50 protein-coding genes and 1 tRNA gene are annotated in these 57,355 nt (G+C 57.0%); 23 read left to right on the top strand and 28 right to left on the bottom strand.

Annotated elements, in window-relative coordinates:
• Positions 1–211 precede the first annotated feature (211 nt).
• The 3 genes from odhB to EU556_RS02410 form a co-directional block, all read right to left on the bottom strand.
• Positions 212–1,882 (bottom strand): 2-oxoglutarate dehydrogenase complex dihydrolipoyllysine-residue succinyltransferase, encoded by a 1,671-nt coding sequence (odhB, locus tag EU556_RS02420; RefSeq protein WP_135430693.1) that lies wholly within the window; start codon positions 1,880–1,882, stop codon positions 212–214.
• Between the two features lie 127 nt (positions 1,883–2,009).
• On the bottom strand, positions 2,010–4,859 hold the full coding sequence (locus EU556_RS02415; RefSeq protein ID WP_135430691.1) for a 2-oxoglutarate dehydrogenase E1 component: 2,850 nt from the start codon (positions 4,857–4,859) through the stop codon (positions 2,010–2,012).
• A 210-nt stretch (positions 4,860–5,069) separates the two neighbouring features.
• Positions 5,070–6,263 (bottom strand): SMP-30/gluconolactonase/LRE family protein, encoded by a 1,194-nt coding sequence (locus EU556_RS02410; protein WP_135430688.1) that lies wholly within the window; start codon positions 6,261–6,263, stop codon positions 5,070–5,072.
• A gap of 464 nt (positions 6,264–6,727) precedes the next feature.
• Here EU556_RS02410 and EU556_RS02405 point away from each other — a divergent pair, with 464 nt between their 5' ends.
• Positions 6,728–7,255 (top strand): RlpA-like double-psi beta-barrel domain-containing protein, encoded by a 528-nt coding sequence (locus EU556_RS02405; RefSeq protein WP_135430685.1) that lies wholly within the window; start codon positions 6,728–6,730, stop codon positions 7,253–7,255.
• A gap of 29 nt (positions 7,256–7,284) precedes the next feature.
• On the opposite strand, the gene EU556_RS02400 is transcribed toward EU556_RS02405, so the two are convergent.
• Positions 7,285–8,298, bottom strand: a complete 1,014-nt coding sequence (locus tag EU556_RS02400) for a hypothetical protein (RefSeq protein WP_135430683.1) — start codon at positions 8,296–8,298, stop codon at positions 7,285–7,287.
• A gap of 170 nt (positions 8,299–8,468) precedes the next feature.
• Positions 8,469–8,870: a hypothetical protein gene (locus EU556_RS02395; RefSeq protein ID WP_135430680.1), complete on the bottom strand. Its 402-nt coding sequence runs from the start codon at positions 8,868–8,870 to the stop codon at positions 8,469–8,471.
• A gap of 140 nt (positions 8,871–9,010) precedes the next feature.
• On the opposite strand from EU556_RS02395, the gene EU556_RS02390 reads away from it, so the two are divergent.
• Positions 9,011–10,954, top strand: coding sequence for a WG repeat-containing protein (locus EU556_RS02390; protein WP_135430677.1), 1,944 nt, complete (start codon positions 9,011–9,013; stop codon positions 10,952–10,954).
• 26 nt (positions 10,955–10,980) lie between these two features.
• Here the strand turns inward: EU556_RS02390 and EU556_RS02385 are convergent, their stop codons facing one another.
• Positions 10,981–11,454, bottom strand: a complete 474-nt coding sequence (locus EU556_RS02385; RefSeq protein WP_135430675.1) for a DUF6799 domain-containing protein — start codon at positions 11,452–11,454, stop codon at positions 10,981–10,983.
• A 209-nt stretch (positions 11,455–11,663) separates the two neighbouring features.
• On the opposite strand from EU556_RS02385, the gene EU556_RS02380 reads away from it, so the two are divergent.
• Complete coding sequence (locus EU556_RS02380; RefSeq protein ID WP_135430672.1) at positions 11,664–12,026, top strand: hypothetical protein; 363 nt, start codon at positions 11,664–11,666, stop codon at positions 12,024–12,026.
• Positions 12,027–12,096: 70 nt separating this feature from the next.
• Here EU556_RS02380 and EU556_RS02375 read toward each other — a convergent pair whose 3' ends face one another.
• Positions 12,097–13,635 (bottom strand): hypothetical protein, encoded by a 1,539-nt coding sequence (locus tag EU556_RS02375; protein ID WP_135430669.1) that lies wholly within the window; start codon positions 13,633–13,635, stop codon positions 12,097–12,099.
• 659 nt (positions 13,636–14,294) lie between these two features.
• Between EU556_RS02375 and EU556_RS02370 the strand changes: the two genes are divergently transcribed.
• Positions 14,295–14,513 carry a CsbD family protein gene (locus EU556_RS02370; RefSeq protein WP_135430667.1) on the top strand — a complete coding sequence of 73 codons (219 nt, stop codon included), beginning with the start codon at positions 14,295–14,297 and terminating at the stop codon, positions 14,511–14,513.
• Between the two features lie 195 nt (positions 14,514–14,708).
• Positions 14,709–15,542 (top strand): DUF1206 domain-containing protein, encoded by an 834-nt coding sequence (locus EU556_RS02365; RefSeq protein ID WP_135430665.1) that lies wholly within the window; start codon positions 14,709–14,711, stop codon positions 15,540–15,542.
• Between the two features lie 115 nt (positions 15,543–15,657).
• Here the strand turns inward: EU556_RS02365 and EU556_RS02360 are convergent, their stop codons facing one another.
• A complete protein-coding gene (locus EU556_RS02360) occupies positions 15,658–16,875 on the bottom strand; it encodes an NAD(P)-dependent oxidoreductase (RefSeq protein WP_135430664.1) in 1,218 nt (405 codons plus the stop codon).
• 273 nt (positions 16,876–17,148) lie between these two features.
• Here EU556_RS02360 and gcvP point away from each other — a divergent pair, with 273 nt between their 5' ends.
• Positions 17,149–20,076, top strand: coding sequence for an aminomethyl-transferring glycine dehydrogenase (gene gcvP / locus EU556_RS02355; RefSeq protein WP_135430662.1), 2,928 nt, complete (start codon positions 17,149–17,151; stop codon positions 20,074–20,076).
• A gap of 126 nt (positions 20,077–20,202) precedes the next feature.
• Here gcvP and EU556_RS02350 read toward each other — a convergent pair whose 3' ends face one another.
• Positions 20,203–20,496: a hypothetical protein gene (locus EU556_RS02350; protein WP_135430659.1), complete on the bottom strand. Its 294-nt coding sequence runs from the start codon at positions 20,494–20,496 to the stop codon at positions 20,203–20,205.
• 233 nt (positions 20,497–20,729) lie between these two features.
• On the opposite strand from EU556_RS02350, the gene EU556_RS02345 reads away from it, so the two are divergent.
• Positions 20,730–21,335: a DUF4136 domain-containing protein gene (locus EU556_RS02345; protein WP_135430657.1), complete on the top strand. Its 606-nt coding sequence runs from the start codon at positions 20,730–20,732 to the stop codon at positions 21,333–21,335.
• A gap of 39 nt (positions 21,336–21,374) precedes the next feature.
• On the opposite strand, the gene EU556_RS02340 is transcribed toward EU556_RS02345, so the two are convergent.
• From EU556_RS02340 to EU556_RS02330, 3 genes are all read right to left on the bottom strand, one after another.
• On the bottom strand, positions 21,375–21,776 hold the full coding sequence (locus tag EU556_RS02340) for a DUF805 domain-containing protein (protein WP_135430654.1): 402 nt from the start codon (positions 21,774–21,776) through the stop codon (positions 21,375–21,377).
• Between the two features lie 153 nt (positions 21,777–21,929).
• Positions 21,930–22,832, bottom strand: a complete 903-nt coding sequence (gene lipA / locus EU556_RS02335) for a lipoyl synthase (RefSeq protein WP_210116232.1) — start codon at positions 22,830–22,832, stop codon at positions 21,930–21,932.
• Between the two features lie 194 nt (positions 22,833–23,026).
• Positions 23,027–23,827 carry a hypothetical protein gene (locus EU556_RS02330; RefSeq protein WP_135430651.1) on the bottom strand — a complete coding sequence of 267 codons (801 nt, stop codon included), beginning with the start codon at positions 23,825–23,827 and terminating at the stop codon, positions 23,027–23,029.
• A 114-nt stretch (positions 23,828–23,941) separates the two neighbouring features.
• On the opposite strand from EU556_RS02330, the gene EU556_RS02325 reads away from it, so the two are divergent.
• On the top strand, positions 23,942–24,349 hold the full coding sequence (locus EU556_RS02325; RefSeq protein ID WP_135430648.1) for an OsmC family protein: 408 nt from the start codon (positions 23,942–23,944) through the stop codon (positions 24,347–24,349).
• Between the two features lie 73 nt (positions 24,350–24,422).
• On the opposite strand, the gene ytxJ is transcribed toward EU556_RS02325, so the two are convergent.
• The 4 genes from ytxJ to EU556_RS02305 all read right to left on the bottom strand — a co-directional run bounded on the left by ytxJ (position 24,423) and on the right by EU556_RS02305 (position 27,679).
• Positions 24,423–24,764 (bottom strand): bacillithiol system redox-active protein YtxJ, encoded by a 342-nt coding sequence (gene ytxJ, locus EU556_RS02320; protein WP_135430645.1) that lies wholly within the window; start codon positions 24,762–24,764, stop codon positions 24,423–24,425.
• An 18-nt stretch (positions 24,765–24,782) separates the two neighbouring features.
• The gene (locus EU556_RS02315) at positions 24,783–25,115 is read right to left on the bottom strand and encodes a hypothetical protein (protein WP_135430643.1); all 333 of its coding nucleotides are present in this window, start codon (positions 25,113–25,115) and stop codon (positions 24,783–24,785) included.
• Between the two features lie 55 nt (positions 25,116–25,170).
• A complete protein-coding gene (locus tag EU556_RS02310) occupies positions 25,171–25,482 on the bottom strand; it encodes a hypothetical protein (RefSeq protein ID WP_135430640.1) in 312 nt (103 codons plus the stop codon).
• 208 nt (positions 25,483–25,690) lie between these two features.
• Positions 25,691–27,679: an alpha-ketoacid dehydrogenase subunit alpha/beta gene (locus tag EU556_RS02305; RefSeq protein WP_135430637.1), complete on the bottom strand. Its 1,989-nt coding sequence runs from the start codon at positions 27,677–27,679 to the stop codon at positions 25,691–25,693.
• Positions 27,680–27,814: 135 nt separating this feature from the next.
• Between EU556_RS02305 and EU556_RS02300 the strand changes: the two genes are divergently transcribed.
• On the top strand, positions 27,815–30,511 hold the full coding sequence (locus EU556_RS02300) for a SusC/RagA family TonB-linked outer membrane protein (protein ID WP_135430634.1): 2,697 nt from the start codon (positions 27,815–27,817) through the stop codon (positions 30,509–30,511).
• Positions 30,512–30,633: 122 nt separating this feature from the next.
• Complete coding sequence (locus EU556_RS02295) at positions 30,634–31,926, top strand: M16 family metallopeptidase (protein WP_135430631.1); 1,293 nt, start codon at positions 30,634–30,636, stop codon at positions 31,924–31,926.
• Positions 31,927–32,030: 104 nt separating this feature from the next.
• Here EU556_RS02295 and EU556_RS02290 read toward each other — a convergent pair whose 3' ends face one another.
• The 3 genes from EU556_RS02290 to EU556_RS02280 form a co-directional block, all read right to left on the bottom strand.
• A complete protein-coding gene (locus EU556_RS02290) occupies positions 32,031–32,678 on the bottom strand; it encodes a hypothetical protein (RefSeq protein WP_135430629.1) in 648 nt (215 codons plus the stop codon).
• 441 nt (positions 32,679–33,119) lie between these two features.
• Positions 33,120–33,452, bottom strand: coding sequence for a hypothetical protein (locus EU556_RS02285; protein WP_135430627.1), 333 nt, complete (start codon positions 33,450–33,452; stop codon positions 33,120–33,122).
• A gap of 123 nt (positions 33,453–33,575) precedes the next feature.
• Positions 33,576–34,100, bottom strand: coding sequence for a hypothetical protein (locus EU556_RS02280; RefSeq protein ID WP_135430626.1), 525 nt, complete (start codon positions 34,098–34,100; stop codon positions 33,576–33,578).
• Positions 34,101–34,306: 206 nt separating this feature from the next.
• On the opposite strand from EU556_RS02280, the gene pheS reads away from it, so the two are divergent.
• From pheS to EU556_RS25955, 7 genes are all read left to right on the top strand, one after another.
• Positions 34,307–35,344: a phenylalanine--tRNA ligase subunit alpha gene (pheS, locus tag EU556_RS02275; protein ID WP_135430624.1), complete on the top strand. Its 1,038-nt coding sequence runs from the start codon at positions 34,307–34,309 to the stop codon at positions 35,342–35,344.
• 209 nt (positions 35,345–35,553) lie between these two features.
• A complete protein-coding gene (locus EU556_RS02270; RefSeq protein WP_245327370.1) occupies positions 35,554–36,000 on the top strand; it encodes a Rieske (2Fe-2S) protein in 447 nt (148 codons plus the stop codon).
• Between the two features lie 95 nt (positions 36,001–36,095).
• Positions 36,096–36,169: transfer RNA gene (locus tag EU556_RS02265), tRNA-Asn, on the top strand.
• Between the two features lie 159 nt (positions 36,170–36,328).
• The gene (locus tag EU556_RS02260; protein WP_135430621.1) at positions 36,329–37,372 is read left to right on the top strand and encodes a DUF1259 domain-containing protein; all 1,044 of its coding nucleotides are present in this window, start codon (positions 36,329–36,331) and stop codon (positions 37,370–37,372) included.
• Between the two features lie 115 nt (positions 37,373–37,487).
• The gene (locus EU556_RS02255) at positions 37,488–39,023 is read left to right on the top strand and encodes a lipase maturation factor family protein (protein ID WP_135430618.1); all 1,536 of its coding nucleotides are present in this window, start codon (positions 37,488–37,490) and stop codon (positions 39,021–39,023) included.
• A 220-nt stretch (positions 39,024–39,243) separates the two neighbouring features.
• Positions 39,244–41,565 carry an amylo-alpha-1,6-glucosidase gene (locus EU556_RS02250; RefSeq protein WP_135430616.1) on the top strand — a complete coding sequence of 774 codons (2,322 nt, stop codon included), beginning with the start codon at positions 39,244–39,246 and terminating at the stop codon, positions 41,563–41,565.
• Between the two features lie 243 nt (positions 41,566–41,808).
• Positions 41,809–41,985 carry a hypothetical protein gene (locus tag EU556_RS25955; protein ID WP_210116203.1) on the top strand — a complete coding sequence of 59 codons (177 nt, stop codon included), beginning with the start codon at positions 41,809–41,811 and terminating at the stop codon, positions 41,983–41,985.
• 81 nt (positions 41,986–42,066) lie between these two features.
• Here EU556_RS25955 and EU556_RS02245 read toward each other — a convergent pair whose 3' ends face one another.
• The 5 genes from EU556_RS02245 to EU556_RS02225 form a co-directional block, all read right to left on the bottom strand.
• On the bottom strand, positions 42,067–42,741 hold the full coding sequence (locus EU556_RS02245; protein ID WP_135430614.1) for a sterol desaturase family protein: 675 nt from the start codon (positions 42,739–42,741) through the stop codon (positions 42,067–42,069).
• Positions 42,742–42,813: 72 nt separating this feature from the next.
• Positions 42,814–43,335, bottom strand: coding sequence for a shikimate kinase (locus EU556_RS02240; protein ID WP_135430611.1), 522 nt, complete (start codon positions 43,333–43,335; stop codon positions 42,814–42,816).
• A gap of 72 nt (positions 43,336–43,407) precedes the next feature.
• The gene (locus EU556_RS02235) at positions 43,408–44,472 is read right to left on the bottom strand and encodes an ABC transporter permease (protein WP_317128700.1); all 1,065 of its coding nucleotides are present in this window, start codon (positions 44,470–44,472) and stop codon (positions 43,408–43,410) included.
• Positions 44,469–45,575, bottom strand: coding sequence for a BT_3928 family protein (locus tag EU556_RS02230; RefSeq protein ID WP_135430609.1), 1,107 nt, complete (start codon positions 45,573–45,575; stop codon positions 44,469–44,471). The genes EU556_RS02235 and EU556_RS02230 overlap by 4 nt, the downstream gene beginning before the upstream one ends.
• Positions 45,576–45,752: 177 nt before the next feature.
• A complete protein-coding gene (locus tag EU556_RS02225) occupies positions 45,753–46,307 on the bottom strand; it encodes a DUF1599 domain-containing protein (RefSeq protein WP_135430607.1) in 555 nt (184 codons plus the stop codon).
• A 193-nt stretch (positions 46,308–46,500) separates the two neighbouring features.
• Between EU556_RS02225 and folP the strand changes: the two genes are divergently transcribed.
• Both folP and cdaA read left to right on the top strand, forming a co-directional pair.
• Entirely contained in the window at positions 46,501–47,382 is an 882-nt protein-coding gene (folP, locus tag EU556_RS02220; protein ID WP_135430604.1) for a dihydropteroate synthase, read from the top strand.
• Positions 47,379–48,218 (top strand): diadenylate cyclase CdaA, encoded by an 840-nt coding sequence (gene cdaA / locus EU556_RS02215; protein WP_135430601.1) that lies wholly within the window; start codon positions 47,379–47,381, stop codon positions 48,216–48,218. The genes folP and cdaA overlap by 4 nt, the downstream gene beginning before the upstream one ends.
• A gap of 480 nt (positions 48,219–48,698) precedes the next feature.
• Here cdaA and kbl read toward each other — a convergent pair whose 3' ends face one another.
• The 3 genes from kbl to EU556_RS02195 all read right to left on the bottom strand — a co-directional run bounded on the left by kbl (position 48,699) and on the right by EU556_RS02195 (position 52,417).
• Positions 48,699–49,946, bottom strand: coding sequence for a glycine C-acetyltransferase (kbl, locus tag EU556_RS02205; protein WP_135430596.1), 1,248 nt, complete (start codon positions 49,944–49,946; stop codon positions 48,699–48,701).
• Between the two features lie 161 nt (positions 49,947–50,107).
• Positions 50,108–51,259, bottom strand: a complete 1,152-nt coding sequence (locus tag EU556_RS02200; RefSeq protein WP_245327478.1) for an alpha/beta hydrolase family protein — start codon at positions 51,257–51,259, stop codon at positions 50,108–50,110.
• Positions 51,260–51,442: 183 nt separating this feature from the next.
• Positions 51,443–52,417 (bottom strand): fasciclin domain-containing protein, encoded by a 975-nt coding sequence (locus EU556_RS02195; RefSeq protein WP_135430590.1) that lies wholly within the window; start codon positions 52,415–52,417, stop codon positions 51,443–51,445.
• Positions 52,418–52,636: 219 nt separating this feature from the next.
• On the opposite strand from EU556_RS02195, the gene EU556_RS02190 reads away from it, so the two are divergent.
• Positions 52,637–53,527 carry a hypothetical protein gene (locus tag EU556_RS02190; RefSeq protein ID WP_135430587.1) on the top strand — a complete coding sequence of 297 codons (891 nt, stop codon included), beginning with the start codon at positions 52,637–52,639 and terminating at the stop codon, positions 53,525–53,527.
• Positions 53,528–53,557: 30 nt separating this feature from the next.
• Here EU556_RS02190 and EU556_RS02185 read toward each other — a convergent pair whose 3' ends face one another.
• Complete coding sequence (locus tag EU556_RS02185; RefSeq protein WP_167855416.1) at positions 53,558–54,637, bottom strand: patatin-like phospholipase family protein; 1,080 nt, start codon at positions 54,635–54,637, stop codon at positions 53,558–53,560.
• Positions 54,638–54,832: 195 nt separating this feature from the next.
• Between EU556_RS02185 and EU556_RS02180 the strand changes: the two genes are divergently transcribed.
• The 3 genes from EU556_RS02180 to EU556_RS02170 all read left to right on the top strand — a co-directional run bounded on the left by EU556_RS02180 (position 54,833) and on the right by EU556_RS02170 (position 57,186).
• Entirely contained in the window at positions 54,833–55,810 is a 978-nt protein-coding gene (locus EU556_RS02180; protein ID WP_135430581.1) for an NAD-dependent epimerase/dehydratase family protein, read from the top strand.
• Between the two features lie 217 nt (positions 55,811–56,027).
• Complete coding sequence (locus EU556_RS02175) at positions 56,028–56,324, top strand: hypothetical protein (RefSeq protein WP_135430578.1); 297 nt, start codon at positions 56,028–56,030, stop codon at positions 56,322–56,324.
• A gap of 133 nt (positions 56,325–56,457) precedes the next feature.
• Positions 56,458–57,186: a DUF3891 family protein gene (locus EU556_RS02170; RefSeq protein WP_135430576.1), complete on the top strand. Its 729-nt coding sequence runs from the start codon at positions 56,458–56,460 to the stop codon at positions 57,184–57,186.
• Positions 57,187–57,355: the final 169 nt, after the last annotated feature.

Here is a 57,355-nt window from a genome sequence, read left to right as displayed (position 1 = left end):
TCCCCGCCCTTCTCCTATCCACCCATCCCACCCGCAAAAAGCCCATCAGATATATTTCTGAAGGGCTTTTTTGTAGGTATACCTTTCCATTACTGGCCTAGCGGTGTCACTACAGTCTGCTGCTTAAAAACAAAGCCGCCTTCTTTTATCCACCCATTATGGAAGGGCAAAAGAAGGCGGCTTTATTTACGTGCTATGCTAAGCGCGATGCTTACACACCCAACAGCAAACGAGTTGGGTCTTCGAGCAGCTCTTTCACGCGCACTAGGAACGACACCGACTCGCGGCCGTCGATGATGCGGTGGTCGTAGCTCAGGGCCAGATACATCATTGGGCGAATCACTACTTGGCCGTTCTCGGCAATGGGGCGCTGCACAATGTTGTGCATCCCCAGGATTGCCGACTGCGGGGCGTTGATGATCGGGGTGCTCATCATCGAGCCAAACACACCGCCATTGGTGATGGTGAACGTACCGCCGGTCATCTGCTCAATGGTGAGCTTGTTGTCGCGGGCCAGCGTAGCCAGGCGTACAATTTCCTTCTCAATGCCATCGAATGACAACTCCTCGGCGTTGCGAATAACGGGCACTACCAAGCCTTTCGGGGCCGACACGGCAATGCTGATGTCGCAGAAGTCGTTGTACACGATGTCGGTGCCATCAATCTGGGCATTCACTGCCGGCCACTCTTTCAGGGCCACGCACACAGCCTTGGTGAAGAACGACATGAAGCCGAGGCCTACGCTGTGCTTCTCCTTGAACTTGTCTTTGAACTTGTTGCGCAGGTCCATGATAGGCTGCATGTTCACCTCGTTGAAGGTGGTGAGCATGGCCGTCTCGTTCTTCACCGACACCAGACGACGAGCTACCGTCTTGCGCAGGTTGCTCATCCGCTCGCGGCGCACGTTGCGGTTACCGCTGGCAGCCGGAGCCTCTTGCGCGGGAGCTGCTTTAGCAGGTGCCGAAGCCGGAGCAGCAGCGGGTGCCGGTGCAGCCGGACGAGCCTGCGCGTTTTGGGCGTCTTCCTTCGTAATGCGACCATCACGACCGGAGCCTTGCACATCGGCGGGGTTAATGCCCTTCTCACCGAGGATTTTACCAGCCGCCGGCGAAGGCGTGCCAGTAGCATAGCTAGTGGAGCTAGAAGCAGGTGCTGCGGCAGCGGCCGGAGCAGCCTGGCTGGCAGCGGGAGCTGCGGCCGGAGCGGCAGCCGGGGCCGAAGCACCGCTACCACCTTCAATGCGGGCAATAGTGGCGCCGATGCCAATGGTTTCGCCTTCCTTGGCTGCGTGACGCAGGGTGCCGCTACCTTCGGCGGGCAGCTCAAACGTAGCTTTGTCTGACTCCAGCTCGGCAATAATTTCGTCGCGCTGTACTTGGGCACCGTCCTCCTTCAGCCACTTAGACACGGTTACTTCCGTAATAGACTCGCCCACGGCCGGAATCTTCATTTCTACCGTAGCGCCACCGCCTGAAGCAGCCCCGCCCGTAGCCGGAGCCGTAGGCGTGTTTGCCGAACCAGCCTGCGACCCACCATAACCGCTCTGGTTGCTGGCCTGGGGGTTTTCTTCGCCTTTGCTGATGGGGTCAGCGGCCGGAGCCGAAGTGCTGGCTGCGGCCGGAGCAGCAGCCGGAGCGCTGGCCACACCGTTGCCACCAATTTCGGCGATGGTAGTACCAATACCGATGGTTTCACCCTCGGCTACGCGGATGCTTAGTACCCCATCTGTTTCTGCGGGCAGCTCAAACGTAGCCTTATCTGATTCTAGCTCGGCAATTACCTCGTCGCGCTTTACGGTTTCGCCGTCTTTCTTGAGCCATTTGGCAATGGTAACCTCAGTAATAGACTCGCCAACGGCGGGGATTTTAATTTCCAGACCCATAAGTGGGAGTTTTGAAGGGTTTTCGGGAGAATGTCGTTTGAGTTGCCATTCCAAGCAGAACGTAGGATCTGAGTACTGGCCTAGCGGCTAATCCAGATTCCTCGCTCTGCTCGGAATAAGAAACTACTTAGTCGGTTTTCTGTGCTTTCGCGGCGGTTTCCTTGATAATGGAGTCGGCCACTTCTTCGCGAGGCTTGTCGAAGGCGCGAGCTACCAGCTCTTTCTGCTCCTTCACGTGCACCTTGTTGTAGCCGGTAGCCGGCGACGCCGAAGGCTTGCGCGAAATCACATCCTCCAGTTCGCGGCGCATAAAGCGGAGCAGGTAGTTCCAGTAGCCCATGTTCTCGGGCTCTTCCTGAACCCAGTACACTTTGGCTTTTGGATACTTGGCCAGCTCGGCGTCCAGCTGCTTCTTGGGGAAGGGGTGCAGCTGCTCCAAGCGAACCAGCGCCACATCGGTGCGCTCCGACTTCTGCTGCTCTTCCAGCAGGTCGAAGTAAACTTTGCCCGAGCACAGCAGCACGCGCTTTACCTTCTTGGCATCGGCGTACACGTCGCCGAGCACCTCGCGGAAGCCGCCTGAGGTAAATTCCTCCACCGGCGATACGCACAGCGGGTGGCGCAGCATCGACTTCGGCGACATTACCACCAGCGGCTTGCGGAACTCCCAGGTCAGTTGACGGCGCAGGGCGTGGAAGAAGTTGGCCGGCGTGGTCATGTTGGCCACAATAATGTTGTTCTCAGCTGCTAGCTGCAGGAACCGCTCGGGGCGAGCATTAGAGTGCTCGGGGCCTTGACCTTCGTAGCCGTGGGGCAACTGCAGTACTACACCGTTCATGCGCTGCCACTTGCTTTCCGACGATACGATGAACTGGTCAATCATCGTCTGAGCACCGTTGGCGAAGTCGCCGAATTGCGCTTCCCAGATAACCAGCGCCGTGGGGTTAGCCATGGCGTAGCCGAACTCAAAGCCCAGCACCGCGTACTCACTCAGCAGCGAGTTATAGATGCTGAGTTTCTCCTGCCCTTCCTCCATGTAGTTCAGGGAGTTGTACGGGGCCGAAGTTTCAGCGTCGTGCAGGACGGCGTGACGGTGTGAGAACGTACCGCGCTGCACATCCTGACCGCTTACCCGCACAATATGCTTCTCGTGCAAGAGCGAGCCGTAGGCCAGTAGCTCACCAGCGGCCCAGTTAAGCACGCGGCTTTCAAAAAACATTTTCTTGCGCTCCTCCATCAGCTTCTCAATCTGCTTCAGGGGGCGGAAGCCTTCGGGCAGGGTGGTCAGCGCCTTGCCAACTTTCTGCACCACTTCTTCGCTAATGCCGGTCTGGGGCGACTGCTCGAAGTCCTCGGGCTTGCTGCGGCGTAGGCTGCGCCACTCATTTTCGAGCGACTGGTAGTTATAAGGCAGCGGCTTCTGCTTCACCATATCCAAGCGGGCCTGGAGCAGGTCGCGGAACTCGCGGTCCATCTGGTTGGCCAGCTCCGCATCCACGTCGCCGCGTTGCACCAGCATGGCGTTGTATACCTCGCGGGGGTTCTGGTGCTTCGAGATGAGGTTGTAGAGCGTAGGCTGCGTGAACTTCGGCTCATCTGACTCATTGTGGCCGTGGCGGCGGTAGCACACCATATCAATGAAGATATCGGCGTGGAACTGCTGACGGTATTCCGTAGCCAAGCGCACGGCAAATACTACCGCCTCAGGGTCGTCGCCGTTCACGTGTAGCACGGGCGCATCAATGATCTTGGCCAGATCAGTGCTGTAGATCGACGAGCGGGCATCCTCGAAGTCGGTGGTGAAACCAACTTGGTTGTTAATGACGAAGTGAATGGTACCGCCGGTCTTGTAGCCTTCCAGCTGCGACATCTGCGTTACCTCGTAGCCAATGCCCTGGCCCGCCAGCGCAGCATCACCGTGAATCAGGATGGGCAGAATCTGGTGGTAGTCGCCGCCGTACTGGTGCTCGATCTTAGCGCGCACAAAGCCTTCTACCACCGGGTTCACCGCCTCCAGGTGCGAGGGGTTAGGAGCCAGCTTCAGGTTTACCTTCCGGCCACCCTCCGTTTCTACCTCCGAGCTGTAGCCCATGTGGTACTTCACGTCGCCGTCGCCCATTGTCAGGTCCGGAACGGCAGTGCCCTCGAATTCCGAGAAGATCTGCTCATAAGTCTTGCCCATGATGTTGGCCAGCACGTTCAGGCGGCCGCGGTGGGCCATCCCAATCATCACTTCCTTCACGCCCAGCTCCGACGACTTGTTAATAATAGCGTCGAGGGCCGGAATGGTGGTTTCACCGCCTTCTAGGGAGAAGCGCTTCTGGCCTAGGAATTTGGTGTGCAAGAAGTTTTCAAACACCACAGCCTCGTTCAGCTTGCTCAGAATACGCTTCTTGTATTCTACGCCGGGGTTGAAGCTGAGCGAGTCTTTCTCTACTTTCTCACGGAACCAGTCGAGCACCTGCGGGTCGCGGATGTACATGTACTCGAACCCAATGGTTCGAGTGTAGATCTTTTCTAGAGCCGCTACAATATCACGCAACGTGGCTGACTGGCCTAGACCCAGCACCTCGCCGTTTTTAAAGACCGTGTCCAGGTCGGCCTCGCTCAACCCAAAGTCCGCCAGCGCCAGACGTGCTTTGCGGTCTTTGCGCGGACGCACAGGGTTGGTGTTAGCCACCAAGTGCCCGCGGCTGCGGTAGGCATGAATCAGGTTACGTACCTGAGTTTCTTTGTCGGCCGATACCGTGTCAACGGCACGCACCTGCCCGGCTTGGTTGGTGCTGGCGGGCGTACGGAGTACCCCTTCGCCATCGGCTTGTGCAACCCCATCCTCGGGGTATTGCTGCGAAAAATCAAAGCCCTCAAAAAACTTGCGCCAGCCAAAGTCGACCGATTCAGGGTCGTTCTTATAGGCTTGGTACAGTTGATCGATGTATTCGCCGTGGGCGTTGGCGATATAAGAATAAGCGTCCATGCGGTGGGAGCTGGTGTGGTCGGGGGTAAAGGTAAAACCTCTGACTAGAAAGCGAAAACTTATATTCGCATACGCAAATAAACCTGTGAATCAACAAAATGATTCATCGACTAATACCTGCGATGATTCCGAAAGCCAATCTACTGATTTATACACAAAAGCCTTTCCTGTTCACAGGAAAGGCTTCTACGTAATAAAAACAGGCCTAGACTACTTTGGCAGCTGCATTTTGAAGATGTGATAGGGTTGGTCCTGCTTGCCTACGCCCTTATTCCAAGTGGGCGTTTTATGGATGGCAGAGTTTGTTACGTACACGGCACCATCGGCGGTAAATGCAAACGTATCCGGCCACTCTAGGCGTGGATCTTGCACCACTGTTTCAATCTTACCATCTGGGGTGCGGCGCTTGATAGAATGGTCTTCAAAGGCCGTTAGGTACAGGTTGTTTTTGGCGTCTATTTCCATACCATCAGAGGCTGGTACCTTACCCAGGTCTTCAATCTGCTGAGCCAGTTGAGCATCAGACAGCGCTGGATTGCGCAGGGCTTCCGTTTTAATGCGGAAAAGCTTGTAACTGGTCAGCGGCTTCCAGTAGAGGTATTGGTTATCTTGACTAAGGGCTATGCCATCAGAGTTGAAGCGGGCCCGCTTGCCCGAGGCATCAATCATCTCATGGCCGTCGGCCTTGATGTTGAGCGTGGTATCGCCCATCATAGAGGGGTGCGTGGCCAGAAGCTTACGCGCTTTGCTGGTTTTCAAGTCAACTACCACCAGACTACCCACTCCCGACTCCGTGATGTAAGCATAGTTGTTCTGGGTGTCAATCCGAACGTCGTTGAGGTACGACTTGCGGGAGGCCACGCTTTCGGGAATGCTAATGTTTTGCGTTACCTGGTTGGTCTTAGGGTCAATCTTCACAAGTTTAGGTCCGCCCACTACCGTACCCTTAATGCCAGGTGAGGCGGGGTCAAGCACCCACAGCATGCCGCTCCGGTCGGCATACACACTCTGCGGGCATATCCAGTGCTTCTGGGGTTCGTTTTTAACGGTTTCGTTCCACTGGCACCACGTGGCATCCGGGTAAGGCTTCACGGAGCCATCCGTCCCAATTTCAGCAATGGGGGCCACTGGGTTATTGTCCCAGCGTGGGAAGTCTCCGAATACCCGTCCATCGGGTAGCACTGCCACACCCACAATCTGAGGCTCCCGAAACTGCGCCACTACTTGCAAGGGAGAGTTGGCGGGAGCTACGGGGGCGGCGGTAGCCGTGGTATCAGAGGAGGAGGTACTGGCCTGCTCATTGTTAGAGGTTGGCGATGAGCAGGCGGCTAGTAGGCCTGTGGCTACTAACCCGGCACTTAGCAGGACTTTAGAGCCTAAACTAACGGCAGAAAGTTGTGTCATGAAAACAGAAGTTAGGTCGATGGGGTTAAAGGTGGCCTCGGCAGGTTACCACTCACATCCTCACTTACGAAGCTTGATACTGCTAGTTTGTCTTGGCTGCGCCTCGTAACCTTTCCTCTGAGAGCTCCGTAAGCGCGTTGCCTCACCTTACATATCTCTACCCTTCTATATACTAATCAAGGGGCACAACGGCCAAAGACAGCTTTTTTAGCGGTTTAGAAAAAAGCTGTACCTTTGACCCCTCTTATTCAAATCCATATTTTTAGTGCAATAAATTATCATAATTATCTATTTTAATACGCTAATTATTCCTTTCACAAGCTGATTTGCGGTATACGCCGCTGTCTTTGATACACAGGAGCGACCTTATTTTCTAAAAATTTGGTTATGCTCTTCCCACTAGCCGAGTCGGGCCGGCTGTCCATCCTCTCCGGACAAAGCGAGAGTTTACGAACCCACACACCATGTCCATTGCGTTATTCCTACTGACCTTCCTATTCCCTCCCCGTACTATTTCTGCCTCTGCTCTTGCGCTTCCTTCAACCGTTGCTAGCCTGAGCCCCCGCCCAGTAGCCGTTGCGCTACCGGTGATGCCCTTAAAAAAGGCGCCTAAGACCCTATCGTACACCGTTACGGCTACAACTTACTGGCCCGAAAAAAGCCAGACCGACGACAACCCGATGGAAACCGCCGACGGCTCCATCATTCCTACGCGGCACTCCAGCAAAACGCGCTGGCTAGCCGTATCCCGCGACCTACTTGAGAAGTGGGGTGGCCCTTTCAGCTACGGCGACAAAGTGCGCGTACGCGGTATTTCCGACGACCTTGACGGCGTTTACATCATTCACGACACCATGAACCGCCGCCACCGCCACTGCGTGGACGTGCTGGTGAATGAGCGGGAGTGCAAAAAAGGTGGCCTAGAGGGCCGCTGGCCAAGCATCAAGCTCAGCAAACTACCCGCCGTAGACTCTACCTGGCTGGCGGGGTAACTACAACTAGGCCAGTTTTTCTGCTGCCTCTACCTGACTAAGTGCTTGAGCACCTGCGGCTGGCCTTCCGCATCATACAGGTAAGAAAGCGGCTGCTCGGGGTCGAGCGTAATTTCTTCGAGCGGTATTTGCCACCGCTTCCACATCTCCAACAACGACTGCGCATACGCGGAATTCTCCCACGGATTAAACACCGTGGCCGTTACGTCGTCGATAAACGTGTCCATCACTACTTCTGTGTCACCAGGCTGCACGGAACGCGTGTAATAGTCTGGTATTACGTTGAGCAGGTACGCCGCATAGTATACCCGGGCCTTAAACTCAGCAATTTGCACGGGGTGCAGAGGCCGGTGAGCATCTTGGTACACACGTCGCATGGCTTGGGCAATTATGCCATTGTCGACCAAGCATGCCATTAGCACCGTATTGTCGAGCTTAATACTGAAGGCAATGGTACTCAGATCATCATCGTATTCAAAGGCCATGGTATCCTCGGTGGGGTCAGTCTCCAGAATAAAGATGGAGCCCGGCACAAAATCATCGTATTCCATGGGCACGCGCAACGCCTGTAAGGGCTGAAAGAATGCCTGAAACCGCCGAAGCATTTGGGCATTTTCCGCCAACGGATACTGTGGCTTAGCCAAGGGGTTTAGCTCATTGAGCAGCTCTGTAATCAGAATACCGTAGAACATTTTCCCCAACCACAGGAACAGACTCTGCTCGTCGAGGCGGCGTAGGCCACTTATGCCCTCTTGGGCGGCTTGCTCAACCCGTGCTTCCAGTGGCTCTACGTGCTGCGTGCGGCAACGCGGGCAGCAGGCGATGCGCAGATCCTGATAATTTACAATACTGAGGTCAAGCAGCTTAATGGGCCGCTCCGCTAGGTTATAACGCTCCATCAGCCACTCCGCAAATACCGGCACTGAGTCCGTGGGGGGCGTGGTGGGAGCTCCGCACAGAAAGCAGTGATGGGCGCTAAAGCGCATGCCTTCAAACGGATCGTAAAGCGTTAAATCGGCGGCGGAAAACGGGTACTCAGACATAATTAACGGAGGCAAACGAAAGTGCAAAGCTACGGGGTGACCTCGGCCTAGGCCTAGCAACCAAAGAAAATTGATGCGGCTATGCTAGGCCACCCCACTCAGATGCTCCAACAACAAAAGCCCCGACCTTGATTGGCCGGGGCTTCTTTTATGTTGAAAAATGAAGATTGCTACCGTGAAAGCACGTTGCTAACCTTAATCAAGAGCTTACCAAGCTGGTTGAGCGGGGCGCTGTAGTTGTCCGAGGTTTCATCGGCTACCTTATTGGTTTCGGCGCCCAGCGTGGCGAGAGTTTCGGCCAACTCGTGCGGATCCGTATCAGAAGCGTTTAGCTGCTCACGCAACGTGCTCAGCTCCTGAATGATTTTGGCAAGACCGGGGCGTTCGGAGGCGCGCAGCACTTCTTCCCAGCGGTCAATTTCAGCCAGACCGTGCTTGTCACCTTTTTTCGGGGCGCCGTCGTTGAGCAGATTTAGGGTATCTTCCAGCAACGCGCTGTTTTGCTGATCGGTAACGTCGAGCGGAATAGTGGGCGTTGGGGTAGATTGCGGAGTGGAGGCAGTAGAATCCATGGAGAGTAGAAAACAAATGAGCGGGAGAGCGTAAAGGGCTATACTTGCCCAACCGCAGAAAAGTTGACCTCCCCTCCTACCAAGTGCCCACTGGCACACCCTGGGCCAGGTCAGGCTGCGGAGGCAAGCCCGCTTCCTGTATGCTGCACACCTACCAACCTACTCCCTTCCCCGACGCCGTACGCCAAGGCCAGTACGAGGCCGTGCTGGCCGCACTAGCCGCTGACGCGCAGGCGCCCGACACGTTGCTGCTGAGCAACTTCTCCTTGCCGACGGGCACAGCTTCCATCGAGCTCGATGCGGTAGTGGTGCGGCCCCGCAGTATTACCGTGCTGTTGCTGGTGCCCAGGGGTGGCCTACTGAGCATTCCTGATTTTCGGGCGGGGGCTTGGCTTCTCGATGGCGTTCCGTTTGGCAATACCCCCGACTTGGAAAACCCCTTCCAGCAGTTTCAGGTGCAGCGAGAGGCGCTGGCGGGGTGGCTGGCCGACTTACTGCCCTCGGAAGCGGCCAACCTTAACTTTATTAGTGGCCTAGTGCTGTTTGCGGAGCCGGTACGCTTTGGGCCCGAGGTGGAGGAGCGCATGAGCTCGGTGCCCGCCGCATCTGCGTTTCATCTCCTCCCCGACCCCACCCGCTTTACGCGCCGCGTAGCCCAACTGGCGTCGCCAGAAATTGACCTGACTCCCGCCGACCTGCAACTGCTCACGGCGCATCTGGGCCTGACACCTGTGCAGCCACAACCCGAGCCGGAGCAGCCAGCCCCAGCTTCCCCATCCCAGACCAGCCCCACGGAGCTATTGCGCCAGAAGGCGGGCAAACTTTGGCGGTGGCTGGGGGCCGAAGACTTGAGCGAACTAGACCGCACTGACTCTGGCTATGAAATTGACTTGGTGGCAATTCGCAATCAGGAAAAAGCCCAGCTAGAAGAGCTGCGCGCCAGCCTGCAAGCCGATGTAAACGCCCAGTTGCAGGCCCTGGAAAAGCGAGAAGCCGAACGGGAGCGGAGCATTGCGAAGCTGCGCGAAGAGTTGGCCGCCGCCTCGCCGGCAGCCCCTGAGGCCGCCTCCTTGGCCTCGCGACTAGCGGCAGAAAACCAGGAAAAGGCGAGCATTGAGGCTACTATGCAAACCTACCAAGCGCAGTCGGCGGCGCGCACGCAGGAGCTGGAGCAGAAAATACAGCAACTGGAGGCGCTGATTCGGCAGCTTTCAGCGGGTAGCGGAGGAGCGCCTGCCTCGGCTCCCCCTCCTTCGGCACAGGTCAATCCGGCGGCTTCTGGCCCTACCTGGCCGAAGGTTCCGCAATTTGGACGCTCTACCCAGGCGGCTCAAAACCTGCTAGAGGCAGGCCTAGCCCAGTGGAAGCCCCGGTATCAGCAAGCACGCACCTACACGCGCCGATATCCGCGGCGGAGCCTGGCCGTAGGTGCGGCGGTGCTGGCGTTGGGCTGGTGGGCTTTGCGCAGCTCTACTACCGCTGCGCCCACGCCCTTCCGCGAAGGCAACCGCTGGGGCTTGCTTTCTGCCAGCGGCGACACGCTGCTACCCGCTACGTACGCCTCCATCGGGGAATTTAAGGATGGACGGGCAGTAGTAGAGCAGGCAGGGGTGAAAGGGTTTGTGGATGATGCGGGAAAAGAGGTAGTAAAGCCCGCTTACGCCGCCCTTTACCCGTATGCTGGTGGCTATGCCCGCGCCCGTATTGGTAAGCTCTACACCTTTCTGGATGAGAAGGGGGAGGAGTTTGGAGCGTATTATTACAGCGCCCACGACTTTGCTGAGGGCCGCGCGGCGGTACTCGACTACCGCGGCTGGTTTTACATCACCGGCCCTGATGCTCCGACCACCGAGCCCGTAGTTTTTCAGGAGGCTTACTCCTTTCAGAAGGGCTTGGCACGCGTGAAAACCGGTGGCCGGTTTACCTTCATCAGCTCCGACTACCTAGCCGACACCACCGAAGGTATCGCACCCTTTGGCCGCTACACGCACGCTTCTGATTTTGATGACCAAGACCGAGCCCGCGTACAGCAGGACGGCCGTACGTTTTATATCAACCGCAAAGGTGAAGAGGTAAAAGACTAGCTTGGCGCTAGGCCACCCCGGGCTTACTAATCGTCTCGTTTGTGTTTGTGCTTGCCTGGCTTCTTATGGTGGCCCTTGGCTTTGCCGCGCCCAGGCCCGTTAAACCACCGCTGAAACTGCGTCAGGAGTGCCTCCTCGGGTGGGCCGGCCGCGGGCTGACTCGCCCGGCCCGTCGCCAACGCCAGTCGTCCGTCGGCCTGGGTTGTCACGTTGGTAGGCTGGCCTAGCAGCGTGCATCCTGCGCCATCGGCTAGCTCGGTGCGCTTGCCACTGCGTTCCACCACAAATCCGTCGCGCGTGATGAGGTTTCCGTTGGGTAGCCGGACGTCGCGGGTCATGGGGCGGGCCTCGCCGTTGCGCACCACGTACATGCTACCATCGCGCCGCTGAAAGCCGTCGTGGACTTGCGCTTTTGCTAGACCAGTGCTGAGGGCGAAGCAGACTATTAGCAGCAGATAGCCACGGGCCCGGATGGAACAAATAAAGCTAGAGTAACGCAACGGCAACGGGTAAACACAGAAACAAACAAAAGGCCCATACGCAGTGTCTAGGCCACTGGCACCGCTACGGAGGCGGCCGGTCAGACGTTGTCGGACCCGTAGCAAGAATTACCACTTTCGGGTGGGTTACTTTTTAGCAGGTAACTGATTAAGCTCAACAACAGCGCGTACTGTCGTGCTTACACAACCATCAGTTAACCACAAGTACCATGAAATTCTCCATCAAATCTCTGTTCCTGGCTTCGGCCGTTGCTTTCGCCGCTGCTTCCTGCACCCAGGAAGGCAAAGAAAACGCCGACGCCGCTGCCGCTAACACCGAGGCTGCTGCCGAAAATGCTGGCGACGCTGCCGCTGCCGAAGCCAACAACGCAGCCGTTGAGACCGATAACGCCGTTGAAAACGCTGGCCAGGCTGTAGAAAACACTGCTGAGAAAGCTGCCGCCAACACCGAAGCCGCTGCCGACAAAGCTGCCGCTGAAACCAAAGAAGCTGCTGCCAAAACGGAAGCTGCCGCCGACAAAGCCGCTGGCGACGCCAAAGCAGAAATCAATGCTGCTACCCGCAAAAACTAATTACGCACTGGCCTAGGCCAGTATGATAAAGCCAACGGCTGCTTCTGGTACCAGAAGCAGCCGTTTTGCGTTACGTGAGGGCGGATATTGGCTCTGAGGCAGTAGCAATTTCTAGCAGCACCTCATAATAAGGGCGACCCATGGAGCGGGCACGCAGCCAGCTATAGAAGCTCACGGCTTGCAGGTCTTCCTGCTCTAAAGGCGCAAAGGCCGGCACATTGGTTACGCGCTCCGCAAACCCCGGCCGCCGGGCGGCCGCCGGATCATCAATGATTTCGCGCACCAAGCTCAAGTAAACCAGTACAGTGGCGTAGGGGCCACCATCGGGCCCGAACCGCTCCCGCATGAGCCGCTCAATGGCCCGCAGCCGGTTCAGGGCTAGGTCGGGGTTGCCCATTTCCAACTGCACCAGCATTTCGCCCATGTTGCGGTTTACCACCCACTCCACGCCCATTTCCTGCTCGCACCAGTGGTCGGTGCGGCCAATGGCCAGCAATACTTGGTTGGTTTTGTGGTATTGGCCCTCGGCAAAGTAGTGGAAGCCCAACCCCAGCCGGGCCGTGAGCTGCTCCCGCGGCGCCAAGGGCGTGCGCAGAATTTTCTCCATTAGCTGAATGCTCTCGGCGTTACGGCGCAAGAAGGCGTAGTTAGCGGCCAACAGAAAGGTGTACTTGGGCACCAACCCGGCGGGCCGATTGCGGGGTCCGGCGTCCATCACCTCGCGTAGCCGCTCCAAATACTCCACCGACTCACGGAAACGGCGCGTGCGGTACAGAGCGTGCGCAATCATATAAAGCAGCCCCATTTGTGCCTCCCGGTGGGCCAGCTGAAAGCCGTGCCGCTTCTCCATGAGGTGGTAGCAGCGCATCACAAACGGCGCGAAGGATAGAAAGTCGCGGCGCACGAGCATGGCCGAGCGAGCAATGGACATCAGCCGGAACAGCAACGACGGCCGCCGGGCAAACGCCTCCTGCAAGTCGTACTCGCGCAGCACCTCCTGCAGAATGGCATCAAACGACTCACCGGCCCGCCCCTTTACTCGGGCCGCGCGTAACCGCTGTCGAATCAGGCTATCGGCAATGTTGGCCCGCTCTTCCTCATCGGCGTAGCGTTTGTTGAGGTGGCGCTTCCGGATGATGTCCGCCAAATCGTCGGCGTACTTGCTGCCTGCCTGAGCAATCTGCACGTTATACACGGTGTTCAGCAACTCGTATTGCTCGTGCGAGCTGGCTAGCTTTTCGGCTTTGCGCAGCGTACTCCAGGCCAGGCGCGGTACCCCCACCTCAAACAGGTACTGCGCCATAGTCAGCAGGCCCCGCACCGAGGAGGCTGCGGTAGGGTCTTGCTGGCGCTGGCGCAACAGCAGATAATCAGTAAGGTGGCGCATGAGGCGCTTGCGAAGGGCATAGTAAGCCGTGGCGTTAGGCTCCTCAGGGTACAGGCGCTCCAACAACTCCTCTGTTGAGTATTCTTTCTGGTGTAACAGCAACTCGTACAACCGGGAGTCCATGCGGCCCTTTTGCTTGCGGCGCTGGCGTTGAATGAAGCGGGCAAATTCCTTGCGGTCGTCGGAGGTGAACGTAGCGAGAGTAGTTCTTAAATCATCCATTTGAGTATAGTGGCAGGCACTTGGGCCAAGTAACAGCTCAATATCCGACAGATTTTGGCCATTTCAATTTATCCTTAAAACAAATTATTACCTATTGATTTACAGCACAATACCCAACATATACGTAGCGCTATAAAGTCTGAACTGACCGTAGATTGGCAACCCATTATTTCGTTGCTCACGTATCTTGGCTTATACCATTTTTACAATTTAATATGCGCTACATCCTATACTCTCTATTCGTAGCAGGTTTATCCGCTCTTGGCACTACTGCTTTCGCCCAAACCCGACCTACCGAATACTGGACGGAGCATACTGCTTCGGTTGGCGCGCCACGTATTCCCACTGCGGAGCTAGTTGCGGTTTTGGCTTCGGAGCAAGCTCCCCCTAAAGAGGAAACCCAGGCAGCCCCCACACTACGGGTAGCCCCGGCAGGAAACACCTCTAAACGGACTCCAGCGCCCAAAACGCCCGTCTCCCGGAAACGGCGCTAAGTGGCCTAGCCTCGGCGTAAACTTCCTGTTTCAGCTAGTTGCTCTTAAGCTAGCTCACAAAAAATTAGGGCCCCACTGTTATTCTGGTGGTCTGCGCCAACTCTACCGTAAGCTCGTCCGTACAGGGAAGTATCATTCATTTCCCTCCCATACTTCCTTTCAATCATGGACGTTAACAACAATAACATCAACGATCAGACGGAGCTGCGCGCCCGCGGTAACTGGAACGAAATTAAAGGCCAGGCCAAGCAGAAATGGGGCAACCTGACCGACGACGACCTCACTTACAATGAGGGTGAGCAAGACGAGTGGTTTGGCCGCTTGCAGCACAAAACCGGCGAAGCAATCGACGACATCAAGGCGTGGTTCCACCGCACCTTCTAGGCTTCGGCACTACAATACTAGGCCCTGCGCTGAAAAGCGCGGGGCTTTTTGTATTCCCTTATTGTTGAGGCACTCTCGTTAGCGCGGTATCCTTCAGGTTTCCGCACTCTGGCTTACGGAGTACTGGCCTAGGGAGGCGCACCATTTTGCCGTAAGCACGTACACGAGGGTAGTTTCCCACTTTGACTTCATCCCATGGCAATTTCTGGCACTCTACTTTCCAACGTTCCTCATTCTCCCTCGTCGGGCATAAAAGCGCTGGCCCGGTTTGGCTTTGCGGCCAAAGGGGTAGTATATATTCTGATGGGCCTACTGGCATTACTGGCGGCTACCGGCCAGCGCGGTGGCCAAACGGCCGACAAGAAACAGGCAGTGCAAACCTTACAAGATTTGCCCGGTGGGCAGATTATGCTGGGTTTAGTAGCTCTAGGCCTGCTTGGCTACATTGTGTGGCGCTTTACGCAAGCTGTACGCGACACCGAAAGCAAAGGCTCTGGTGCTAAAGGCATTGGGCGGCGTCTAGGCTACGCCGGCAGTGGTCTACTGTATGCCGGGGTGGCGTGGTATGCAGCTCAGCTGGCCTTCAGCGGCAGCGCGGATAGCAACGGCGGCAGCACCCAGAAAACGCTTACCGCCAAAGTGCTGGAGTGGCCTGCTGGGGATTGGATTATTATCGCCGTAGGCCTGATAACCATTGGCAGTGGCATTTATCAGATTTACCGGGCGTACTCAGGTTCTTTCCAGAAGCACGTAAACTCCAGCGACTTGCCCGCTAACCAGCAGAACATGGTGTATCGTACGGGCCAAATTGGCTATACCGCCCGCGGTATTGTCATGGGTATCATCGGGTACTTCTTCGTGCAAGCCGGTCGGCAATCAAGCGCCGAAGCTGTGGGTACTACTGATGAAGCCTTCGACTTACTGGCTACTATGGGTCCAGTCGTGCTCGGTATCGTGGCGCTAGGCCTGATGGCTTATGGCCTCTATATGCTGGTACAGGCGCGTTACCCCGTCCTGCGCGGAGTGTAGCTAATAGGCTATTTCTCTTTAGAGTACCTTAAAGCCCTTGCTTCCATATCGGAGGCAAGGGCTTTTTCGTGTGTTAGATGATTCATTTATTGACTAGCGGTACCCTAGCTAAGCGCTAGGCCACATAGTCGCGCAGGTATTCGTAGCGAGGAAGCAGCTGGCCGCCGTGCGCAATGGTTGCGCGTTCCACAATATCATCGGCTAGGCCACTGCCCACTAAGTGCGGAAACACATTGTCGATCAGTTGGCGGCCAAAGTCGCGGCTGGCGTTGCGGGGCAGCTCGCAGGGCAGGTTGTCCACGGCCATGATGGTGATGTTGGAAGGCCGCGAGTAAGCCGGCTCCAGCTCGCCGGTCTGGCAGTTGTAGTCGAAGGCGGGCTCCTTGATGCTGCTGGCGCGCTTGGTGGTCGGGATGGAGCCGTCTACGTCGCAGGTTACGTCGGCAATAGTATTGATGCGGAAGTCGGGCCGTTGGGTATCCTTTTCCTCGAACAGGCGCGGCGCAGCCGGGTGCCAGTAAGCGCAGGCAATCAGCAGATCCGTAACGGGCAGAAAATTCTGGAATGTGCTCTCGTATTCCTGGGGGTTACGGTGGAAATCGGGGGTATCCCACACCCTGCCGTCGCGGCGGCGGTTGTAGTCAGAGCTGCGCAGCTGGGTGTACACCGGCTCGTTGAAGTCGTGGTAGAGATAGTCGTACACGCTCACCCGCCGGATGCGCATCTTATCGAGCACTTCCACCGCGCCCTGGGCTACCCGGCCCGAGCCCGTTACCATCATCTTAATGGGCGGCAGCCGCTTTACCTTGAAGAACTCCTCCTGCATGTCTTCCATATCGAGGCACTGGTAAGCGGGCTTCAGCTTATATAAGCCATGCTTGCGGCCATAGGTCAGCAGCCCGTTGTAGGCCCCCACAATGCCGGCCCAGCGTCCGAAGGCCACAATTCTTTCGCCGCCTTCCCGGTTGGTCAGCAGTTCGTAGTCGATGAGAGTAATGTTCTTGGCCAGCACTTGGCGCAGCAGCTCCCGGTTGGCGGGCTGCTTCTTCACGGTGTGCGAGAAGAACATGTATGTTTTGTTGGGAATCAACTGGCCTACGGGTACCTCCTTCACCCCCAGCAGAATGTCGCAGTCGGCCACCTCAGGGCGCACTTCAATGCCCAGGTCACGGTATTCTTGGTCGGAGAAGCAGCGGATGGGGCTTTCCTGCACTACTATGTGCAGACCGGGGTACTGGCTTTGCGCCTCGGCGCACTTCTTGGGCGTGAGCGGCACGCGTTTGTCGGGCGGCGTTTTGCCTTCACAGATAATACCAAGGGAAATAGAACGCATAACGGTAAGGTGGGTGGAAAGGAACGGATGGGAACGAGGCCCTAAATCTGGTTAAATTATTTAAGTGAAGGCCTCGGTGCTGTTCTGCTTTAAGTCAGTAGCGGTACTACCCTAGTAGCCCACTGGCCTAGCCTCGTTCTTCTGCAAACTCCTTGAGAATCCTCCGATTTCTCCTCTTTTCTGTATGGCACTGGGAGAAGTTTTCGCCTTACCTTTGTTACAGGTTCGGCTGCTTCGGCGGCCGGTTTTTCCGCCACCCTCACCCCTTCTTTTATGTTGCTTCAACCCAAGCCCGCTGATGTATTCGTGGACCGCCACAACGGACCCGACGACGCGGCGGTGGCTGAGATGCTGCGCACCATCGGTGTGGAGTCGCTTGACCAGCTCATCGACGAAACCGTGCCGGCCGCTATCCGCCTGAAACAGCCGCTGAACCTGCCCGCTGCCCTCACGGAGCGGGCTTTTTTGGCGAAGTTCAAAGGCATTGCTGGCAAGAACCGTCTGTTCAAAAACTACATCGGCCTCGGCTACCACGACACCCAGTTGCCGGCCGTAATTCAGCGTAACATCCTGGAGAACCCAGGCTGGTACACGGCCTACACGCCCTACCAGGCTGAAATTGCCCAAGGCCGCCTCGAAGCCCTGATCAATTACCAGACGATGGTAATGGACCTGACGGGCCTGGAAATTGCCAACGCCAGCCTGCTCGACGAAGGCACCGCCGCCGCCGAGACCCTGCACATGTTCCATTCCCTCTCCAAAAAGAAGAACGCCACGCGCTACTTCGTTTCGGAGCAGGTATTGCCCCAGACCATTGATGTGCTGCGCACCCGCGCCACCCCGCTGGGCATTGAACTGGTAGTAGGTGACCACCGCACCGCCGACCTGACGGATGAGAGCCTGTTCGGTTCCATCCTGCAGTACCCCGCCGCCGACGGCGCCGTGTACGACTACACCGATTTCATTTCCACAGCTCACGATAACGGCTTGTTCGTGACAGTGGCTGCTGATCTTCTGGCCCTGACGCTGCTCACGCCTCCCGGCGAGATGGGCGCCGATGCCGTGGTAGGCAATTCCCAGCGCTTTGGCGTGCCCATGGGCTACGGTGGACCTCACGCCGGTTTCCTGGCCACCAAAGACGCGTTCAAGCGTGTGATTCCGGGCCGCATCATCGGGCAGAGCATTGATGCCGCTGGCAACAAGGCCTACCGTATGGCCCTGCAGACCCGTGAGCAGCACATCCGCCGCGAAAAGGCTACCTCCAACATCTGCACCGCGCAGGTGCTGCTGTCGGTGCTGGCTGGTATGTACGCCGTGTACCACGGTCCGCAGCGCCTGAAGCAGTTCGCCACCAACATCCACGCCCTCACGCAGGTGCTGGAGACGGAGCTGAAGGCCCTAGGCCTCGACCAGCGCAACCAGTTTTACTTCGATACGCTTGATATCAAGCTGGAAAGCCAGGAGCTGCAGAACGCTATCAAGCAGGAGGCTGAAGCCGCTGGCATCAACTTCCGCTATTTCGAGGAGCACGGCTCGCCCCGCGTAGGCATTTCCCTGCACCAGAACACCGAGGTGACCGACATAGCCGACATCGTAGCGGTGTTCAGCAAGGTGCTGGGCAAAGGCGAAAGCAAAACCCTAAGCCTGCCCGAGGAAATTTCAGTGAACTGGGCCGATAGCCTGATCCGGAAGAGCAGCTACCTGACGCACCCCATCTTCAACTCACACCACAGTGAGCACGAGATGTTGCGCTACATGAAGCAGCTGGAAAACAAGGACCTGAGCCTGGCTCACTCCATGATTCCGCTAGGCTCTTGCACCATGAAGCTGAATGCCACCGCCGAGATGATTCCGGTGACCTGGCCTGAGATTGGTGGCCTACACCCCTTCGCCCCGCGTGAGCAGGCCCTGGGTTACTCGGAAATCTTCCGCGAGCTGGAGGCGTGGCTCTGTGAGGTAACCGGCTTCGCGGCCGTGAGCCTGCAGCCCAACTCCGGTGCCCAGGGTGAGTACGCCGGCCTGTTGGCCATCAAAGGCTACCATGATGCCCGCGGCGACCAGCACCGCAACGTAGCCCTGATTCCGGCTTCGGCCCACGGCACCAACCCCGCTTCGGCTGTTATGGCCGGCATGCAGGTGGTAGTGGTGAAGAGCACCGAGGAAGGCAACATCGACGTGGCCGACCTGAAAGCCAAGGCTGCGCAATACGCCGACAAGCTGAGCTGCCTGATGGTGACGTATCCCAGCACGCACGGTGTGTACGAGGAAACCATCATCGACATCTGCGAGACCATTCACCAGCACGGCGGCCGCGTGTACATGGACGGCGCCAACATGAACGCCCAGGTAGGCCTCACCTCGCCCGCCACCATCGGCGCCGACGTGTGCCACCTGAACCTGCACAAAACGTTCTGCATCCCCCACGGCGGCGGCGGACCCGGCGTAGGCCCCATCGGCGTTGTGGCTGATCTGGCTCCTTACTTGCCCGGCCACGCGGTAGTAGATGCCGATGGCCGCACGTTTGGCTCAGTTTCTTCGGCGCCTTGGGGCTCGGCCAGCATTCTGCCCATCAGCTACGCTTACATCTCCATGATGGGCGGCGAGGGCCTGACGCAGGCTACGCGTACGGCTATCCTGAACGCCAACTACATCAAGGCCCGCTTGGAGGAGCACTATCCCGTGCTCTACACCGGCGCTAACGGCCGTTGCGCCCACGAGATGATCCTCGACTGCCGCCAGTTCAAAAAGGCTGGTATTGAAGTAGAGGACATTGCCAAGCGCTTGATGGACTACGGCTTCCACGCGCCCACCGTATCGTTCCCGGTTGCGGGCACGCTGATGGTGGAGCCTACAGAGTCGGAGAGCAAGGAGGAGCTAGACCGCTTCATTGAGGCCATGATTGGCATCCGGAAGGAAATTGCCGAAGTAGAAGCCGGCCGCGCCGATGCCAAGGACAACTTGCTGAAGCACGCGCCTCACACGGCTGCCACGGCCCTCACCCACGAGTGGACCCGCCCTTACACTCGCGAGCAGGCCGTGTACCCCACGGAGTACGCCCGCATGTTCAAGTTCTGGCCCGCCGTGTCGCGCATCGACTCGGCGTACGGCGACCGTAACCTGATTTGCTCGTGCACCTCCGTGGAGGAATATGCCGACCAGGAAGAGAAGCTAGTGGCTACGGACAAGGGCCCTTCTTACTAGTTTTTCTAGGCCTAGTTACTTAGCCTAGTTAGGCAAGCAAAAGCCCCACCTGCTAACAGGTGGGGCTTTTATTATTATCATACTTGAGGAAGTGGCCTAGAGGCTACGAAAAACTGCAGCGCTTATTTAGTTGGAGAAGCAGTTCCGGTACATGTAGCCGTTCTCGGTTTTGCCGTTGGCCGTCACCCGCACTTTTAGGAAGTACGCATCTACCGTATCCATAACCTGTACTTCCGTATCAGAGCCAATGGTGGTGAGTTGTTTCGACTGTTTCGACATGCCATCGTACAGCACACACTCTACTACGGTGTTATGAGCAACGGGCCCCGCGGAGGTACGGTTTCCACGGGAGTCATCGCGAGAGGCACTGCAGGAAGCCAGTAGCAAAAGACTACCAAAAAAAAGTACAAGTTTATTCATAGATAGGAAGGAATTAATTAGGCTTCCGGAAGATAGATATATTTCAAGATCACTGAACAGTTCACTCCAAATAATATTACGGAATGTAGTCGGCAAGCCTACTATCTGGGAACACCCGCTTGAGTTTGGGTGTTTGATAAGTGTAGTTTCTGATAAGCTGCCAGGCTTCGTTGAGTAGCATACTAACAGCGGGCAGAAACTCGTTTAAACTTCACTGTCTTTCCCATCCGAATATGAATCCTATCACCCGCTTTTTGTCCCGTCGGATGCCTCTGGCGGCCATGAGTTTAGCCCTGCTGTTAGGTGCCAGCAGCTGCGCCAGCACGGCGCGCGTTGGGGTTACCAACGACTTTGATCATTCTGTTAACTTCCGCAATTACAAGACCTGGGCGTGGCTCCCGGAGCAGCCTACCGATACGGAGGGCGGCCCAGCCCAAGGCTATCAGTCGTTCCTGGATAAGCGCATCCGTACGGCAGTAGAGCGTGAAATGACAGCCAAAGGTCTTACCCGCGTAGATAAGGCCCCCGACCTGTACGTAGCTTACTCGGCTAAGGTAGAAGATAAGCAACGCACTAATACTGGCGCTTACGGCCCCTATGGTTACCCCTACTGGTATGGCTACGGGTACGGCGGCCTCTACAATCGTGGCTTCGTAACTGATTACAAAGCGGGCACTGTTATTATCGACTTTGTCGATGCGCACCGCAAAGAGCTGGCTTGGCGCGGTCAGGGCCAGGCTCAGGTAGACAACCAGACTATTTCTGAGGAGGAGGTATACCGGATTGTGAATGGCATTCTGGGCACCTATCCACCCCAAGATCAGCAAGCCCGGCGTTAATCCCGCTTGCCATCAGTGGCCTAGAAAGCCGTTTCGCCTTCATCGGCGGAACGGTTTTTCATGCTCGCCCTCAACTTCTTCTGGCTGAACCCAGGGCCTTTTAGGGTCAGGGCCGAAACGGTTTCGGCCGCGGGTTCCCTGCACGAAAGTCATCCCTATGCTCAAACCATAGCTGACAATCGGCACCAGAAACAGCAGCCACCACCAGCCACTCAGGTTAGTGTCGTGCAGCCGTTTGATTACCTGAATATTGGCCAGAATCAGCCCCACAAAAATCACCAGTCCAACACCCGCTGCTGCCAACAATTCATCGTTAGCGTTGGTGTACTTCACTTGGCTGGCAAGCGCATACACAAGCACTACTATACCATAAATCATAAGTGAACGATACCAATACGCACGTCTCCGAAGCCGACCTCGCGTAGTAAATAGATCTATCACGTAATTGTCTAATTAAAATAGTGCTACCGGCTGGCAAGGTAACGGTTTAGCTGGCAGAACAAAACCTTAGGCGGCCCTTACTGGCCTAGAACCAACAAAAAAGGCCGCTTCTCTAATGAGAAGCGGCCCCTGCTACTAAAACAGTAAGTAGTATTAAATAGGTACGTTCACGTGACGCTCGGCGTGGTAGCTGGAGCGCACCAACGGACCACTTTCCACGTACTTCAGGCCACGCGCCAAGCCCTCTTCACGGTAGTGCGCGAACAGGTCGGGGTGGATAAACTCAGCTACTTCCAAGTGGCGCTTAGTGGGCTGCAGGTACTGGCCTAGGGTCAGAATGTCGAGGCCGTTGGCCACCAAGTCGTCCATGGCGCGGTACATTTCCTCCTTGGTCTCGCCCAAGCCTAGCATAATGCCCGACTTAGTGCGCTTGCCCGCTTCTTTGGTACGGCGGATTTGCTCCAGGCTGCGGTCGTATTTGGCCTGAGGACGCACGAGGCGGTAGAGGCTACCCACAGTTTCCATGTTGTGTGACACAACTTCCTGGCCGCCGGCAATCATGGTATCTAAAGCAGCCCAGTTAGCCTTCACATCCGGAATCAGGGTCTCGATAGTAGTAGAAGGGCTCAGCTCCTTCACGCGCACCACGGTCTCATACCAAATGCTGGCGCCCCGGTCCTTCAGCTCGTCGCGGTTTACGGAGGTAATAACCGCGTGCTTCACGCCCATGAGCTGAATGGCCTCGGCCACGCGGCGGGGCTCGTCGGTGTCATACTCAGTGGGGCGGCCGGTGGCCACGGCGCAGAACGAGCAGGAGCGGGTGCACACGTTCCCCAGAATCATGAACGTGGCGGTGCCTGCACCCCAGCACTCGCCCATGTTCGGGCAATTGCCGCTCTCGCAAATGGTGTGCAGTTTATGTTCATCCACCAAGCGGCGGACATTGGCGTACGCGGGTCCCACGGGCAGCTTCACGCGCAGCCAGTCGGGCTTGCGCGGCTTGGCGGGCGCTACAGGAGCAGCCGCCTCCGGCTGAATGATGGGCAAAGTCAGCAACAGGTCATTCATGCAGCAAAGGTAGTGGGTATTAGAGTATAGAATGCGTACTACTGAGACACCGTAGCGCTGAAAATGTTCCCGATGTGCTAGTCAAGCCTCTGGGAAAGCCACTAAGAAGACCGTAGAGCCCTATATGCAAAAAGACCTTTCGAGTCAGGAAAGGTCTTAGTGAAGTAAACTAGAGAATAGGCCTAGCTGCGGTGCCCTAAGTAAATGGTAAGATATACTGAAGGGAAAAACAGCTTATTAAGTTTGCTGTCTGGCACCTGAATAGCTTTCAAGATAGTCAGACGCTTGGGGTAGGCTTCAAACAGGAAGCCTGTCTCTACGCCCGCCACGGCATCCCGGTAACGTCCATATTCAAAGCTAAGCGCCCCCCTAATGTGTGCTCCCACGTTGGGCTTGGTTTCGCTGATGCCGGAGAACAGCGGCGCCCGGTCAACAATCTGTAAATCTGAGTGAATTTGGGGGTCATACTGCTCATTGCGGTAGTCGGTTGCCCCAACTGGTTTCCCGTTTTCGCGCGGGGTATAGTCGTAGGTGATGTAGTAAGGCATCAGCAGCGCAATAGATGGCCCTGCCCCTACCAACGCGTTTACCTGCACTCCCGACTCAGGTGCTTTGCGAAAAATTACGCGCTGTAGGCCTACCGACGGACGCACTACAAACATGTAGTTTGCTTTCCCAATGACGAAAAGCCCCCCGTAGCCGGTGCCTTGCTTCTGCTCTTTGGGGTGCTTCACCTCTACTGCCTCAATACTCCAGAAGCGGGAAAAGTCTTGGTTCAAAGGCTTAGTAGAACGCACCGACACGCCCCCAATCAGCCCCCCGCGGGTATTGAAGTTGATACCGTAGGTGAACTCCTTGCGGTAAGAAGGGTCCTCATTGCTGGCCGGCAATACGGTGGTGCGGCTCTGTTGGGCCCGCGCAGACAAGCCCGCCCCCAAGAAGGTTAGCAGCAAGCCGCCGCCGAAGATTAGACGTGTACGCACGGGGGTATGGAAAAAAGAGTCTGGAAGAACTGGCCGCTCGGAGCAGAACCGGCCTACACTACCGAAAGTACGTAAATTTACGAGCATCAGTCTTGCTAATTTTCAACCACTACTATGAGTACTGCCACAGCCCGCTACGCCGGCCATTTGCGTACTGAAGCTACCCACGTAGCCTCCGGTAATACTATTCTCACCGACGCTCCCGTGGACAACCACGGCCGGGGCGAGGCTTTCTCTCCCACCGACTTGGTAAGTGCCGCACTGGGTTCGTGCATGATGACCATCATGGGCATCGTGGCGGAGCGCCACCAGGTAGACCTGACGGGCGTAACCTACGACGTAACCAAGCACATGGCAGCGGAGCCGCGCCGGATTCGTCAGATTGACGTGACGTTTCAGATGCCGGCTACGCTATCCGAGAAAGAGCGTACTATCCTCGAAAATGCAGCCCGTACTTGCCCGGTTGCCCTCAGCCTGAACCCAGAAATTCAGCAGGAGGTTCGGTTCGTGTACGCGGGATAGTGTAGCACGTAAAAAGCCGAGCTTCTGCGTTTCAGTATGGTAACTTGATAACGCGGAAGCTCGGCTTTTTAGTTTAGCTGACTGCTTCTTTCACGTCGCTGAGGCGGATGCTCATATGAGACGCATCGTAGCTGCATTCTCCGTTTTGAATCAGCAGCAGCTGGGGCGACTCATGGCGGATGCCAAACTTCTCAGCTATTTCATTGGAGATAGGCCGGAACCGCAGCAGATCGAGGTAGTAGAGCTTGGTGCCATCGAGGTTGGCATCGGCCCACTGGCGCTCAATCTTGGCTTTAGCAGCCGCGCTAATGGAGCAGCTAGTGCTGTGCTTGAAGATGATAATAGGCTGCTCAAACGACTCGCGCACGATGTCGGTGAGTTGCTCGGCTTGGGTAAGGGGCTGCCAGGGCGTCATAAGTAAAAGCGGGTAGAGTTAGGGGGTAGGCTCTTTGTCTTTTTTCCGCGGACGGAGAGAAACGCGGGACGGCTCACTTACGCGGGGCGTACCAGAGCGGTCAAACTGATAACTCTTACGCTCATCTTTGGGTTCTACAGCCGCCAGCCGGCCACCATTGCCTTCCTTCAGTTCGGGCTTGGTGACTACCAAGTGAGAGTCTTTATACTCAGCGGGGTAGCGGCGGGCATCACGAAGGGCCCGACGGCTCTCCGTCCGCTGTTTGCCGCGGCTGGTAGAGGCAAGCTGAGCGTGGGCTTGCGCTGTGCATAGGCCTAGCAACAACGTGGTAGCGAGCAATATGTAACGCATAAAGCAGCGGTAAGATGATAACGTGAGTTATTCTACCTCCTAAACGAGGAGTGGACTAAAAGGGTAATACTATTCCGAGAAACTTACGCTGCCCGACTTTGCGCTTCACGCGCCGTCGCTCATACTTGGGCTTTTTAAGCAAGCCTTGTTTGTCGTAACTGTTCTTCTGAGTTTTCACGTCTTCTTTCTCTACCGACAGAGCCTGCCCATTGGCGGCCTGATTATCGGCGGCAGCCTTCTTGACTTTCGGCTGGGGCGGCCCCTTTGGGTTCGGAATCCGATAGCTATGGCAGGCGGGGGCAATAAGTAACAAGAGCCCCGCAACAAGCAGCAGGCCCAAACGACGGAAAGCTCCGGAGAGGTTCATTCTATACTTTATTTGGCTCTTACCAAGAAGATAAGCTCCGCAAAATACACAAATAGCTATAGTTAGGCAGTTGAAATTTGCTCAGCCAAGTGGCCTAGACCAACGCTGACCAGTTCTGCCGACTACAAGGCAGAAGCTAGATCTATTCTTCGAATGATAAACCTAACTTCTGCCTTGTAGTCGGAAGGACATGTATAGTGGCCTAGCTCTAATAGTTGCGCAACTTTTCTACGGTTTGGCGCAGACGCTGCTGGGGCAGGAACACTTTCTCTAGCTGAGGGGCAAAGGGCACAGCGGTGTCGAGAGAGGCTACCCGTTGCACGGGCGCATCGAGGTGTTCAAAACAATGCTCGGCAATCCAGGCGGCTATTTCACCGCCTAGGCCACCTACCAGCGTGTCTTCGTGCAGGATAATAACGCGGCCGTTCTTTTCCACAGTCTTGCGTACGGCTTCCGTGTCCCAGGGCAACAACGTGCGCAGGTCTAGAATGTCGGCCGACAGGCCTAGCTCGTCGGCCAGGGCTGTGGCCCAGTGCACGCCAGCACCGTACGTGATAATGCTCATTTCGTCGCCCTCCCGCACCAGCGCCGCCTTGCCAATGGGTGTGGTGTAGTAGGCATCGGGGACGGGCGCCGTGACGCTGCGGTAGAGCAGCTTATGCTCAAAGAACATCACGGGGTTAGGGTCTTCGATGGCGGCACAGATCAGGCCTTTGGCATCGATGGGGTTGCTGGGGAATACCACTTTCAGGCCGGGCGTGTGCGTAAACCAGGCCTCGTTGCTCTGCGAGTGAAATGGGCCGGCGGCCGTGCCGGCACCGGTGGGCATACGCACTACTACGTCGGCATTCTGGCCCCAGCGGTAATGGCTCTTGGCTAGGTTATTCACAATTTGGTTGAAGCCGCAGGTTACGAAGTCAGCAAACTGCATCTCCACCATGCTCTTCTTGCCCTTGATACTCAGGCCCAATGCCGCACCCACAATAGCCGACTCGCACAAGGGAGTATTGCGCACCCGACCCTTGCCGAACTGGCCTACGAAGCCATCCGTTACCTTAAATACTCCACCATAATCGGCAATGTCCTGGCCCATGAGAACTAGCTCGGGGTAGCGCTCCATGCTCTGGCGTAGGCCATCGGAAATGGCATCAACGTAGCGCTTATCAGTGGTGGCCGCCTGGTTGTCGGCGGTTAGTTGCTGAGCTGTGTCGGCCTCGAAGGGACGGTACATATCGGCCAGTTCCAGGGTGGCATCGGCGGTGGGCATGGGCGTGGCATCGGCAATGCGAAGACCTTCCTCGATTTCTCGCTTGATGGTTTCGCGGAAACGCAGGCGGGCCTCTTCATCCAGAATGCCTTCCTGCAGAAGCCACTTCTCATAGTTCTCTACTGGGTCTTTCTGCGCCCACTGCTCAAATAGCTCCTGAGGAACGTACTTAGTGCCGCTAGCTTCCTCGTGGCCGCGCATCCGGAAGGTGAGTGCCTCTACCAGCACGGGGCGTGGGTTGCGGCGCAAATCTTCCGCTAGGCGGCGCACGGCGTCGTACACTTCTAGCACGTTGTTGCCATCTACCTGCACGGCTTCCATGCCGTAGGCCGGGCCCTTGTCAATAAACTGCTTGAAGCGAAACTGCTCGTTAGAGGGTGTGCTCAGGCCGTAGCCGTTGTTTTCAATCATGAAAATAACGGGCAGTTGCCACACGGCGGCCACGTTTAGGGCCTCATGAAAGTCGCCTTCGGAGGCGCCCCCATCACCGCTATACGTCAAGGTTACTTTGGGCCGGTCCTCCAGCTTGTCGGCCAGGGCAATACCGTCGGCCACGGCCAGTTGCGGACCGAGGTGGGAAATCATACCTACGATGTGGTGCTCGTTGGTGCCGAAGTGAAACGACCGGTCGCGGCCCTTAGTAAAACCGGTGGTTTTGCCCTGCCACTGCGCAAATAGCCGGTCGAGCGGAATGTTGCGGCCCGTAAACACGCCCAGATTGCGGTGCAGAGGCAAAATGTACTCATCGGGCTCCAGCGCCAAGGTGCTGCCCACCGAAATAGCCTCCTGCCCAATGCCCGAAAACCACTTGCTTACTTTGCCCTGCCGCAACAGAATGAGCATCTTTTCCTCAATCAGACGGGGCTTCAACAAGCCTTGGTAGAGATGGAGCAGGGTTTCGTTGGAGTAATCCTTGCGGTTGAATTGCATAGCGGCAAGCAAACTAAGTAGTGGGTGGCGCCAAAAGTACGGGTTTGCGGGGAAGGAAAATTATGATGCCGGCTTTATGGAAAGAGGTGGCCTGGGGCATCTATCTTCGGGGCTGATTTCCTCCCTATATCCTATATGGTTCGACTATACTCTCTCAGTTTACTCCTTACGCTTTCTATTCCCGCTCTGGCTCAGCAACCCGATACGCTGGCCCCACGCCGCTTGGGAGTGACCATCACTTTGCCGGACTCGTTATTTGCCTCTAATTCTTTTCTTTCTGGGCGCTTAGTATGCACAGGGCCAGGAGTTCCAATAACTCAGACAGTCACTTACTACTTTGGTCCTACATTCCCTCTCCAAGAGCAGCTCCGCCAGATAGCTGGGGTGCAGGCCACGCCCTATTCCGGAGCGCCGGGGGCGCAGGTAGCGGTACGCATCCGGGGCGCAGCTTCACTTTCGGGTAATGCACAGCCGCTGTACGTGGTGGACGGCATACCTGTGTTTCAGAACACGTTTGGAGCACCGATCAGGGATAATTCAATGATTAACTTCAGACCAGCTGAAGCCCTTGAAATGGATACCAACCCGCTGCTGAGTATTCCTTCGGAAGATATTGAGACGGTGGAGGTGTTGAAAGGTGCGTGGGAAACCGCCCGCTACGGGGCCCAAGGCGTCAATGGCGTTATCCGGATTACGACCAAGCGCGGCCGGACCGGGCCGTTGCGGGTTCACTATGCGGGCTACGGCGGCGTTCAGAAGGTACGATACCGCTACAATTTGCTGAACGCCCGGGAATATGCGAACCTAGCTAACGAGGCCGCGCTAAATGCTAAGTTTGGCGCACCGTATTCGCCTGAACAAGTTGCTACTTTCGGGAAGGGCACCGATTGGCAAGACGAGCTTTTGCGCACCGCTACCGTGCAGGAACACCACCTGAGCCTAGATGGCGGTTCTGCCCGTACGCACTACTATGCCGGTACTGATTACCTTAACCAGAAAGGTACTGTGCTCAATTCCTCTCTGAGCCGATACGCCGGGCGGGCAGCCATACAACATCAGCTAGGCCAGCACTTGAAGCTTCAAGCGGCAGTGGGCCTCAGCGAAACCCGGCAGCGCATACCGGCAGTGGGCGCAGCGGCAAACGCCCTGGCCTATATTCCTACCGTACCCGTCCGGAACCCCGATGGTAGCTACGGCAGCAGCCGCCAATACTCGCTTAACCCAGTGCAGTGGGCCCAGGAAAGCTATACCACACCCCAACATCGGCGTATGCTGGCCCAGCTGGGCGCCCGCTATGAGTTTTTACCTGGCCTAGCGCTGGATCTGCGGGGCAATCTGGAGCGTGCTACCTTAGCTAATACTACTTACAGTCCATCTTTTACCAGTACCGCAGGCGGCCAGAGCGGCGACAATACGGCCCTATACCAGCAATGGGTCTTGAATCCGGCATTGCGCTATACCGGTCATTTTAAAGAAGACCGGCACGTGGTTGAGGCCAGCGCAGAAGCCATCTACCAGAAACGGCGCGCTGAAACCGAAACCCGCTTTTATCTCCCTGGCCAAACGCAACCCGACTTCTTTAACATAAGTGGGAGTTCGTATGCAGCCAATGTTGCAGCCTACCAACTCACCACCAGCTACACCTTGGCCGGGCGCTACCAGGTGCAAGGTGGCCTACGCCGCGATGCCTCCAGCACCTTTACTGCCAAAGACCGGTGGCAGTGGCTACCTAGTGCTCAGGTTACCTGGCATGCGGGCAAGGAGGCCTTTCTGCAGAGCTCCAGCCACATTAGCCAGCTAGATGCCTGGCTAGGCTGGGGCTTTACGTCGGATGCCGGTAACATAGGGCGCAACTTCTTTCAGGTTCCTATTCCCAATGGGTCTAACCTGTCCGGCCGATCAAACGTCTTCCTGCGGGAGCCCACGCAACAATTGGATGCGGGCCTGACGCTTGGCCTGCTACGCAGTCAGCTCAACCTAACGCTGGGCGCCTATACCCGCCGGACGGGTGCAGCCGGGCACCTGATAGCAAGCTCATCTCTTTTCAATGAAACCAGCCAGATCCTGAGTAGTGGCCTAGAGCTATCAGTGGAGGGCATCTGGAGCGCCGGACCACTACGAGGCACTACTCGGCTGGCCGCCGCTGTCAACCGCAACCAGTTCACTACTGACCGCCCCGATTGGTTCTACGCTACTGACTATCAGCGCACCACTCATGAGCAGCCGTTGAGCACCTTTTATGGCCTGCGTTACCAAGGTATTGATGCCCAAGGCGCGCCTAAGTTTCAGGACACCAATGGAGATGCAACCAGCAATTTCCTGGATGCAGTAGCCTTGGGCAGTGGCCTACCGCGCCAGTTAGTAAGCTTAGGCCAGCACCTGGCGTATCGGCGCGTTACGCTTCAGGCGCAGCTAGATGGTATGTTTGGCTATCAAGTGTATAACACCGCTCTAGCAGCCCTGGATGTACCCGAAGGCTATTTCAATAATGGTTCTGGCCGCCTACGTAACCGCTGGACGCCAACCAACACCAACACGGACGTACCTCAGGCTACTTACACTGTGCAGTTTCCGGGAGTAACTACCTATATACTACAGTCGGGCAACCACGTCCGGCTTAGCTCACTTACCCTGGCCTATAACGTGTGGGAGAAAGACTCCCGTAACATCTCCGTATGGATAGGTGGTAATAACCTTTTTGTGCTCAGCAACTACCGCGGCTTCGATCCTAATGTTAGTTCGGCAGGCTCCGATAATCAGCAAGCGGGTATTGATGCCAGCACCTACCCCACCGCTCGCACCATACTGCTAGGCCTACGTGCCACGCTGTAAACCCACGCAGTAGCCGCGCACGTACATTCGGCAAGTTCCCCTGCCAGCCGCCCGAAACTTCTGTTTCCGGCGGCTGGTTAGGTATATTGTAGGCCTCTTGGCCCCTCCCCCTTGCTTTTCCTATGATTCAATTCGAAGAATTCACGCTTTCTAACGGCCTGCGTTGCATTGTGCACGAAGACCACAGCACGCCCATGGCGGTGCTGAACATTTTGTACAATGTAGGCTCCCGCGACGAAGACCCCGCCCACACCGGCTTTGCCCATTTGTTTGAGCACCTGATGTTTTCGGGCTCGGTAAACATTCCCAGCTACGACGAGCCCCTGCAGATGGTGGGCGGCGAAAACAACGCCTTCACCTCCCCCGACATTACCAACTATTACCTCACGCTGCCCGCTGCTAACCTCGAAACCGGCTTCTGGCTGGAATCGGACCGTATGCTGAGCCTGGCCTTCTCGGAGAATGGCTTAGAGGTGCAGCGCAAAGTGGTGGTGGAGGAATTCAAGCAGAATTACCTTAACCAGCCCTACGGCGACGTATGGCTGAAGCTGCGCCCCCTGGCCTACCAGCAGCACCCATACCAGTGGGCCACCATCGGTAAGGAGGTTAGCCATATTGAAGACGCGACTATGCAGCAGGTGCGCGACTTCTTCGCTAAGCACTACTCTCCTTCTAATGCCGTGTTAGTGGTTGCTGGCGCTGTAACCCGCGCCGAGGCGGAGCGCCTAGCCGAGAAGTGGTTTGGTCCCATTCCGGCCGGCACCCGCTATGAGCGGCAGTTGCCTCAGGAGCCCCGCCAGACTGAAGCCCGCTTTCTGGAAGTGCAGGCCGACGTGCCGGTTTCGGCGCTCTACAAAGTATACCACATGCCCGGCCGTGGCGATGCCCGCTACTATGATGTTGACCTGCTCAGCGACGTATTGGGCCGGGGGAAATCAAGCCGCTTGTACCAGCAACTGGTGAAGGAGCACCCTCTGTTTAACGCCATTTCGGCCTCGGTTATGGGCTCCCTAGAGCCAGGCTTGCTGGTAGTGAGTGGTAAGCTGAACGCCGGAGTCTCGCTGGAAGAAGCTGATGCCGCCGTAGAGCAGGTAGTTGCCCAACTGCGCGAAGAACTGGTAGCGGAGCAAGAGCTGGAAAAAGTGAAAAATCAAGCCGAAGCCAGCATTGTGTTCAGCGAGATTGAGCTCTTGCACCGGGCCATGAATTTGGCCTACAGCAAACTTCTAGGCGACGCTGACTTAGTAAACCAAGAAAGCGCCAAGGTGCAGGCCGTTACTCCCGAGCGGGTGCGAGCTGCCGCCCAAGAGGTCCTTCGGCCCGACAACTGCAGCACCCTATACTATCGGGCCCAGCCTAAATCTGTCGTTGAGAATGAAGAGTCTCCGGCACTAGTCACGGAAGCTGGTAGCTAGCTTTTGTATTTCAATAAAGGCCTAGGCCACTACAGAAATAAAAAGAGCCCGACTACTTCAGAAGTAGCCGGGCTCTTTTTTATGAGGATTGCCTAGAGAGTAGCTTACCAGCCGCTACCACCACTGCCCCAGCCGTCATCGGCCTTTTTCTTGGCAGGAGCAGCTTTCTTAACTGGAGCAGCCGCTTTGGTTGATGTTGCCCCGGCGTTCTTAGTGCCAGCTGAAGCCGCAGCCGCCTTGGGGGCAGCTGGCTGCGTTGCTACTGGAGCGGGCTCGGGCTCCGGAACCGCTACTGGAATAGGAGCGGGTGCTGGCGGAACTGGATCTTCGGTACGTACTGAGCGACGCACATAAGGCGCCCGTGGGCGGCCCCGATAGTCAGTGGTAGGACGACGTGAAGGAGCTGCCGTAAACCCAGGCGCAATGCTGGCCCCGATAGGCTGAGGAGCATCGGCCCCGCCCATGGCGGCACCACCCCCAGCGGCAGACCCCGTGGCACCACCCCAGCCACCAGCCGCCTCAGCGCCCGCCGGAGCAGTAGGTGTAGCCGCCGGAGCAGTTGCTGGCGTTGTAGGCGCAGCCTGCGCTGCTGGAGCTACGGCCTTCTTAGTGGTGGTTTTCTTGGCCGGCGCCGGAGCGCCCCAGCCGTCAGAAGAGCCCCACCCATCGGAGGACTTTTTAGACTGAGCCTGGGCGGAAGAAGCCACCAGTACCCCGCCTACCAGAAGTATCGGAAAGAAGAAACGAGTCATCGAAATTGCCAATTGAGGGATTGAAGCTGCAAGTTACGGTAGCCTAGGCAGGTCAGGAAATTATGCCTCCCGGATTTTTCTCCTAAACGCGCAGATTTACTAGAAGTTCCTGTGGGCCACCATCAGACCGAGAGAGAGCACTGTCAACGACAAGCAATGCACTTCAGTATTCCACAAGCGAGCATTTTGCACTAAAATTTCTTTCGATAGCCAATACTTCAACTTGTTGCTGTTCTCCCCCGCTTAACTAGGTTGAGACTCAGCTCTTAGTTTACTGTTGGCTACGCCAGCGTTACCCCAGCTTTCTAGGCCAGTTCCCGCCTACAATATTGTACACTACTAGTGGGTAAGGCTTACGCTTAGCATTGAGCGCCAATGGTTTCAGGCTGAATAATATGACCATCATCCAGCCTGAAATCCATTGATACCGTATCCGGTTGGCTAACGCCGTTTTTTAGTGGCAGGCTTAGCAGGAGCAGCAGGTGTGGCCCCCGCCGAAAACGTGTTAATAGTGGTGCTAGGCCGAGCAGGTTTCTTTTTCAAGGGTCGCCCCATGTAGTCGGTAGTGGGTGGGCTGGGCATGTTCAGGCGCATACCCGGGGCCAGCTTCAGGTTTTCTTCGTCTCGCCGCGCCGAGCGGTCGTAGCGCGCATAGGCCCCCGACCGCGCCCGGTTATACGTGCTCTTCTTTCTGGTTTGCTGCGCTTGGGCGGGAGTAGCTAAAAAGGCAAACAGCGCCAAGGCGCCCATCCAAGAAAGTACATGCGTTTTCATAAGCGGTGAGATAATGCGTGAGAAACTGGTTACTGCGTGAGTCTCCACATACGACAATGGCCCGGTCACGGATGAATGACCGGGCCATTCTAGGCCACTTAGTGCAAGCCGCTTAGCATATACTTACCACTGCGCCGCTACAGAGCCAGCCGTAGTGGTTGCGGCTCGGGTATCGGCAGCAGAAGTTTTCCGCAACGGACGGCCCTGGTAGTCGGTGCTGACGCCGCGGTAGGGTGCCGTGTTCATGCCCGGCGCAATTTGCACACCGGATGAATGCATCATGGGGTCATCGGACACTACCGCTACCGAGCGCGGCCGCATCGATTTAGGCTTGGCCACGGGCCGACCATTATAATCGGTGCTGGTGCCTCGGTACGGAGAAGAGCTCATGCCCGGAGCCACTAGCACGCCCGAAGAACGCATCATCGGGTCAGCATCAGGGGCAGTAGCGGCCGTTTCCCAGCCGGTTTCTGTAGGAGGCGTGTTCCAGGTTTCGAGCGTAGGCCACTCGGCTTCGGCAGTGGGGCGCGCGGCCGGTGCCACGCTGGAGTTGGCAGGCTTGTTTGGCTTGGCGTTGGTTTGAGCTTGAGCAGTGGGCGTGCTGAAGAAGGTAGCCGTTACGACGGCCGCAAGCAGAAAACGTTTCATGGAAGGAAGAACCAAAAGAAGGAAACACTTCACCCGGTACATCCGGGCCCGACAGTAGCCGGCCGACGGGTGGCGCCCCACGTTCAGCCCCAATTGCCACTTGTACTCAACACTAGGCAGCAACCGTACCAACTTTTCAGCGACCTAGGCCACTCCACAAAATGGGCCCGGCAATTCATCGTCGCAACGCCTACCTTTGCAGTATTATGCAGGACAACATCGCGCGGCTGCGGGCCGAAATCGAAGCGTACGACGTAACCACCCCGGAACAGCTGGACCAGTTCCGGATTGCTTTCACGGGCCGTAAAGGTCAATTGGCGGATCTGTTTGACCAGCTCAAAACGGTACCACAGGAGCAGCGCAAAGCTGTTGGGCAAGAGCTCAACCAGCTCAAGCAGCAGGCCCTGGCCCGGTTTGAGCAGCGCCAGCAGGAGCTAGAGGCTGCTACCGCAAATGCGCCCGCCGACCCAACCTTTGACTACACCCTGCCTACGGTACCCAATGCGCTGGGTACGCGCCACCCTTTGAGCTTGGTGCGCGAAGAAATTGTGCGCATTCTGGCCCGCATTGGCTTCAACGTAGCCGAGGGCCCCGAGATTGAGGACGACTGGCACAACTTCACGGCCCTCAACTTCCCCGAGAACCACCCCGCCCGCGACATGCAGGACACCTTCTTCGTGCGCCGCACCCCCGGCGAGCAGGAGTGGGTACTGCGCACACATACCAGCCCAGTGCAGGTGCGCGTAATGCAGACCCAGAAGCCACCCATCCGCAGCATCATGCCCGGCCGCGTATACCGCAACGAAGCCATTTCGGCCCGGGCCCACATGATGTTCCATCAGGTAGAGGCGTTGTTCGTGGATGAGAACGTAAGCTTCGCCGACCTGAAGCAGACCGTGTACCACTTCGTGCAAGAGCTGTTCGGTGATGATATAGAGGTGCGCTTCCGCCCATCCTTCTTTCCCTTCACTGAGCCCAGTGCCGAAATTGATATTACTTGCCTGATCTGCAAGGGTAAGGGCTGCAATATCTGCAAGCACACCGGCTGGGTTGAAATTGGGGGCTGCGGCATGGTGGACCCCGCCGTGCTAGAGCAGTCGGGCATCGACCCGGAGCGCTACAGCGGCTATGCCTGGGGCATGGGCATTGAGCGCATTACCATGCTCAAGTATCAGATCAAAGATCTGCGCCTCTTCACGGAAAACGACCTGCGCTTCCTGCGTCAGTTTGAGGGCGTGCAGTAGGCCTATTGGTCTAGCTAAATACTATCGGAACAGCTCTCCTCTGCCTGACAGAAGAGAGCTGTTCTTTTTGTGTTCAACTTAAACCATTGAGCGGCGTTTTCTCTTCTCCTGCTACCGCTGCCCACAGCTCATCTTAGCTAGTGGCCTAGAGCACTATACTTGGGCGCGGTTCCGCTTCGTTTAGGCCAGTGCGCGTACTCTACTTTCTTATGCTTCAAAGCCTGTCTACTTCCTTCCGCACACTATCATTGGGAGGTGCATTAGCCCTGTCGGCACTGCTGGCAGCTTGCAACAACTCCAACGATGCCCAACCCCAGATTCCGCTGGCGGCAGTGAATGAGTTGGTGGTGCTAACCGACCAAAAGAACAGCAACCTGCGTTTTGATAACGGGGCCGTGTATATTAATGGCGGTGTAAAGGGCATTATTGTGGTGCGGCAAAACGCTTCTAGCTACTTAGCCTTTGAGCGCAACTGTCCCTATCAACCGCTTGATACGTGCGCCCGGATAAAAATTGACCCATTTATCCGGCTCTACGACCCCTGTTGTAAATCGCAGTTTAGCTTCCAGGGGCAAGTGCAAGGCGGGCCGGCCACGAGAAATTTACGACAATACAACACCGCTCTCTCCGGCAACCTCTTGACAATCACCAACTAAAAAAAACAGGTTATTTTTTTAGTTAATCATGTTTGGAGCTTCAAAAACTTTGCTCTAATATTGCACCAGCAACGGCAAAAAACGCCGCCATAACCGCTTCCTTAGCTCAGCCGGTTAGAGCATCTGACTGTTAATCAGAGGGTCCCTGGTTCGAGCCCAGGAGGGAGCGCACAAGCCCGGTAAACGACTTCACCAGTCATTTACCGGGCTTTTTCTTTGCCCTATATGTGCTTGCCCCGTATTCCTAACTCGCTACTCAATCGCCCGATTGGAGCTGAAATGTTAGCTATCTTGAGCTGACCACTTCCATCCTCTTCGCTTGCGTGTTATGAGTCAGTTTATTTCCCGCCGAGATGCCTTGCGTAGCACGGCACTGCTCGGCGCTACTTCCCTGCTTGGCTTTGATTCCGCTAGTGCCACCAACCCAGCGCAACTGCCTAAAGGCAAAACGCCTCCGTTAACTCCCGCCGAAATTGCCAGTATTGAAGCGGCCATGGGCAAGAAGGGCACCTACGTAGAGGCCCAGGCCACTCACAGTACCGCGCTGCCGCGCAACGACTTGAAGATGAAAATCAAGGGGGAGCCGGTGCCTATTCCATTTGGTTTTGGGGGTTGGGCCGCCATCAAGCATACGCTAGACGGAAAATCGGCGATGCTCATGAGCGACACGGTGCTGCTGCAGGAAGAAGTGGCTCCGCTTATGTCGGCTGCGCTGGCTAATGGGCTGGAAATTGGGGCCGTGCACAACCACTTTTTCTACGAGGAGCCTCGCATTTTCTACATGCATATCCATGGCATGGGAAGCCCGGCCGAACTCGCCCGTAAGTTTGCCGCTACGCTCAAAGACTCGAAGCTGCTGCCGGCCAACCAGCCCCCAAGTCCGCCAGCCTCCGCGTCGCAGGCTGGCAACACAGCTACGCCCGCTGCCGGAGCTACCCCCACCGGCAAAGAGCTATTCGACTTACCCGCGCTAGACAAGATAACCGGCTACCAAGGCACGGTAAATGGCCCCACCTACAAGTACACCGTGGGCCGTGATGATCTGCAGGTGGTTATGATGAACACGGAAATGACGGCCGCCATTGGTCTAAACTCCTGGGCTTCGTTTGCCGGCAAACAAGCCGATGCCCATATTGCCGGCGACATTGCCATGCTGGAGCACGAAGTAAACCCCGTTATTAAGGCTCTGCGCGCCCATAACCTCGAAGTGGTAGCCGTGCATAACCACATGCTCTTCGACCAGCCCCATATGATGTTTTTGCACTACTACGGACGCGGGCCGGCAGCACAGCTAGCTACTGGGTTTCGGGCGGCCCTAGACCAACTAGGCAAGTCGCAGCACCCAGTTGGCATGGAAGGTATGAAGCATTAAGGCATGGCTAGGCCAGTTGAGGAAGTGACTTTCACCAACTGGCCCGTGGCTCCTCTATAACCCGCTGCACACGAATGAGTACTAGGGTACGCACCTTTTCGTACTTGGAAGCAGCATGGAACTTGACGCCGGCAGCGCTCCTCAGGCGCTCAGCCCCTCCCCCACCTACTGGCTCACGCGCTTTGTACTTCTGCGCCTGCTCGGGGCGCTTTATGCGGTTGCCTTTCTGGTAGCTATCAATCAGATTGTGCCGTTGATTGGCTCCCACGGCCTGCTACCGGTCGGGAATTACCTGCAGCAGGTAGCTAGTGCCTATGGCTCGGAGGGGGCAGGGTTCTGGCGGTTGCCTTCCGTGTTCTGGCTCAATCATTCTGATGCGGCCTTGCTCACGGGGGCTTGGATAGGCCTAGGGCTTTCCTGCGTGGTGGTGGCCGGCTACGCCAACGCGCTGCTCCTGACGGTGCTGTGGTTGCTGTATATGTCCTTCGTGCACGTAGGCCAGGAGTGGTACGGCTACGGTTGGGAAATTCAGCTGACGGAAACCGGTTTCCTCGCCATTTTCCTATGCCCGTTGCTCGACCTGCGCCCTTTCCCGCGGTACGCGCCCCCCAAGCCTATTATTGTGCTGTTCCGGTGGCTGAACTTCCGGATTATGCTCGGGGCGGGCTTGATTAAGCTGCGGGGTGATGAAGTCTGGCGCAACAGCACGGCCCTCTACTACCATTTCGAGACCCAGCCGATACCGGGTCCGCTGAGCCGGTGGTTTCACTTTCTGCCGCGACCCTTACTGCAAGTAGGCGTGTGGTTTAACTGGCTGGCCGAAGTGGTAGCGCCTTTCTTCGTGTTCGGGCCCCGCCTGGCCCGGCATATGGCGGGCGTGGTCATCGTATTGTTCCAGCTCAACATTATCGTCAGCGGCAACCTCTCCTTTCTCAACTGGCTGACCATTCTGCCAGCACTGGCCTGCTTTGATGACGGGTTTTGGGCCCGGCTTCTCCCGAAGCAATTAGTGCAACGGGCCGCAGCCGCGGCGGAGCAGGCCGAAGAATCTCGCCCCATGCGCACCACGGCGTGGGTGGTAACGGCGCTCATTGCCATCCTGAGCATTCAGCCGGCCCTGAACATCGTCTCGCCGGGGCAAATTATGAATACTTCCTTCGACCCCTTCGATTTAGTGAATACCTACGGCGCCTTTGGCTCGGTGGGGCAGGAGCGCCTGAACGTGGTGTTTGAGGGTACGATGGATGAGAAACCCGATGAGCAGGCCCGCTGGAAGCCCTACCTCTACAAAGGCTTACCGGTGGCCCTCGACCAGCGGCCGCCGCAGATTGCGCCCTACCAGCTGCGGCTAGACTGGCAGATGTGGTTTGCCGCTATGTCGTCGCCGGCGCAGTACCCCTGGACGCTTAACCTGGTCTGGAAACTCCTGCACAATGACCCGGGGGCAGTCAGCTTGTTTCCGCAGAATCCCTTCCCCGAGCGGCCACCGCGCTATATCCGGGCGGTGCGCTACCGCTATACGTATGCAGAGCCAGGCAATGCCCAGGGAAGGTGGTGGAACCGGGAGCCGGTTGACATTTGGCTGCCGCCCCTATCCGCCGACGATCCGCGACTAGCGGAATTCATTAAGAGCGCGGGGTGGGCTCCGTAAACTGTACAGCCGCCTGACTGGCCTAGAGGCCATGTAGGGTTAGGCGAGGAGCTAGTACCTTCGAGCTTCTTCTGCCCTGGCCGCCAACAATAGCAGCATGCCGCTTTGGTAGCGGTAGTTGCTAGGCAATCGTGCTTCCTCTCCTTGCTAACGGCTTGCATTCTGTCGTTTGCAGGTTGGTGAGTGATGCGCTAGGCCAGGTAAACGTGCTATTGTCTTTATGCGCCGCTCCCTATTGCTTCCTTTGCTCGTGCCCTTCTTACTTGCCACGGGCTGCACCCACACTACCCCCGCCCGTACCGCAGGAACGGAAACGGCTAACCTGAACCACGTGCTGGAAACCATGAAAATTGCGGTGCCGCCGTCGGCCAACCGCATTGCCTCCTTCACCAACAAAGAGGCCGCCTACTACTGCGCGCAGACCCACGAGGTAACGCACCCCGAGTACAGCTGGTTTGAGGGGATGAACGTGGCGAAAAACCGAGTATTTGGCGGCTACGACCTATTCGTGGGCAACCAACTCCTCGATAACCGCACGGCCAATGTGGTGGTGTACCCTGAGAAACTAGTGCGCCAGCACGGCCCTGGCCTAGAAGAACAGCTCTGGCTTTTCGACCATAAGAATCTGCTGGAGATTGATCTGACCGGCGCCACCCAGCCGGTAGGCATCCAGCTCAAGGGCGACAAAGTACGCTTCCTGCGCCAGCAGGGCGATGTAGCCTTATTCTCGGCGCGGGAAGGCAACTACCTGATTGCCGTAGCCTCGCGCCAGCCGCAGGCAATTACGTTGCAAGACCAACGCGTAGTAGCCGCCGGCGAAGGCTTTTTGATTGCCGTAGGGAAAGATGCAACGGAGGCTGTTGCCCTAATTGCGGAAGGACGGCGCAACAGCGCGACCCTAAAGCAGGCGCGGCGGCAGCGCCTCCGGGAGTACCTGCAAACCAACGCCTACCTCACCTCCAGCAACGACTCGCTGACGCAGGCCCTGCGTTGGCTGGCCATTACCACCGACCAGTTGGTGACCCGCCAGCAGGGTGACGGCATTTACGCGGGCTTGCCTTGGTTCAACGAATACTGGGGCCGCGACGAGTTTATTTCCTTCCCGGGCGCCATTCTGGTAACGGGGCAGTTTGCCACGGCCCGCCAGATTTTGCTCTCCTTCGCTAAGTATCAGCAGCTTGATGCCTCCTCGAAGTACTTCGGGCGGGTGCCGAACATCGTCAACCCCAGCAACATCGACTACCACACCACCGATGGTACGCCGCGGTTTGTCATTGCCCTGCAGGAATACGTGAAGTACTCCGGCGACACCTCATTGGTGCGGCAACTGTACCCCAACGTGCAGGCAAGCATTGCGGGCTCGCTCAAGCACTGGGTTGATGAGAAGGGCTACCTCCTGCACGAGGACAACGAGACCTGGATGGATGCCCGCGACGCCAAGCTAGTGGCCTACACCCCGCGGGCAAGTCGTGCTAATGACATTCAGGCGCTGTGGTACGAGCAGCTGCGGGCGGGCGCCTACTTTGCGGCTTACATGCAGGATGCGGCGCACCAGCAGCAGTGGGAGCAGCTGGCCCAGCGGGTGAAAAGTCACTTCGCCCAGGATTACCGCAACGCCCAGCACGACTACCTAGCCGACCGGCTCGACAAGCAGGGCAAGGCCGACTTCACCCTACGCCCCAACCAGCTCTTCGCCTTTGACTTGGTAAACGACCCCGCCTTCACCCGGCAGGCCCTGCGCGAAACCTGGACCGAGCTAGTGTACCCCTGGGGCGTAGCCACCCTCGACCGCCACGACCCACAGTTTCACCCCTACCACCTGGCTCCGGAGCTTTACCACAAGGATGCCGCCTACCACCGCGGCACCATTTGGCCCTGGCTAAACGGCATTGCCATGCAACGGATGCTGGAAGCGGGCCAAGTAGAAACGGCCTATACCCTCTTTGCCAACTCCAACCGGCAGGCCCTGACGCAGGGCGTGGTAGGCGGCCTCAGCGAAAACTTGGATGCCTATCCCCGTCCGGGCCAGACCTGGCCTAAGCTGACCGGGGCCTACCTGCAAGCCTGGTCCAACGCTGAGCAGCTCCGGGTGTGGTATCAGTATTTCCTTGGCATCCGGCCCGATATGGCAAACCGCCAACTGACCCTAGCGCCCCAATTGCCTAAGGCCATTGAGCAGCTGCAGTACAACTTCATGGTTGGTAAGAGCCGAATTACAGCCGAGTACCAAGCGTTGCCAACCCCTACCCACACCTACCATTTCAACGACCTTGCTACTACAGCAGTGGTGGATGTACTACCCTTCGAGCCCATTCGGGTAGAGGTGAAGCCGGGCTCCGTGTTGACGGTCACGTATTCGACTCAGCAACTGACTCTGCAGGTGCGGGATGAAGGGGGCAAGATGCTTACCGAGCGTAAGGCTAGCCCTTCTGCTGCGCGGCAGGCCCAGCAACAGCAAAACGACCGTGCGCTAGCCGAGGTAGAATTTACTCGGCCGTTGCCACTTAGCACCCACCCCGTTATTAAGCAGAGTAAAAAGTAGGCTGCTCATAGCGAATCAACGGTTTGCTACTTCCTGCGGGCAGCAGGAGGTAACAACCTGACCAGTTTCTTCACTTGCTAAGAGGCCTAGAAAGGTGGCCTACAGCAAGAGCAGATGTAGGCCGTATCTCAGCAGTAAAAGGGGGTCAGCAACACCTTACGCTAACCTTTTGGCTTGAGCCAGAGTATGCTTAAAGACGCTGCCCACGGTGAGCAGCCTTTTGTATACTCTCCCCTTGCTCCTATGAACAACCTGCGCCTACCACTACTCTTCCTCATTGTACTGTTCACCTTTTCGCTGAGCAGCTGCGACGCCATCGGTACCATTTTTAAGGCAGGTGCCTGGACAGGCCTCATCGGCGTGTTCCTGGTTGTGCTGCTACTGTGGTTTATTGTCAATAAGCTCCGCCGCCGGCCCTAGCATCGTCCTAGGCCACCTACGGCGCTAAAAAAGCCCCCACAGCTACTGTGGGGGCTTTTTTAGCGCCGTAGGTGGCCTAGGTTACTTAGCCTTGCTGGGCATGGTACCGATGATGTGGTCCCAGAGGGTGCTCGATACACCGAAGGCAATTTCATCTTGGCGGTAGTGGTGCTGGGCATGGTGGGTCCACCACACTTTCAGGAAGTTTTTTGGTGGCGCGTACACGTGAATGGCGTAGTGCACAAACAGGTACAGCGCGTAACCGAACACGAAGCCCGCCAGAATACCAAATACCGCGTTACCGAACGTGAAGCGGAAGATGAAGAACAGCAGCGAGGTCACGAATACCGTGATGATGGGCGGCATGGCCAACCGAGTCTTGTCTTTAGGGAACTCGTGGTGCACGCCGTGCATGGTGTATTGAAACTTAGCCCGACCTGGCGTGGTGGCCGGAATGTGGTACAGGTAGCGGTGCATGGCATACTCCACGAACGTGAACATAAACCACCCTACCAGAAACAAGCCAAACGCCGAAGCCCCCGTAATAAAGCCCCGCGTAATGCCATAATACAGGCTCACGCAGGCCGTGATAATAAAGATGGACGTCGGCAGCGCAATGTGCGTGTGCGACAACCGCTCCAGCACCGGGTTCTTAAACAGCTGTGCCGAGCCCTTATGCTTGGGCTTAATGGCATCAGGCGTTTTAACCGGAGTTACTTTTACTTCAGGTTCAGAAGCTTCGGAAGTGGAGTTCATACCAAGGCAGAAATGATGAGGACGCAAAAATAGTCATGCTTGCGCAAACGTCGGTCCAGAACCCCAGGAGAACTAGACGGCGGCGTTGTAACGCTCTACCAACTGCCGCACAGCCTCTACCGAGCAGGCAGGAGCTGCACAACAGAGTGGTGCGCGGTCGTAAAACTGCTGACGGGCAGCCAAGGTTTCAGCTAAACGCGTTTCTAATGCCGCTGCATCGGGCAGGGCCGCTAACAATGGTCGGCTGGCGGCCTGCCGCTGCAGGCGCCGCACCAACTCCGACACGGGTACTGCCAGATATAAAGTCAGGCCGCTTTCTAGCAGCACCTCCAAGTTGTGATGAAAGCAAGGCGTGCCGCCTCCGGTCGATAACACCAAGTCAGGCAACTCCGCAATAAGGTCGCGCAATACTGACGCTTCCCGTTCCCGGAAGTATTCTTCTCCATCCTGAGCAAAAATGTCAGGAATAGTACGCTGCTCCCGGCGCACAATTTCCTGATCCAGGTCGCGGAATGGCACTTCGTATGCCGTGGCCAAGGCCCGGCCTAGAGTGGTTTTGCCCGCGCCGGGCATGCCGATCAGGTGGAGGCGCATAGGTGGAGAAAGCAATAGTGGGGAAATGGGAAGCCTGATATTGAGAGTGGCCTAGCGGGCAGTTTACTCGGCTTACCCCAGCTTCACGCGGGGGTCGATGAAGGCGTACAGCACGTCTACCACAATATTCACCAGCACGAAGAGCGCTGCAATAAAGATAGTGGCGCCCATCACAACTGGGAAATCCAGGTTTTCAACGGCCCGCAGGGTCACGGTGCCTAAGCCTTTCCAGTTGAAGATGTACTCAATGAAGAAGGCGCCCGCCATCAGAGAGGCCAGCCAGCCCGACACGGCCGTGATAACCGGGTTCAGAGCATTTTTGAGGGCGTGGCCTACCACCGTGCGGTAGCCCGAAAGTCCCTTGGCCCGCGCCGTCCGGATGTAGTCCTGGCTCATCACGTCGAGCATAGAAGAGCGGGTAAGCTGCACGATAACGGCCAGGGGCCGAATACCCAGCGCAAACGCGGGCAGCAGCAGATTGCGCAATACCAAGTGGCGACCAGTAAACGGATCGGTTTCGTAGAGCTGGCCGGTGAGGTTGAGGCCGGTCCAAGAGCTCCAATAGAACCCAAAGGTGATGGCAATGAGAATTGCCGCCACAAACGACGGCACGGAAATGCCCAGCACCGAAGTAGAGACCAGCAGACGATCAAGCCAAGAGTGAGGCTTGAGGGCCGCTACTACGCCCAGTGCTATGCCCAGCACAGCCGCAATCAGCATGGCAGCCACGGCCAGCCAGAGCGTGCCCGTAAAGTGGTCGAGTAGGATGCTGAGCACCTCTTTATTGCTTTGGAAGGAGCGACGCAGGTAAGGCGTTTTAAGTACCAGCGCTTTCTGGCCCAGCGGCAGCAGCGTAACGCCGCCGTACTTAGCCACGCCCGCCGAGTCGCGGGGGTGCAGGCCTAGCGGCGATACATCGTTGAGGTAGCCGGCTAGTTGGGCAGGCAGAGGCTGATCGAGGCCTAGGTCGGCGGCAATGGCGGCGCGGGTGGCCGCATCGGAGCGCTGACCGGCTAGCAGGGCTACCGGGTCGCCGGGCAACACGTTAAACAGGAAAAATACCGTGAGGGCCACGCCCACCAGCACCAGCGCGCCCTGCCAGAGACGACGCAGCACAAACCCTAGTATCCGGCTCACAGCTTGCTCTCCAGTTCCCCTTGCGTGGGAATGTCGTGATAGTGATACTTCCCTTTCACCACGCCGTTTTGCAGTAGCACAAAGCCCGGGTTAGAGCGAATCATGGATTTCAGCACGGTAGCATCGGCGAAGTAATAGGGGGCAGCCAGGTTTACGTCGTGTCGGTAGGAGTCGAAGGCGGCTGGGCTGCTGCTAGTAATTACCAGCGGCGTCAGGGGCTTCTTCGACTTAGCCGCGGCCTCCAGCAACTTATTGATGTCTTTAAACCGGTCACGGTCGGCAGTAGCCACATCCTGCACAATCAGGATCAGCTTGTTACCCTGCAGCACTTCCTGAGTGTGGTCCTTGCCATCGCTATCAAACACCGAGAAGTCAGTGATGACAGGTTTGGACGTGAGGGGGTTCAGCACCTCCATGCTCTTGTACTTCCAGGTCGAGTCGGTGGGGTATTCAGAGAACGTCTTGGTTTCGCCGTTGCGCTCCATCACGTACTGGTACTTAGCGGCCTCCTGGGGCTTCATCAGCTTACCAATGTCGTTGCCAACTTTATAAGGCAGGAAATCGAAGTAGGGTAAGTGGCCTAGGGCCCGCACGCCAATGCCAATGGCTACGGCCGAGGCAATAGTGATGTACATCACGCCCAGCGTGCCCTTGGCAAACACCCGGCGCAGGTAGCGCATGTTAAAGAACACCACTGCCCACAAGAGCAGCAGGAACATGTCCTTGGCAAACGAAGTCCAGGGTGTGAGCTTGATAAAGTCGCCGAAGCAGCCGCAGTCGGTTACTTTGTTGAAAGCCGCGGAGTAGAAGGTCAGGAACCCGAAAAACACCAACAGGCCTAGCAGCACCAGCAGTGTTTGACGCAGCATCCAGCGCAGCAGCACAGCCACGCCCAGCACCACTTCCAGAGAGCTGAGCACAATGCTCAGGGTGCGGGAATGCGGGATAAATACGTGAAAGAATGAGCCAATGTCTTTGCTAAAAACCTCAAAATACTCTTCCAGCTTGAGGGCGGTGCCCACGGGGTCATTGAGCTTCACCAGCCCCGAGAAGATAAACACCACTCCCAGCAGCAGCCAGCAGATACGGGTAATTTGTTTCATGTAGAACGTGCTTCTTGAGGAGCTTAACGACTTGAGTGCATAAAAGTAACGGCATCCTGGGGTAGTGGCTGCACGGGGCAGCGCCGCACCCGCCTAGGCGGCACGCGTTGTTACGAGGCAAGGTCAGACGCCGCCCTGAGGAAGACAAATATTTATACTCCAGGGTGCGCTAGGCCACTACACTTTCTCCTCCGCGAAGCCTTTTTTGATCAGGACAAATACGGCGTAGTTAAGCATGTCGCGGTAGTTGGCCTCCACCCCTTCCGACACCCGCGTGAGGCCGTGCAAATCTTCAATCTGCTTGGTGCGGTGCAGCTTCATCAGGATGATATCCGTGATGCTCTCTACGCGCATCTGCCGCCACGCCTCGCCGTAGTCGTGGTTTTTGACGAACAGCAGTTGGCGGTTGGCCTCCACTTGTGCATCGTAGGCTTGGGCCACGGCTTCGGGCTCCAAGTCCAGAGGCGCGTCGGCGGGCAGGCCTAGCTGCATGAGGGCGATGATGCAGTAGTTGATGATGGCTACAAACTCCTCCTCTACCCCATCGGCCACCAGCTGGGTGCCCTTCTCTTGAATGCTGCGGATGCGTTGGGCTTTGATGTAAATCTGGTCGGTGACGGAGGGCAAACGCAAGATGCGCCAAGCCGTTCCGTAGTCGTGGGTTTTGGCCAGAAACAGCCGGCGGCACTGTTCAATTACCCGGTCGTACTCGTGCTGGGTTTGATTCTCCAAGTTTTTCAGCCTAATTTGTTGGGAAACGGCATTTACTATCTTTTTGCCTACTCCTGACGCTGGAAGCATCCTATCCGGTCAGCCCGAGTCGTTGCTACGGTAGTCGTTCCAGGATGGTAAGATCCGGCGTCGCCGCTTCGGGCGGAGATGGCTCAGGATGACAGAGAGAACAGCTTCAATTTGCATAGAAACCATGCTCCAGGCCCCGCAAGATACGTGTTTTTCCCCCAGGCAAACCCTGCGTTGCCCGGGTGGGCGCGTGCTGGATTTGCGCCGGCCACAGGTGATGGGCATCCTCAACCTCACCCCCGATTCCTTCTTTGCCGGTAACCGGATTGGGGCCGAAGATGAGCTGCTGCGCCGCGCTGAGCAGATGCTAGGCCAGGGGGCCGCCATCCTTGACTTGGGTGGCTACTCCTCCCGTCCCGGCGCCGAAGACATTTCCGTTGACGAGGAAATGCACCGCTTGCTGCCCGCCGTGGCGGCCGTGCGCCGGGCCTTTCCCGAAACGTTTATCTCCGTCGATACCTTCCGGGCTAGTGTGGCCGAAGAAGCCGTAGCCGCCGGCGCCGACATTCTCAACGATATCAGCGGTGGCCAGCTTGATGCGGAGTTGCTGCCCACCGTAGGCCGCCTGCAGGTGCCCTACATTCTGATGCACATGCGGGGCACGCCCCAAACCATGACCCAGCTCACGCACTACGACGATGACTTGGTGCTCGAGCTGGTACGCTACTTCCGCGACAAGCTGACGGAACTGCGCCGCCATGGTGTAACCGATGTGGTGCTGGACCCTGGCTTTGGCTTCGCTAAAACGCCCAAGCAAGGCCATGAGCTGCTGCGCCGCCTACAGGAGCTGCAAGTTCTAGGCCTGCCAGTGCTAGCGGGGCTGTCCAGAAAAAGCATGGTCTACAAGCCGCTAGGCCTGTCGGCGGATGCGGCGCTGGCCGGCACTGTTGCTGTGAATACCCTGGCGCTGGTCAACGGGGCCCGGATTCTGCGCGTACACGATGTAGCCGAAGCTGTGCAAACTGTGCAGCTGGTATCTAACACTTTCCCACCCTTCTCCCCGTGATTGGCTCCTTCACCGTCGGCTTCCTGCGCATAGGCTGGGTAGACGTCATCGACGTGCTGCTGGTCACGGTGCTGTTCTATCAGCTGTATAAACTGCTGACGGGAAGTGTGGCGCTGAAGATTTTCCTGGGCTTCATGTCCATCTACCTGCTCTATCTAGTGGTGAAAGCCACCGGCATGGAGCTGCTTACCAGCATTCTAGGCCAGTTCATGAGCGTGGGCGTGCTGGCGGGCATCATTCTGTTTCAGCAGGAAATCAGGCGGTTTTTGCTCACCATCGGGAAAGCTACGGCTCTGGATAGAGTGCGGGTATTTCCGTGGCGGCGCGAGGCGGCTTCAGAGCGCATGAACATTACCCCGTTTGTAGAAGCCGCCAAAAGCCTGGCCGGCAAGCAGACCGGGGCGCTCATTGCCTTCAGTATGGCTTCCGACCTAAAGTTTTTCGCCGACTCCGGCGACCTGATTGATGCCACCGTCAGCAAGCGCCTGCTCATGAGCATCTTCAACAAAACCAGTCCCCTCCACGACGGCGCCGTTATCATCACCCGCGGCCGCATTCAAGCCGCCCGCTGCATTCTGCCCGTGAGCGAAAACCCCGATGTGCCTGCCTCCATGGGCCTGCGCCACCGCGCCGCCATTGGCCTCACGGAGGTGACGGACGCCATTGTACTGGTAGTGAGCGAAGAAACCGGTCAGATTTCTCTGGTGCGCGGCGGCGAAGTATTTCGTAACCTAGCCTCCGCCGACCTACGCGCCCGCCTCAACGAGTTCCTGTTTGACGTAGCGCCCAAGCCCACAGCCTCTACGGGTTCTACGGCAGCGGAAGTAGCGGCGTAGGGCTACTCAGGCAGAAGTTCCTCCAAGTACATTTTAAGCCTCTTAAGCTCGAAGACTTTATCTAGATCTACGAGTAGAAGCCGATCTGCCAACCCGTGCTTGTGCAACACTAACTGTTCGCTTTTAAATGGTGCATCTTCCAGCCAATAGAAATCGGTTGAGAAGTCGATGGCCTCGGTTTTTAACGTCTCCCACGTTGTTGGCTGTACAGCTTGTAGTTGCCGTAGCGTTTCAGACCCGTAAAAATTAGCCAAGTATTGTACGGCTTTATCTGCTAGGCCTCTACAGTGAGTGGTCAACCAATAACAGTCGAAGTGTTGCGTCACGAATGTTATAAACTTTGCTCCAAAATCAGGGCGACGCGTGTTGCGTTTAGTCAACAATACACCATCTATATCAAGGTAAAGTCTTATCATATAGAAAAGAAGAGCCCACTCTCTTCGCAGAAAGTGGGTTCTCATTATGCAGGGAGGTTAGCAATTACGGCGTATTCGTTACTACTTGGCCGGCTTCGGGCTGCTGGGCGCTGCGGTCTTTAAGGGTGCCTAGCTCGCGGCCTACTTCAATGAAGGCGTTGATGGCCTTGTCGAGATGCTCGCGGGTGTGGGCGGCGGAGAGCTGCACCCGGATGCGGGCCTGGCCCTTGGGTACTACGGGGTAATAGAAGCCCACTACGTAGATGCCCTTGTCGAGCATTTTGGCGGCAAACTCCTGGGCCAGTTTGGCATCGTAGAGCATGACGGGCACAATGGGATGCTCACCGGGCTTGATGTCGAAGCCGGCGGCGGTCATCTTCTCGCGGAAATACTTGGTATTTTCTTCCAGTTGGTCGCGCAGCTGGGTGCTTTCCGTGAGCAGTTCCAGCACCCGCAGGCTGGCGCCTACAATAGCTGGGGCCAGCGTGTTGGAGAACAGATACGGGCGGCTGCGCTGGCGCAGCATGTCGATAACTTCTTTGCGGCCCGAGGTGAAGCCGCCCATTGCGCCACCGAGGGCTTTGCCCAGCGTGCCCGTGATGATATCGACGCGGCCTAGTACGTTGCGGTACTCGTGGGTGCCGCGGCCGGTTTTGCCGAGGAAGCCCATGGAGTGGCACTCGTCAATCATTACTAGGGCCTGGTACTTGTCGGCCAAGTCGCAGATTTTGTCGAGCTGGGCGATGGTGCCGTCCATAGAGAACGAGCCATCGGTAACGATGATACGGTGGCGTGTGCCTTTGGCCTGCGCATCCTGAAGCTGCTTTTCCAGGTCCGCCATATCGTTGTGGGCGTAGCGGTAGCGCTGGGCCTTGCAGAGGCGCACGCCATCAATGATGGAGGCGTGGTTGAGAGCATCGGAGATGATGGCGTCCTGCTCATTGAACAGAGGTTCAAATACACCACCATTGGCGTCGAAGGCAGCGGCGTACAGGATAGTGTCCTCGGTGCCCAGGAACTCGGCCAGTTTGGCTTCCAGCTGCTTGTGAATATCCTGGGTGCCACAAATAAAGCGCACCGACGACATACCGTAGCCGTGCGTGTCAATAGCTTCTTTGGCCGCTTTCACCACCTCGGGGTGCGAGGACAGGCCTAGGTAGTTGTTGGCGCAGAAGTTCAGCACCTCACCGGCTTCGGTGGTTTCAATTTCCGCGCCCTGTGGCGAGGTAATGATGCGCTCCTTTTTATAAAGACCGGCTTCCTTTATTTCCTGGAGCTGCTGCTCCAGATCGGGCTGAAGGGTGGCGTACATAATGGTGAGGTAGTGAAGTAGTAAACAGATGAGTTGGGATGGGAAAGTAAAAGTACGGCATCCGGCAAAAAAGAAAGGACTTTCTCCCAGTCAGGAGAAAGTCCTCTACGAATCCAGACGAACGATAAAGTTACTAGCCTTGCTAGGCCACTCTTCCTAACTTACCGCTGCCGCACCCACTCACGAATTGTTGACAAGGCGATGTAAGAGAAAATTGGCTGGGTCTTGCCCTCAACCGTGGGCCAGTGGGCTTCCGGAGCCTGAAACACATGGTTTACACCCTCAAACTTTTGCACCGTAACCGTACGGTTTGCCTTCAACCCTTTTTCTAATAGCGCTAGGTTGGTGGGAGCTACCTCCTCGTCGTCGAGACCTTGCAGCAGCAGTACGGGGCACTTCACATTGCTCAGGTACTGCTGAGGGTCGAAGCCAAGGTAGTTGCGGTACCAGGGAGTTGTGCGGCGGGCGGCCAAGGTGCGGGCCTGTGCCGGATCAAGATCTGCATTATCCTGGCGCATCATGTTAGCCACAATTGCTTGTACCTGGGCATTGTCGGGGTTTTGTCGCACAATTTCCAGCATAGCGTGCTCCCGCGATAGAGCCTTGGCCAGAGCGGTTTGCGCTTCCATTTTCTGGGTAAGCTGGTACTTGGCCAGGGCCGTTTCCACCTGGGCGGCATTGGCTCCTGAGGCTCGCATGCTTGCTACTTGCTGATCTAGGGCCTGCTGTGCCTTCAAGCGGCGCTTGCCCAGGGTTTGCGAGGTATCCGCGGAGGCTACCATGCGCTGCGCGGCCTGCTGGGTGGCTAGCAACTCACGTCCCACCTGCCCCGAAGCAGCCAGCGTTACTACGTAAGCAGGCGGCAGCGGCTGGGCTGCGGCTAACAGGCCTACGTTGCCGCCTTCGCCGTGCCCAATTATTCCGACCCGCGCGGCAACAATTTCGGGGCGCGTACGCAGGTATTGCATGGCCGCCTGCGCATCCTTCACCCGGTCGAGGGTAGTGGCAGCGTTGTTATCCCCTTCTGATTTGCCAACGCCTCGGTCATCGAACCGCAATACGGCAATGCCCTGCTCGCTCAGGTGCTCGGCCAGTAGCCGTAGGGGCTGATAGCCGCGCACGTTACCATCGCGGTTCTGTGCACCCATATCTGATATAAGTACAACTGCTGGGAACGGACCGCTCCCCTGCGGAATTGTTAATGTTCCGGCGAGCTGTAGCTTATCAATTGCGTTGGGAAAAGTAACTTCTTCGGTGCCGTATAGTGCACTTTGGGTTATTAGCACGGGCTTAGGGCCGGCAGTAGCCTGCATAACAGAGGTCAGCATGAGCCAGCCTCCTAAAACTACAGAACGAAAAACAGACATAAATTATAAAAAACAGGTGTGCGAAAGCCAAAGGCAAACTTCAGGAACAAAGGTAAAGTATAATTCCGGCCCTTACAGGAAGAACTTACGCTTTCGTGCCTGAAGTCTGTTCAGCCTCTGCTAATTAGCCTAGGGCAGCAGCACCTGATCGATGACGTGCACTACGCCGTTTGTGCACTGTACATCTGGTATCACCATAGCCGCGGGGGTAGTATTGCCCTTGCCTTGCACGGGTATTACTCCTTCAGCAAACGCTCCCAGTTTCAGTTCGCCACCTAGTGTGGGCAGGCGGCTATTGTCCTGCAGCTCGGGCGTGAAGGTGCCGCCGTTGTTGGCTACGTGGTTCAGCAATACAGCCGTTACAGTAGCCTGGGGCAGTTTTCGGATGTCGGCGGGCTGATTGAGGGCTACTCCCAGCCTACGGCCCAACTCTTGAAAAGCAGCATCGGTGGGAGCAAATACCGTGAACGACGGGCTGCCGGGCTTAGCCGTTAGGGCATCAGTGAGGTTGCAATAGAGCAGGGCTTCTACTAAGAACGTAAGCTCAGGCTTCACAAACACCTGCCCGTTTTTTAGTGCTAGCGCCGATTGCACAATGTCGGCGCCGGTGGCTAGCAGCACTTTATCAACGGGGTGCACTATGCCGTTAGCCGCTTTCACATCTAGAGCCAGCAGACGAGAACCATTCACGTAGAGGTTGCCGTCGCGGCTGATGATGCGGCGCGTGGGGCCAGCCAACGAAGCCGAGGTACTTCCCACTTTAAAGGTGCTGCTTTCTAAGCGCCCAGCAGCCGTGTGGTACAGCAAGGTGTTCGTGAGAAAGGGTTTCTGCAGGGCGAGCAGATCGGGGGCACTCGTGAGGCCCAGGCGAGCAAAGGCGGCATTGGTGGGGGCAAATACCGTGTACTCGGCGCCGCTGGTGGCCTTATTGGTAAGCGTAATGGCTACCCCACCCCGGATGGCGGCATCTTCCAGCACGCTGAAATCGTGGCCCGCCACGGCAATGTTGGCAATGGATGGTGCCACGTCTTCGCGCTGGCAGCTGGTAAGAGAAGAGGCGCTCAGGACTAGGCCAGTGAGCAAGATGGGGAAGAAGTGTTTCATGAAAAAAGTCAAAGCAACAGGTGTGGTTAAAAGAGCAGTACTCAGTTGTATTAAACTGATGCGCAATTAACGACCCTCTTCCCAAAATGGATTTACCCTCTACCAATCCGAATGAAGTGTTGGCCGCGTAAATGCGACGATTCACAGAAACGCTTCTGAAAACCCTCCGTTCTCCGGCAACATTTACCTCACTAACACACCATTTGCGCCCATTTTCTCATGAAACACATTTCCTCTTTTTTTGGTCTGACGGCGGGTTTGCTTCTTGCTTCAGGCACCACCGTTTCCGCCCAAAGTTTAGTGAGCGGTTTCATGTCGGGAAAGCACCACGGCTCCGTTGCCGTTTCCACTACCGCCGAGAACTACAAGCAGGTGTACCTCGTCCCGGAAAAAGTAAATATGGTACCGCTTTACCGGCAGATATTCGTAACGTCGGTAAACCTGTATGCTAGCTACGGCCTCACCGATAAGATCGACGCCGTTGTGAGCCTGCCCTACATCAAATCGGAGGGGCGCGCCGATGCACAAGTGGTACAGGACCTAGGTTTCCAGAACTCGCGCCAAGATTTCCAGGACCTCACCGGGGTGCTGAAGTTCAAGTCGTATTCCGGCACGGTGGGTAACTATATCGTCGACCTGCTGGGAGTGGTAGCCGTGAGTACTCCTATTAGCAATTACCAGTCGAATACTGGCCTAGACTACATTATTGCCATCGGCAACCGCGCCACCAAGGTTACTACGCTGGGTGTGATGCACGTAAAAACCGCCTCAGGAGTGTTTGCCACCGGGCAGGCTGGCTACAGTCTTCGCAGTGGCCTAGTGCCCAACGCTTTTCTGGCCGAAACCAAAGTTGGCTTTGCCGGTACTAAAATTTACGCCGAAGCGCTGGCCTCCTTCCAGAAATCAGATGAAAGCGGCACCGATATTTTGCAGCCAGGCTTCAACGGTAACTTCACCGCCACCCGGGTTGACTTTGTGCGAGTAGGCGTGAATCTGTTCCGCCCTCTGACCAAGGGATTAGGCGCCTCGGTAGGCGTAAGCTCTTATGTAGCTGGCCGCAACGTAGGCCAGTCCACGGGCATCTCGGGTGGGTTGTCCTACAACTTCTAAGCGCCGGCACGAGATACGAGAGGGTGCTGCTTATTCTCGCCTGAAAAACGCCTGCACTCCATCATGGCCACTGCTCAGGAGATCGTGCTTCTGGGTTTCTGAGAGGCGCCTGATCTTGGGGTTGTAGCCACGGGTGCTGATGCTGATGGTCCGCTCCCAGTCGCGGGGCTGGGCCGGGTTTAGGTTCTCAATGGCCACGGTGTACAGTGCACCCACATACGACTTCAAGTCGCCGACGGGGTAAGGAGCCAACTGCTGCCGGCCGTTGGGCAGGGTATCCAGCGCCAGCTGCGCGGGCCGGTCGAGGCGGAGGCCTAGCGTTTCGGGGTTGAAGATAGAGTCCGTGGTTGGAGCTTCCGGGTTGGTTCTCGCCGATAGGTAACGCTCGTCGTCAAACAGCCAGATGGGGTAGTTAGCCAGTAGGCCACCATCTACCAGTACATCTACTGCTTGCCCTTTGGCTGGGTGGCGCACTATGTGGCCCTGCGCATCGAGCAACACCGCTCGGAAGTAAAGCGGAATGCTCATGCTGATGCGCACAGCATCGGCCACCCGCAGGTCGGGGTGGGTTTCGTAGCTGAACACCTGGGTACGTTGGGTGGTTAGGTTAGTGCCGGTGGTGTACAGGTCGCGGTAGCGGGTGGGCTCTTGCTGAGCCAGAGCGTGCAACTGGCCTAGCGTCAGGTTGGGGCGCTGGGTTTTGCGGGCCACCAGGTGGTTGAGGTAACGGGAAAGTTCGTCGCCGCGGTACCACCCATACTGCTTCACGAGGCGGGTGCCACCTCCCAGAAACATCAGCCGCCCGTCGTTTAGTCGCTGAATGGGGGTGTGGTCAACCACGGCTATTATCTCCTGGGGTGAGTAGCTCACGGCCAGTAGTGCCGCCTGAATGGCGCCAGCCGAGGTACCGCCTACTCGGCGTAGGCCACTCAACACACCCTGCTTTTCCAGCTCGGCCAGGGCCCCGCCGTAGGCAATCCCCCGAATGCCGCCCCCTTCCATCACTAGGTTTCGGTACACGGGCGGGGTGGGCTGGGCTAACAGCGGCGAGGTACTACTTACCCAGAAGCACAGGCCTAGCAGCAAGGATACTAACGTAGAGGAAGGCATAATTGAGCTGGATAAGTAGATGGGCACAAGAGCCTGAATTGGGCGTTCTAAGAAAGGGATACCTAGCTCCGCCGGAAGGTTGTATGGGCAATAGCACCTTTCCGCGCTAGCAGTGCCGGACTCTACCTCGGCAGAACCATTTTGCCCCGTTATCTTTGTAGCCCCCATCCACCCACACCCTCCTTTTTCAGCCTTATGCAGTCTACCACCCCCAGCGATACAATACTGGTTATCGGAGCCGGCGGCCAGCTTGGTTTAGAACTTACCCACGAGCTGCGCCAGATGTACGGTGCCTCTAACGTGGTGGCCGCCGACGTGCGGGCGCCCCAACACCCCGAGGCGCAGGAGGCTGGCCCCTTTGAATTGCTGGATGTGCTGGATAAAGCCCGGCTGGAGGAAGTGATGCGCCAGTATAAGCCCAAGCAGGTGTACCACCTGGCCGCTTTGCTTTCGGCCACGGCCGAGAAGAATCCCAAGTTTGGGTGGCAGCTGAACATGGATGGCCTGTTTCATGTGCTGGATGCGGCCGTGGACCTGGGCGTACAGCAGGTATACTGGCCTAGCAGCATTGCCGTGTTCGGCCCTGATACGCCCCGCGAGAATACACCCCAACTCACCGTCATGAACCCCAACACGGTGTATGGCATCAGCAAGTTGGCTGGTGAGCAGTGGTGCGAGTGGTACTTCCGCAAGCACGGCCTGGATGTGCGCAGCCTGCGCTACCCTGGCCTCATCGGCTACAAGAGCCTGCCCGGCGGCGGCACCACCGACTACGCCGTGGACATCTACCACAAAGCCGTGGCCGGACAGGCCTACGAGTGTTTCCTGGAGCAGGACACCTACCTGCCCATGATGTACATGCCCGATGCCCTCAAAGCTACCCTGGACCTGATGCACGCCCCCGCCGATAACATTAAGGTGCGGAGCAGCTACAACCTGGGCGCCATGAGCTTCTCGCCCGAGGAGATTACGCGTAGCATTCAGCGCCACTACCCCGATTTTCAGGTAACCTACCGCCCCGACTCGCGTCAGCAGATTGCCAACTCTTGGCCCGCCAGCATCGACGACTCCAAGGCCCGCCAAGACTGGGGCTGGCAGCCGCAGTTTACCCTGGATAAAATGACCGACGACATGCTGCTGCACTTAAAGCAGATGGAAACTCTGGCGGTTTAGTAACAACTCTCGTTTTTCCGCGCTACTCTTCATGCTGGAAATGCTATATGATCTAGGCCGCTTTGTACTAAACGGCGCACTAGCGTGGCTAGGATTATGGCTCAAGCTACTTTCGTGGCAGCGCGATGGGGGATTAACTGGTGATGCCATTTTACCGCCTCAGCCAGGCTGGCGGCAGCTGCGACAACGGTACGAGAGCAAGCAAACCATGCCTGGTATGGAAACGCTGCCTCTAGCCCGGATTGGTAATTTCCGACTCGGGGAATTACTAGACATTGGGTTCGAAGTAAACGCCGTACTTCTCCGTAATCGGTTTGGGTTTTCCACTGGCATGGTACGCATCCCTTATGAAGACTTGCAGTTGCTACGGGCACCGGAACGGTTTCAGGTCACGCGCTTCAGCGAGCCAGAATTTAGCCCCGGTTTGTTTATGGCAGGCGGTGTTGAGATTGAACTACAGGCGTATTGGGCCGACCAACTACTGAAGCACATGGCCGCCGCGCCCGTGGCCTAGGCAAATCCTTTTTGCGTAAAGACCCAGCCCCGCCCCATACGGCGGGGCTTTCTGCTGCTGTAGGCCACCCAAATCTGCGAACCTCTGCGTCTGCTTTGCGTTCCTCTGCGGGAAACTGGTACCGCATATTCCCATGATTGTCAACCACACCCCCGCCGGCTGGCAGATTATCTATCAGCAAGCCCACGGCCTGCTGGCCACGCAACTAGCCTGGCACTGGCAGCCCTTCGGTGATTCTGAAAAGTGGGTGGGCCTGCTGGCCGCTATTGCCCAGCACGACGACGAACAGGCAGAATGGACGGGGCACTACGGCCTCACCCCCGCGGGGGCACCGGCTAATTTCACCATGAAGGAGTTTTCCCTGGAGCAGGCTACAGGCGTAATCAAGGCTGCTCGTTTTCAGGGGCGGTGGCGCAGTCTGCTCACCAGCCTGCACCTGAGCACGCTGTACGAAAGCCTGCGCGGCCAGAACCAGCAGACCGATGCCTTCCTGGACGAGCAGCAGGCCAAGCAAAAGCAGTGGCTGAAGGAGCTGAAAATCACCCACAAGGAAGCCCAGCGCTACTACGACCTGCTGCACTGGTGCGACCGGCTAAGTCTAATTCTGTGCCGGCAGGAGCTCCCCGAGATGGGTCGCAGCCTGGAAATCTACACCGGCCCCGATGGGCAGCGTTACGACGTGGTAGTACCCGAAGCCGGCGGCCCCGCCACCGTGCAGCCCTGGCCCTTCCGGGAAAAGAGCTTCACGGTAAGCGTAGAAGCTTCCACCCTGAGCCAGCTTCAATTTAAAGACGACGAGGAACTAGCGGCTGCCCTGCGCGCGGCCCCTATTGAGCTACTGACTTGGGAGTTCAAAAAATAGTGGCCTAGAATGAGTAAGCAAGTCCGTCATGTCGAGCTTGCCGAGACATCTCGCGTGCTGACGTTGTAGCGGTAATCAAACTGGCCTAAAACACCAACAGCACGTCATCCTGAGCTTGCGAAGGATCTTCTTAGGATAGAACGACTGGCCTCGTGCCTCGTGCTGACGT

The sequence above is a fragment of the Hymenobacter fodinae genome (assembly GCF_004745825.1).
Classification (GTDB): Bacteria; Bacteroidota; Bacteroidia; order Cytophagales; family Hymenobacteraceae; genus Hymenobacter; species Hymenobacter fodinae.
This window is presented reverse-complemented; position numbering and strand designations above follow the sequence as displayed.

Excerpts from the sequence above, each read along its gene's own strand:
- odhB (WP_135430693.1), bottom strand. The coding sequence starts at position 1,882 with ATGGGTCTGGAAATTAAAATCCCCGCCGTTGGCGAGTCTATTACTGAG.
- EU556_RS02415 (WP_135430691.1), bottom strand. The coding sequence starts at position 4,859 with ATGGACGCTTATTCTTATATCGCCAACGCCCACGGCGAATACATCGAT.
- EU556_RS02410 (WP_135430688.1), bottom strand. The coding sequence starts at position 6,263 with ATGACACAACTTTCTGCCGTTAGTTTAGGCTCTAAAGTCCTGCTAAGT.
- EU556_RS02405 (WP_135430685.1), top strand. The coding sequence starts at position 6,728 with ATGTCCATTGCGTTATTCCTACTGACCTTCCTATTCCCTCCCCGTACT.
- EU556_RS02400 (WP_135430683.1), bottom strand. The coding sequence starts at position 8,298 with ATGTCTGAGTACCCGTTTTCCGCCGCCGATTTAACGCTTTACGATCCG.
- EU556_RS02395 (WP_135430680.1), bottom strand. The coding sequence starts at position 8,870 with ATGGATTCTACTGCCTCCACTCCGCAATCTACCCCAACGCCCACTATT.
- EU556_RS02390 (WP_135430677.1), top strand. The coding sequence starts at position 9,011 with ATGCTGCACACCTACCAACCTACTCCCTTCCCCGACGCCGTACGCCAA.
- EU556_RS02380 (WP_135430672.1), top strand. The coding sequence starts at position 11,664 with ATGAAATTCTCCATCAAATCTCTGTTCCTGGCTTCGGCCGTTGCTTTC.
- EU556_RS02375 (WP_135430669.1), bottom strand. The coding sequence starts at position 13,635 with ATGGATGATTTAAGAACTACTCTCGCTACGTTCACCTCCGACGACCGC.
- EU556_RS02370 (WP_135430667.1), top strand. The coding sequence starts at position 14,295 with ATGGACGTTAACAACAATAACATCAACGATCAGACGGAGCTGCGCGCC.
- EU556_RS02365 (WP_135430665.1), top strand. The coding sequence starts at position 14,709 with ATGGCAATTTCTGGCACTCTACTTTCCAACGTTCCTCATTCTCCCTCG.
- EU556_RS02360 (WP_135430664.1), bottom strand. The coding sequence starts at position 16,875 with ATGCGTTCTATTTCCCTTGGTATTATCTGTGAAGGCAAAACGCCGCCC.
- gcvP (WP_135430662.1), top strand. The coding sequence starts at position 17,149 with ATGTTGCTTCAACCCAAGCCCGCTGATGTATTCGTGGACCGCCACAAC.
- EU556_RS02350 (WP_135430659.1), bottom strand. The coding sequence starts at position 20,496 with ATGAATAAACTTGTACTTTTTTTTGGTAGTCTTTTGCTACTGGCTTCC.
- EU556_RS02345 (WP_135430657.1), top strand. The coding sequence starts at position 20,730 with ATGAATCCTATCACCCGCTTTTTGTCCCGTCGGATGCCTCTGGCGGCC.
- EU556_RS02325 (WP_135430648.1), top strand. The coding sequence starts at position 23,942 with ATGAGTACTGCCACAGCCCGCTACGCCGGCCATTTGCGTACTGAAGCT.
- ytxJ (WP_135430645.1), bottom strand. The coding sequence starts at position 24,764 with ATGACGCCCTGGCAGCCCCTTACCCAAGCCGAGCAACTCACCGACATC.
- EU556_RS02315 (WP_135430643.1), bottom strand. The coding sequence starts at position 25,115 with ATGCGTTACATATTGCTCGCTACCACGTTGTTGCTAGGCCTATGCACA.
- EU556_RS02310 (WP_135430640.1), bottom strand. The coding sequence starts at position 25,482 with ATGAACCTCTCCGGAGCTTTCCGTCGTTTGGGCCTGCTGCTTGTTGCG.
- EU556_RS02305 (WP_135430637.1), bottom strand. The coding sequence starts at position 27,679 with ATGCAATTCAACCGCAAGGATTACTCCAACGAAACCCTGCTCCATCTC.
- EU556_RS02300 (WP_135430634.1), top strand. The coding sequence starts at position 27,815 with ATGGTTCGACTATACTCTCTCAGTTTACTCCTTACGCTTTCTATTCCC.
- EU556_RS02295 (WP_135430631.1), top strand. The coding sequence starts at position 30,634 with ATGATTCAATTCGAAGAATTCACGCTTTCTAACGGCCTGCGTTGCATT.
- EU556_RS02290 (WP_135430629.1), bottom strand. The coding sequence starts at position 32,678 with ATGACTCGTTTCTTCTTTCCGATACTTCTGGTAGGCGGGGTACTGGTG.
- EU556_RS02285 (WP_135430627.1), bottom strand. The coding sequence starts at position 33,452 with ATGAAAACGCATGTACTTTCTTGGATGGGCGCCTTGGCGCTGTTTGCC.
- EU556_RS02280 (WP_135430626.1), bottom strand. The coding sequence starts at position 34,100 with ATGAAACGTTTTCTGCTTGCGGCCGTCGTAACGGCTACCTTCTTCAGC.
- pheS (WP_135430624.1), top strand. The coding sequence starts at position 34,307 with ATGCAGGACAACATCGCGCGGCTGCGGGCCGAAATCGAAGCGTACGAC.
- EU556_RS02270 (WP_245327370.1), top strand. The coding sequence starts at position 35,554 with ATGCTTCAAAGCCTGTCTACTTCCTTCCGCACACTATCATTGGGAGGT.
- EU556_RS02260 (WP_135430621.1), top strand. The coding sequence starts at position 36,329 with ATGAGTCAGTTTATTTCCCGCCGAGATGCCTTGCGTAGCACGGCACTG.
- EU556_RS02255 (WP_135430618.1), top strand. The coding sequence starts at position 37,488 with ATGGAACTTGACGCCGGCAGCGCTCCTCAGGCGCTCAGCCCCTCCCCC.
- EU556_RS02250 (WP_135430616.1), top strand. The coding sequence starts at position 39,244 with ATGCGCCGCTCCCTATTGCTTCCTTTGCTCGTGCCCTTCTTACTTGCC.
- EU556_RS25955 (WP_210116203.1), top strand. The coding sequence starts at position 41,809 with ATGAACAACCTGCGCCTACCACTACTCTTCCTCATTGTACTGTTCACC.
- EU556_RS02245 (WP_135430614.1), bottom strand. The coding sequence starts at position 42,741 with ATGAACTCCACTTCCGAAGCTTCTGAACCTGAAGTAAAAGTAACTCCG.
- EU556_RS02240 (WP_135430611.1), bottom strand. The coding sequence starts at position 43,335 with ATGCGCCTCCACCTGATCGGCATGCCCGGCGCGGGCAAAACCACTCTA.
- EU556_RS02230 (WP_135430609.1), bottom strand. The coding sequence starts at position 45,575 with ATGAAACAAATTACCCGTATCTGCTGGCTGCTGCTGGGAGTGGTGTTT.
- folP (WP_135430604.1), top strand. The coding sequence starts at position 46,501 with ATGCTCCAGGCCCCGCAAGATACGTGTTTTTCCCCCAGGCAAACCCTG.
- kbl (WP_135430596.1), bottom strand. The coding sequence starts at position 49,946 with ATGTACGCCACCCTTCAGCCCGATCTGGAGCAGCAGCTCCAGGAAATA.
- EU556_RS02200 (WP_245327478.1), bottom strand. The coding sequence starts at position 51,259 with ATGCAGGCTACTGCCGGCCCTAAGCCCGTGCTAATAACCCAAAGTGCA.
- EU556_RS02195 (WP_135430590.1), bottom strand. The coding sequence starts at position 52,417 with ATGAAACACTTCTTCCCCATCTTGCTCACTGGCCTAGTCCTGAGCGCC.
- EU556_RS02190 (WP_135430587.1), top strand. The coding sequence starts at position 52,637 with ATGAAACACATTTCCTCTTTTTTTGGTCTGACGGCGGGTTTGCTTCTT.
- EU556_RS02185 (WP_167855416.1), bottom strand. The coding sequence starts at position 54,637 with ATGCCTTCCTCTACGTTAGTATCCTTGCTGCTAGGCCTGTGCTTCTGG.
- EU556_RS02180 (WP_135430581.1), top strand. The coding sequence starts at position 54,833 with ATGCAGTCTACCACCCCCAGCGATACAATACTGGTTATCGGAGCCGGC.
- EU556_RS02175 (WP_135430578.1), top strand. The coding sequence starts at position 56,028 with ATGGAAACGCTGCCTCTAGCCCGGATTGGTAATTTCCGACTCGGGGAA.
- EU556_RS02170 (WP_135430576.1), top strand. The coding sequence starts at position 56,458 with ATGATTGTCAACCACACCCCCGCCGGCTGGCAGATTATCTATCAGCAA.